Annotated in this window: 54 protein-coding genes and 1 pseudogene (2 of these 55 running past the window's edge); 15 read left to right on the top strand and 40 right to left on the bottom strand. The window is 63.6% G+C overall.

The window, feature by feature from the left end; all coding sequences use genetic code 11:
• From nusA to ACK4FH_RS04225, 18 genes are all read right to left on the bottom strand, one after another.
• A protein-coding gene (nusA, locus tag ACK4FH_RS04140) for a transcription termination factor NusA (RefSeq protein ID WP_409811338.1) crosses the window boundary here: on the bottom strand, positions 1-246 show its 5' portion. 1,374 nt of this gene lie to the left of the window's left edge; the window shows 246 of its 1,620 coding nt (coding positions 1-246); its start codon is at positions 244-246; the stop codon falls past the left edge of the window.
• A gap of 3 nt (positions 247-249) precedes the next feature.
• Positions 250-864: a ribosome maturation factor RimP gene (gene rimP, locus ACK4FH_RS04145; protein WP_409811339.1), complete on the bottom strand. Its 615-nt coding sequence runs from the start codon at positions 862-864 to the stop codon at positions 250-252.
• A gap of 138 nt (positions 865-1,002) precedes the next feature.
• Positions 1,003-1,707 (bottom strand): tRNA (guanosine(46)-N7)-methyltransferase TrmB, encoded by a 705-nt coding sequence (gene trmB / locus ACK4FH_RS04150; RefSeq protein WP_409811340.1) that lies wholly within the window; start codon positions 1,705-1,707, stop codon positions 1,003-1,005.
• An 18-nt stretch (positions 1,708-1,725) separates the two neighbouring features.
• The gene (metK, locus tag ACK4FH_RS04155; protein WP_409811341.1) at positions 1,726-2,895 is read right to left on the bottom strand and encodes a methionine adenosyltransferase; all 1,170 of its coding nucleotides are present in this window, start codon (positions 2,893-2,895) and stop codon (positions 1,726-1,728) included.
• 254 nt (positions 2,896-3,149) lie between these two features.
• Positions 3,150-3,506, bottom strand: a complete 357-nt coding sequence (locus ACK4FH_RS04160; RefSeq protein ID WP_409815146.1) for a helix-turn-helix domain-containing protein — start codon at positions 3,504-3,506, stop codon at positions 3,150-3,152.
• 175 nt (positions 3,507-3,681) lie between these two features.
• Positions 3,682-5,352 carry an apolipoprotein N-acyltransferase gene (lnt, locus tag ACK4FH_RS04165; protein WP_409811342.1) on the bottom strand — a complete coding sequence of 557 codons (1,671 nt, stop codon included), beginning with the start codon at positions 5,350-5,352 and terminating at the stop codon, positions 3,682-3,684.
• A gap of 4 nt (positions 5,353-5,356) precedes the next feature.
• A complete protein-coding gene (locus ACK4FH_RS04170; RefSeq protein ID WP_409811343.1) occupies positions 5,357-6,325 on the bottom strand; it encodes a hemolysin family protein in 969 nt (322 codons plus the stop codon).
• A 54-nt stretch (positions 6,326-6,379) separates the two neighbouring features.
• Positions 6,380-6,934 (bottom strand): rRNA maturation RNase YbeY, encoded by a 555-nt coding sequence (gene ybeY, locus ACK4FH_RS04175; RefSeq protein ID WP_409811344.1) that lies wholly within the window; start codon positions 6,932-6,934, stop codon positions 6,380-6,382.
• Positions 6,931-7,956 carry a PhoH family protein gene (locus tag ACK4FH_RS04180; protein WP_409811345.1) on the bottom strand — a complete coding sequence of 342 codons (1,026 nt, stop codon included), beginning with the start codon at positions 7,954-7,956 and terminating at the stop codon, positions 6,931-6,933. Before ACK4FH_RS04180 ends, ybeY begins: the two co-directional genes overlap by 4 nt.
• Positions 7,957-7,996: 40 nt before the next feature.
• Positions 7,997-9,376: a tRNA (N6-isopentenyl adenosine(37)-C2)-methylthiotransferase MiaB gene (gene miaB, locus ACK4FH_RS04185; protein ID WP_409811346.1), complete on the bottom strand. Its 1,380-nt coding sequence runs from the start codon at positions 9,374-9,376 to the stop codon at positions 7,997-7,999.
• A 142-nt stretch (positions 9,377-9,518) separates the two neighbouring features.
• Positions 9,519-10,376, bottom strand: coding sequence for a lysophospholipid acyltransferase family protein (locus ACK4FH_RS04190; protein WP_409811347.1), 858 nt, complete (start codon positions 10,374-10,376; stop codon positions 9,519-9,521).
• 41 nt (positions 10,377-10,417) lie between these two features.
• Complete coding sequence (locus ACK4FH_RS04195) at positions 10,418-10,867, bottom strand: Fur family transcriptional regulator (RefSeq protein WP_409815149.1); 450 nt, start codon at positions 10,865-10,867, stop codon at positions 10,418-10,420.
• A 132-nt stretch (positions 10,868-10,999) separates the two neighbouring features.
• Positions 11,000-11,467 (bottom strand): GNAT family N-acetyltransferase, encoded by a 468-nt coding sequence (locus tag ACK4FH_RS04200; protein WP_409811348.1) that lies wholly within the window; start codon positions 11,465-11,467, stop codon positions 11,000-11,002.
• Positions 11,464-12,162: a tRNA (adenosine(37)-N6)-threonylcarbamoyltransferase complex dimerization subunit type 1 TsaB gene (tsaB, locus tag ACK4FH_RS04205; RefSeq protein WP_409811349.1), complete on the bottom strand. Its 699-nt coding sequence runs from the start codon at positions 12,160-12,162 to the stop codon at positions 11,464-11,466. The genes ACK4FH_RS04200 and tsaB overlap by 4 nt, the downstream gene beginning before the upstream one ends.
• A gap of 24 nt (positions 12,163-12,186) precedes the next feature.
• Positions 12,187-12,780, bottom strand: coding sequence for a malonic semialdehyde reductase (locus tag ACK4FH_RS04210; protein WP_409811350.1), 594 nt, complete (start codon positions 12,778-12,780; stop codon positions 12,187-12,189).
• A gap of 94 nt (positions 12,781-12,874) precedes the next feature.
• On the bottom strand, positions 12,875-13,435 hold the full coding sequence (locus tag ACK4FH_RS04215; RefSeq protein WP_409811351.1) for a NifU family protein: 561 nt from the start codon (positions 13,433-13,435) through the stop codon (positions 12,875-12,877).
• An 88-nt stretch (positions 13,436-13,523) separates the two neighbouring features.
• Entirely contained in the window at positions 13,524-14,018 is a 495-nt protein-coding gene (locus ACK4FH_RS04220; protein ID WP_409811352.1) for a universal stress protein, read from the bottom strand.
• A gap of 39 nt (positions 14,019-14,057) precedes the next feature.
• Entirely contained in the window at positions 14,058-14,714 is a 657-nt protein-coding gene (locus ACK4FH_RS04225) for a glutathione S-transferase family protein (protein ID WP_409811353.1), read from the bottom strand.
• Between the two features lie 245 nt (positions 14,715-14,959).
• On the opposite strand from ACK4FH_RS04225, the gene ACK4FH_RS04230 reads away from it, so the two are divergent.
• Together ACK4FH_RS04230 and ACK4FH_RS04235 are read left to right on the top strand one after the other, a co-directional pair.
• Positions 14,960-15,589, top strand: coding sequence for a DUF5343 domain-containing protein (locus tag ACK4FH_RS04230; protein WP_409811354.1), 630 nt, complete (start codon positions 14,960-14,962; stop codon positions 15,587-15,589).
• Positions 15,586-16,065, top strand: coding sequence for a TIGR02391 family protein (locus tag ACK4FH_RS04235; protein WP_409811355.1), 480 nt, complete (start codon positions 15,586-15,588; stop codon positions 16,063-16,065). The genes ACK4FH_RS04230 and ACK4FH_RS04235 overlap by 4 nt, the downstream gene beginning before the upstream one ends.
• A 60-nt stretch (positions 16,066-16,125) precedes the next feature.
• On the opposite strand, the gene ACK4FH_RS04240 is transcribed toward ACK4FH_RS04235, so the two are convergent.
• The 4 genes from ACK4FH_RS04240 to ACK4FH_RS04255 all read right to left on the bottom strand — a co-directional run bounded on the left by ACK4FH_RS04240 (position 16,126) and on the right by ACK4FH_RS04255 (position 22,776).
• The gene (locus tag ACK4FH_RS04240; RefSeq protein WP_409811356.1) at positions 16,126-17,217 is read right to left on the bottom strand and encodes a DUF2333 family protein; all 1,092 of its coding nucleotides are present in this window, start codon (positions 17,215-17,217) and stop codon (positions 16,126-16,128) included.
• 89 nt (positions 17,218-17,306) lie between these two features.
• Positions 17,307-18,314, bottom strand: coding sequence for a tryptophan--tRNA ligase (trpS, locus tag ACK4FH_RS04245; RefSeq protein WP_409811357.1), 1,008 nt, complete (start codon positions 18,312-18,314; stop codon positions 17,307-17,309).
• A 117-nt stretch (positions 18,315-18,431) separates the two neighbouring features.
• Positions 18,432-19,973, bottom strand: a complete 1,542-nt coding sequence (murJ, locus tag ACK4FH_RS04250) for a murein biosynthesis integral membrane protein MurJ (RefSeq protein WP_409811358.1) — start codon at positions 19,971-19,973, stop codon at positions 18,432-18,434.
• Positions 19,974-19,983: 10 nt separating this feature from the next.
• Positions 19,984-22,776 carry a [protein-PII] uridylyltransferase gene (locus ACK4FH_RS04255; RefSeq protein ID WP_409811359.1) on the bottom strand — a complete coding sequence of 931 codons (2,793 nt, stop codon included), beginning with the start codon at positions 22,774-22,776 and terminating at the stop codon, positions 19,984-19,986.
• 213 nt (positions 22,777-22,989) lie between these two features.
• Here ACK4FH_RS04255 and ACK4FH_RS04260 point away from each other — a divergent pair, with 213 nt between their 5' ends.
• Positions 22,990-23,718: a class I SAM-dependent methyltransferase gene (locus ACK4FH_RS04260; protein ID WP_409811360.1), complete on the top strand. Its 729-nt coding sequence runs from the start codon at positions 22,990-22,992 to the stop codon at positions 23,716-23,718.
• 131 nt (positions 23,719-23,849) lie between these two features.
• Here ACK4FH_RS04260 and mutS read toward each other — a convergent pair whose 3' ends face one another.
• A complete protein-coding gene (mutS, locus tag ACK4FH_RS04265) occupies positions 23,850-26,594 on the bottom strand; it encodes a DNA mismatch repair protein MutS (RefSeq protein WP_409811361.1) in 2,745 nt (914 codons plus the stop codon).
• Positions 26,595-26,807: 213 nt separating this feature from the next.
• On the opposite strand from mutS, the gene ACK4FH_RS04270 reads away from it, so the two are divergent.
• Complete coding sequence (locus ACK4FH_RS04270) at positions 26,808-29,072, top strand: NADP-dependent malic enzyme (protein ID WP_409811362.1); 2,265 nt, start codon at positions 26,808-26,810, stop codon at positions 29,070-29,072.
• 9 nt (positions 29,073-29,081) lie between these two features.
• Here the strand turns inward: ACK4FH_RS04270 and ACK4FH_RS04275 are convergent, their stop codons facing one another.
• The 4 genes from ACK4FH_RS04275 to ACK4FH_RS04290 all read right to left on the bottom strand — a co-directional run bounded on the left by ACK4FH_RS04275 (position 29,082) and on the right by ACK4FH_RS04290 (position 35,587).
• Positions 29,082-29,969, bottom strand: a complete 888-nt coding sequence (locus ACK4FH_RS04275; protein WP_409811363.1) for a GNAT family N-acetyltransferase — start codon at positions 29,967-29,969, stop codon at positions 29,082-29,084.
• 264 nt (positions 29,970-30,233) lie between these two features.
• Complete coding sequence (locus ACK4FH_RS04280) at positions 30,234-31,652, bottom strand: AmpG family muropeptide MFS transporter (protein ID WP_409811364.1); 1,419 nt, start codon at positions 31,650-31,652, stop codon at positions 30,234-30,236.
• A 75-nt stretch (positions 31,653-31,727) separates the two neighbouring features.
• Positions 31,728-33,941 carry a response regulator gene (locus tag ACK4FH_RS04285; RefSeq protein ID WP_409811365.1) on the bottom strand — a complete coding sequence of 738 codons (2,214 nt, stop codon included), beginning with the start codon at positions 33,939-33,941 and terminating at the stop codon, positions 31,728-31,730.
• Positions 33,942-34,036: 95 nt separating this feature from the next.
• Positions 34,037-35,587 carry a YifB family Mg chelatase-like AAA ATPase gene (locus ACK4FH_RS04290; RefSeq protein ID WP_409811366.1) on the bottom strand — a complete coding sequence of 517 codons (1,551 nt, stop codon included), beginning with the start codon at positions 35,585-35,587 and terminating at the stop codon, positions 34,037-34,039.
• Between the two features lie 152 nt (positions 35,588-35,739).
• Between ACK4FH_RS04290 and ACK4FH_RS04295 the strand changes: the two genes are divergently transcribed.
• Complete coding sequence (locus tag ACK4FH_RS04295) at positions 35,740-35,922, top strand: hypothetical protein (protein WP_409811367.1); 183 nt, start codon at positions 35,740-35,742, stop codon at positions 35,920-35,922.
• 16 nt (positions 35,923-35,938) lie between these two features.
• On the opposite strand, the gene ACK4FH_RS04300 is transcribed toward ACK4FH_RS04295, so the two are convergent.
• Positions 35,939-37,216 carry a dipeptidase gene (locus ACK4FH_RS04300; protein ID WP_409811368.1) on the bottom strand — a complete coding sequence of 426 codons (1,278 nt, stop codon included), beginning with the start codon at positions 37,214-37,216 and terminating at the stop codon, positions 35,939-35,941.
• A gap of 292 nt (positions 37,217-37,508) precedes the next feature.
• On the opposite strand from ACK4FH_RS04300, the pseudogene ACK4FH_RS04305 reads away from it, so the two are divergent.
• Positions 37,509-38,273 (top strand): annotated as a pseudogene (locus ACK4FH_RS04305) (FkbM family methyltransferase).
• Here the strand turns inward: ACK4FH_RS04305 and gshB are convergent.
• The 5 genes from gshB to rsmI all read right to left on the bottom strand — a co-directional run bounded on the left by gshB (position 38,270) and on the right by rsmI (position 42,147).
• Positions 38,270-39,208, bottom strand: a complete 939-nt coding sequence (gshB, locus tag ACK4FH_RS04310) for a glutathione synthase (protein ID WP_409811369.1) — start codon at positions 39,206-39,208, stop codon at positions 38,270-38,272. The pseudogene ACK4FH_RS04305 and the gene gshB sit on opposite strands and share 4 nt — an antisense overlap.
• A gap of 124 nt (positions 39,209-39,332) precedes the next feature.
• Positions 39,333-40,178 (bottom strand): SirB1 family protein, encoded by an 846-nt coding sequence (locus tag ACK4FH_RS04315; RefSeq protein ID WP_409811370.1) that lies wholly within the window; start codon positions 40,176-40,178, stop codon positions 39,333-39,335.
• An 83-nt stretch (positions 40,179-40,261) separates the two neighbouring features.
• Complete coding sequence (locus tag ACK4FH_RS04320; protein WP_409811371.1) at positions 40,262-40,834, bottom strand: BON domain-containing protein; 573 nt, start codon at positions 40,832-40,834, stop codon at positions 40,262-40,264.
• A 76-nt stretch (positions 40,835-40,910) separates the two neighbouring features.
• Positions 40,911-41,285, bottom strand: coding sequence for a YraN family protein (locus ACK4FH_RS04325; RefSeq protein WP_409811372.1), 375 nt, complete (start codon positions 41,283-41,285; stop codon positions 40,911-40,913).
• Between the two features lies 1 nt (position 41,286).
• Positions 41,287-42,147, bottom strand: coding sequence for a 16S rRNA (cytidine(1402)-2'-O)-methyltransferase (rsmI, locus tag ACK4FH_RS04330; protein WP_409811373.1), 861 nt, complete (start codon positions 42,145-42,147; stop codon positions 41,287-41,289).
• Positions 42,148-42,287: 140 nt separating this feature from the next.
• Between rsmI and ACK4FH_RS04335 the strand changes: the two genes are divergently transcribed.
• The gene (locus ACK4FH_RS04335; RefSeq protein WP_409811374.1) at positions 42,288-43,565 is read left to right on the top strand and encodes a penicillin-binding protein activator; all 1,278 of its coding nucleotides are present in this window, start codon (positions 42,288-42,290) and stop codon (positions 43,563-43,565) included.
• 2 nt (positions 43,566-43,567) lie between these two features.
• On the opposite strand, the gene hemW is transcribed toward ACK4FH_RS04335, so the two are convergent.
• The 3 genes from hemW to rph are packed head-to-tail and all read right to left on the bottom strand — an operon-like array spanning position 43,568 to position 46,045.
• Positions 43,568-44,746 carry a radical SAM family heme chaperone HemW gene (gene hemW / locus ACK4FH_RS04340; protein ID WP_409811375.1) on the bottom strand — a complete coding sequence of 393 codons (1,179 nt, stop codon included), beginning with the start codon at positions 44,744-44,746 and terminating at the stop codon, positions 43,568-43,570.
• Positions 44,727-45,338, bottom strand: coding sequence for an RdgB/HAM1 family non-canonical purine NTP pyrophosphatase (gene rdgB / locus ACK4FH_RS04345; protein WP_409815151.1), 612 nt, complete (start codon positions 45,336-45,338; stop codon positions 44,727-44,729). The genes hemW and rdgB overlap by 20 nt, the downstream gene beginning before the upstream one ends.
• Positions 45,329-46,045 carry a ribonuclease PH gene (rph, locus tag ACK4FH_RS04350; protein ID WP_409811376.1) on the bottom strand — a complete coding sequence of 239 codons (717 nt, stop codon included), beginning with the start codon at positions 46,043-46,045 and terminating at the stop codon, positions 45,329-45,331. The genes rdgB and rph overlap by 10 nt, the downstream gene beginning before the upstream one ends.
• Positions 46,046-46,270: 225 nt before the next feature.
• Here rph and hrcA point away from each other — a divergent pair, with 225 nt between their 5' ends.
• The 3 genes from hrcA (at position 46,271) to ACK4FH_RS04365 (ending at position 48,833) form a co-directional block, all read left to right on the top strand.
• The gene (gene hrcA, locus ACK4FH_RS04355) at positions 46,271-47,326 is read left to right on the top strand and encodes a heat-inducible transcriptional repressor HrcA (RefSeq protein WP_409811377.1); all 1,056 of its coding nucleotides are present in this window, start codon (positions 46,271-46,273) and stop codon (positions 47,324-47,326) included.
• 94 nt (positions 47,327-47,420) lie between these two features.
• Positions 47,421-48,044: a nucleotide exchange factor GrpE gene (gene grpE / locus ACK4FH_RS04360; protein ID WP_409811378.1), complete on the top strand. Its 624-nt coding sequence runs from the start codon at positions 47,421-47,423 to the stop codon at positions 48,042-48,044.
• A gap of 84 nt (positions 48,045-48,128) precedes the next feature.
• The gene (locus ACK4FH_RS04365) at positions 48,129-48,833 is read left to right on the top strand and encodes an NnrU family protein (protein WP_409811379.1); all 705 of its coding nucleotides are present in this window, start codon (positions 48,129-48,131) and stop codon (positions 48,831-48,833) included.
• Here the strand turns inward: ACK4FH_RS04365 and ACK4FH_RS04370 are convergent.
• Positions 48,830-49,489 (bottom strand): alpha-ketoglutarate-dependent dioxygenase AlkB, encoded by a 660-nt coding sequence (locus ACK4FH_RS04370; protein WP_409811380.1) that lies wholly within the window; start codon positions 49,487-49,489, stop codon positions 48,830-48,832. The genes ACK4FH_RS04365 and ACK4FH_RS04370 overlap by 4 nt on opposite strands.
• A gap of 59 nt (positions 49,490-49,548) precedes the next feature.
• On the opposite strand from ACK4FH_RS04370, the gene ACK4FH_RS04375 reads away from it, so the two are divergent.
• A complete protein-coding gene (locus ACK4FH_RS04375) occupies positions 49,549-50,115 on the top strand; it encodes a hypothetical protein (RefSeq protein WP_409811381.1) in 567 nt (188 codons plus the stop codon).
• A gap of 71 nt (positions 50,116-50,186) precedes the next feature.
• Here the strand turns inward: ACK4FH_RS04375 and ACK4FH_RS04380 are convergent, their stop codons facing one another.
• Positions 50,187-50,453 (bottom strand): hypothetical protein, encoded by a 267-nt coding sequence (locus tag ACK4FH_RS04380; RefSeq protein ID WP_409811382.1) that lies wholly within the window; start codon positions 50,451-50,453, stop codon positions 50,187-50,189.
• A gap of 376 nt (positions 50,454-50,829) precedes the next feature.
• On the opposite strand from ACK4FH_RS04380, the gene dnaK reads away from it, so the two are divergent.
• Both dnaK and dnaJ read left to right on the top strand, forming a co-directional pair.
• Positions 50,830-52,776: a molecular chaperone DnaK gene (gene dnaK / locus ACK4FH_RS04385; RefSeq protein ID WP_409811383.1), complete on the top strand. Its 1,947-nt coding sequence runs from the start codon at positions 50,830-50,832 to the stop codon at positions 52,774-52,776.
• 98 nt (positions 52,777-52,874) lie between these two features.
• On the top strand, positions 52,875-54,032 hold the full coding sequence (dnaJ, locus tag ACK4FH_RS04390) for a molecular chaperone DnaJ (protein WP_409811384.1): 1,158 nt from the start codon (positions 52,875-52,877) through the stop codon (positions 54,030-54,032).
• A gap of 31 nt (positions 54,033-54,063) precedes the next feature.
• Here dnaJ and ACK4FH_RS04395 read toward each other — a convergent pair whose 3' ends face one another.
• Entirely contained in the window at positions 54,064-54,354 is a 291-nt protein-coding gene (locus ACK4FH_RS04395; protein WP_409811385.1) for a HigA family addiction module antitoxin, read from the bottom strand.
• A 13-nt stretch (positions 54,355-54,367) separates the two neighbouring features.
• Positions 54,368-54,646 (bottom strand): type II toxin-antitoxin system RelE/ParE family toxin, encoded by a 279-nt coding sequence (locus ACK4FH_RS04400; RefSeq protein WP_409811386.1) that lies wholly within the window; start codon positions 54,644-54,646, stop codon positions 54,368-54,370.
• A gap of 127 nt (positions 54,647-54,773) precedes the next feature.
• On the opposite strand from ACK4FH_RS04400, the gene ACK4FH_RS04405 reads away from it, so the two are divergent.
• Positions 54,774-55,124 (top strand): DMT family protein, encoded by a 351-nt coding sequence (locus ACK4FH_RS04405; protein WP_409811387.1) that lies wholly within the window; start codon positions 54,774-54,776, stop codon positions 55,122-55,124.
• A gap of 45 nt (positions 55,125-55,169) precedes the next feature.
• Positions 55,170-55,998: the 5' portion of a 4-hydroxy-tetrahydrodipicolinate reductase gene (gene dapB / locus ACK4FH_RS04410; protein ID WP_409811388.1), read on the top strand. It continues 2 nt past the right edge of the window; only the first 829 of its 831 coding nucleotides appear in the window; it begins with the start codon at positions 55,170-55,172; only part of the stop codon is in view: it crosses the right edge, with 1 base visible at position 55,998.

Here is a 55,998-nt window from a genome sequence, read left to right on the forward strand (position 1 = left end):
GATCTGCACGGCATCGTTCTCGACCTGCTCGACCACTTCGAGAAGGCGCACGAGGCGGATTTCGCCGGTCTGCGGATTGATCCGGGCACGGATTTCATTTTCCGCGCCATAGCGCGAGCGTGCCGCTTTCTGGATCGCCTCAGCCATCGCCTCGATCACGACTTCGCGGTCGATCGACTTTTCGCGCGCGACCGCATCCGCGATCTGCAACAGTTCAAGCCGGTTGGCGCTTACTGCCGGTGCCATTCTCTATTCTCCGTCAGAGGAGGCGTCCGGCGTTTCGGTCGCCGGGCCCTGCCTTTTGAGGCTTTCCCTAATGAGGTCGTCGCTCATCACGAGCTTCGCCTCGCTCACCTTCTGGAACGGCAGGCCAAGTACCTGCGGCTCCGAAAATCCTTCGACTTCGCTTTCGACGAGGATTTCGCCATCCTCGACGCCCTGCAGAAGCCCGCGGAAGCGCTTGCGCCCGCCGACCGCTTCGGAGAGTTCGATCTTCGCGTCGAAGCCCTGCCAGCGGTCGAAATCCTTCATCCGCGTCAGCGGCCGGTCAATGCCGGCGGACGAGACCTCGAGATTGTATTCGCCGGGGATCGGGTCCTCGACATCAAGCACGGCGGAGAGAATGCGCGAGAGCTCCTCGCAATCCTCGACCGACATGGTGCCGTCGGCGCGTTCGGCCATGATCTGCAGCGTCTGTCCGTCCTGCAGGCCGAAGCGGATGCGCACGATTTCGAAACCGGCGCCTTCGGCCGGGCCGCGCAGAAGATCGAAGACCTTGCGGGGCACGCCATGCGGCGCGACGAGATGCGTGTCGAGCACGTCGCCTTCCGCCTTGCTGTCGAGACCCGCAGAGACCAAATCCACACTCCGAAAAATCGCCAAACCGGGCTCCAGATAACAAAAAAAGCGGGCCCCCGTTTCCGGAGACAGCCCACTCTCTAGAGCGTCGCTGACTTGTTGGGCTTTATATAGACCCCTTTATCCCCAAGGGCAAGTGGCCGCTCAGAGGCGCTCGAAGGCGAGATAGCAGGGGGTGCGGCCCTCGCGGATGGCCTTGGCCTCGTAGCGGGTGCCGGGCCAGCCTTCATAAGGCGTGCGCCAGTCTTCCGCCCGCTCCGCCGTCCAGCGGAAGGTTTCGCCGTTTTCGCGGTTGAAACGGCTCACATGGGCGAGCGTCCAGGCGATGTAGTCCGGTATGTCGGAGGCAAAACGCAACTCGCCGCCGGGGCGGATGGCGCTGGCGAGGAAACCCAGCGTTTCCTCATTGATGAAGCGGCGCTTGTTGTGGCGCTTTTTCGGCCAGGGATCAGGATAGAGAATGAAGGCGCGGGCCAGGCTATTCGGTGCAAGGCGCTCGAGGAGAAAACGCGCATCGTCGTTCAGGATGCGTACATTGGCGAGATCGCGCTCGTGGATTTCCGAGACGAGTTTTGCGACGCCGTTGAGAAAGGGCTCGCAGCCCATGATGCCCACATGCGGATGGGTCTCGGCCTGATGGGCGAGATGTTCGCCGCCGCCGAAGCCGACCTCGAGCCAGACCTCATCCACATCGCCGAAGAGCTGCTTCGGCGCGATAACCGCTTCATCAAGCGAAATGGAGACCCTCGGGAAGAGGGTCTCCATCAAATTCACCTGACGCGGCTTCAGGGTCTTGCCCTTGGTGCGCCCATAGACATGGCGGCGCGGAATGTCGCTTTCGCCGCTCAAGGGCGTCCTTTCTTCCGCTCAGCGGACCGCGGCTGCGATCTTGTCGGCAATGTCGGTCTTCTCCCAGGAGAAGCCGCCATCGGCATCCGGTGTGCGGCCGAAATGACCATAAGCGGCAGTGCGTTCATAGATCGGCTTGTTGAGGCCGAGATGCTCGCGGATGCCGCGCGGCGAAAGGTCCATGCAATTCGCAACCGCGCGCTCGACCGCTTCTTCCTCGACCTTGCCCGTGCCATGTGTGTCGACATAGATCGACAGCGGCTTCGAGACGCCGATCGCATAGGAAAGCTGGATGGTGCAGCGGTCGGCGAGGCCCGCGGCCACGACATTCTTTGCGAGGTAGCGCGAGGCATAGGCCGCCGAACGGTCAACCTTCGTCGGATCCTTGCCGGAGAAGGCACCGCCACCATGCGGTGCCGCGCCGCCATAGGTGTCGACGATGATCTTGCGGCCGGTCAGGCCGGCGTCACCATCCGGCCCGCCGATCACAAAAATGCCTGTCGGGTTCACGTAGAATTCTTCTTCTGGCGGGAACCAGCCCTCCGGCAGCACTTCCTTCACCACGCCGCGTACGCATTCGCGCAGGTCGGACTGCTTCACGCCCGCCTTATGCTGGGTCGAGACGACGACGGAGGTGACGCCGACGGGCTTGCCGTTCTGGTATTTCAGCGTGACCTGGCTCTTCGCATCGGGCTCGAATTCCGGGCGCTCGCCGGAATGGCGGAGCTCGGCCATGCGCTTGAGGATGCGGTGCGAATAGATGATCGGGGCGGGCATCAGCACATCGGTCTCGCGGCAGGCATAACCGAACATGATGCCCTGGTCGCCGGCGCCTTCATCCTTGTTGCCGCTGGCATCGACGCCCTGCGCGATATCCGCAGACTGGGCATGAAGCAGCACTTCGCAGCGCGCATTCTTCCAGTGGAAGCCTTCCTGCTCATAGCCGATCGCCTTCACGGCATTGCGCGCCGTTTCCTCGATCATTTCCTTGGTGATGCTTTCATGGCCGCGCACTTCCCCGGCGAGGATGATCGTGTTCGTGGTCGTCAGCGTTTCGCAGGCGACGCGCGAGAAGGGGTCGCGCGAAAGGAAGAGATCGACGACGGCATCGGAAATCCTGTCGCACACCTTGTCGGGATGGCCCTCGGAAACGGATTCGCTGGTGAACAGGTAATTTGACCTAGCCAAGTTGATCTCCCTCATGGGTGCGAGATGAGTTTTGCGCCGGATATGGCGGAATCGCCCTTCGGCACTTCTTATTCATGACGGAACGGAAAGACATTTCCATGTCGCGGGCCCAAATCCGGCCCGCCGCGCCGCCGGTCATGGTTGTTGCAAGGATCAGATGCGGGGTCAACAGGGCTTGGCAAAAAGATATGCACATAAGTGCATATCGTCCATTTATTTGCCGTAATCTTCCCGGATCGCAGGAAATCCGCGGATTATTCGCCGTCCGCCTCGTCCGGATCGCCGGCCATGGCCTTGATGAGATCGAGCAGACGCTTGCGGAGCCTCGGGTCCGATATGGCGAAAAAGGCGCTGTTGAGCTGGATGCCTTCGGCGCTGGAAAGGAGTTCCGTATCGAAGGTGGCGGCATTGTCCGCGCCGTTCAGGGAGGGGTCACGCTCCAGCCCCTCGAAAAAGAATTCGATGGGAACACCGAGCACGGCGCCGATCTGATAGAGGCGGCTTGCGCCGATGCGGTTCGAGCCTTTTTCGTATTTCTGGACCTGCTGGAAGGTGAGGCCCAGGGCTTCGCCCAGCTTTTCCTGGCTCATGCCGATCAGCAAACGGCGCATGCGGACGCGGGCGCCGACATGAACATCCACCGGATTTGGCAATTTTCGGGTCACGGGCAGACCTCGACAGGTAGTGAGAGCCCACAGATTACAACTTTAAGTCGTCAACGGCACCCGACACCCCGTCGTAAATGGCGGAATTGCCGTTCCGGCTACCAATCTGGATATATCGGCATCAGCCGCGATTGACCCCGGGGCGGACCAGCCAGACGGCGGCGAGCGTTGCCAGCATCAAAAGGGCGATCAGCAGATCGCCAAGCCGGGCATAAAGCGTGGGCTCCAGCGGCGCAGGAAGCACCGCGTCGATGACGCCCTCCCGGTCGAGCGGCAGGCTCTTCACGACCCTTCCATAAGGATCGACCAGAGCGGAAATACCGCTATTGGCCGAGCGGACGACCGGCAGCCCCTGTTCGATGGCGCGCAAACGCACCTGCAGGAAGTGCTGGTAGGGCCCGGCCGACGAGCCGAACCACGCATCATTGGTGATGTTGACGAGCCAGGCCGGGCGCTCGCCGCGCGCGACGACATTGCCGGCGAAAATCACCTCATAACAGATAAGCGGGCTCATTGGCGGCACGCCTCCAACGGCGAGCGTGCGCGGGCCCGGCCCTTCCTCGAAGCTGCCCTGAAACTGCACCAGCTGGCGAAGCCCGATCCGCCCCAGCAGATGGCGCAACGGCACATATTCGCCGAAGGGCACGAGATGATGCTTGTCATAGGTCTCGACGATCTCGCCCCTGTCATCGACGACATAAAGAGAGTTGTAGAAGACGCTCAGCCGATTTGCCGGGCCGCCGGCTGCAGGCTCGCCGCGGTTCGAGCCGACGATGAGATGCGATCCTTGCGGCAGGGTTCGGCCGATGGCGGCCAGCACATAGGGCTCGCGGCCAAGCAGCACGGGCACCGCATTTTCCGGCCAGACTATGACCGTGCCCGGCGCAAGACCGTCGGGACGGTCTGCCGTCGGCTCACGCGACATGCGCAAGAGCTGGCCGATGACGGTCAGCAGCCGTTCCTCGCTGTCCCAATCCTTCGAGAAGGGCGTGTTCGGATGGACAATGCGTATCTCGGTCGCACCGGATTGTTCAGGAGGGGCGGAAGAAAGGCGGGCGGCACCGCCGATCCAGATGAGCGCGAGGCCCGCAAGTGCAATCGCCGGCGCCGCAAGAAGATCGCCATCGATGCGCCGCGCGATCGAGGCGCCACGCGTATCGAAGGAAGCGATCGAGCCTGCGACCAGCATGGCGATGAAGGAAAGACCATAGGGACCGACAAGTGCTGCCGCCTGCAGCAAGCCGTCCGATGCGGCAAAGGAGCTGCCGATCAGATTCCAGGGGAACCCGGTCAGGATATGACCGCGCAGCCACTCGAAGGAGGTCCAGACAACCGCAAAGACCGCGATGCGCCTGTAGCCGTGAAACCAGAAAAGGCGCGAGAGTGCGGCGGCAGCGGCCGTGAACAGTGCAAGCCCGGCGGGCATCAGCGTAACGGCGACGGGAAGCAGGAAGGCGAATTTATCTGCGTCTACCAGAAAGGCATTGCCGATCCAGAACAGGCCGAGCAGGAAATATCCGAAGCCGAACCACCAGCCGACAAGCGCCGAGCGCCACACGACGCGGCGTCGGCGCGAGCGCGTCGGCTCGCCCACGCCATCGAGCAGCCAGACAAGCACGGGAACGGTGATGAAGAGAAGCGGCAGAAAGCCGTAGGGCGGCAGCGCGAAAGTGCTGACGGCACCGGCAGCGAAGGCAGCTGCGTAACGCCGCCTGCCGCGCAATTCAGCGAGGGCGGAGGCGAAACTTTCCAGCCGGAAGACGGCCGCGCCGAGACTGTTCCCGAACCGCACCGGATCAGCCTTCCGCAGCCTGCGCCGCCGCATCCTCTGCGGCCGGCGGGAGATGGATGCGCATGCGCTTGATGCGCCGCGCATCGGCATCCTTCACCTCGAATTCGAGGCCGGCGGGGTGCCGAACCAGTTCACCCCTGATCGGCACGCGGCCAAGCAGCGAGAAGACGAGGCCACCCAGCGTGTCGATGTCATCCTCATATTCCTCATCGACAAGACGAATGCCGATCATCTCTTCGAGATCCTCGATATCGCAGCGCGCATCGGCGTCGATGGTGCCGTCCTCGCGCATCACGAGAGAGGGGCCGCTATCGACATCATGTTCGTCTTCGATGTCGCCGACGATCTCCTCCACCAGATCCTCGATCGAGACGAGGCCATAGGTGCCGCCATATTCGTCGATCACGAGCGCAAGATGGATGCGCGTTGCCTGCATCTTCACCAGAAGGTCGATGGCGGGCATCGAAGGCGGCACGAAGAGAACGTCGCGGCGGATGGTACGCAGCGAAAAGGGCGGTCGCGGTGCTGCCTTTTCGCTTTCAAGCGGGGCGAGGAAAGCGAGCACATCCTTCAGGTGCACCATGCCGAGCGGGTCGTCCAGCGTCTCGCGGTAGATGGGCATGCGCGAATGGGCACTGTCGCGGTAAAGTCGAAGCACCTCGTCGAGCGTTGCATGTTCATCGACCGCCACGACATCGGCGCGCGGTACCATGACATCGTCGACGCGAAGTTCGCCGAACTTCAGGATGTTGATGAGCATATGCCGCTCTTCGGCGGTCAGGCTGCGATGTGCGTCGTCGTGTTCCTCGATGACTTCCTCAAGGCTCTCGCGCAGCGAGCCGTCGCCGCCGCCATTGCCATTGCCGTTCTTGCCGAGCAGAGCCCTCAGCCAACCAAAGCGCGGGCGAGGCTTCTGCTCGTCGCGGGGCGCGGAAACGGATGGTCGGTCGGTCGTGTCGGTCGTGTCGGTCATGGCTTGCGGAATCGAATCTCTTTCAGACGGAACATTTCAATCGGGAACAGGAAATCAGTCGGCGGCGTCGCCGCTGTAAGGATCGGCAATGCCGAGATCCTCGAGAATGTCGCGCTCAAGGGCTTCCATTTCTTCGGCGTCCGGATCGTCGATGTGATCATGGCCGAGAAGATGCAGCACACCGTGAACGGTGAGATGGGTCAGGTGATCGGCAAAGGATTTCGACTGCGCCCCGGCCTCGCGCTCTATCGTTTCGCGGGCGAGAACGACATCGCCGAGCAGCGGCTGCTCGTCGCCAAAGGCCTGCTCGGGGACGCCTGTGTCCGGCATTTCGGCGGCGGGGAAGGAGAGCACATTTGTCGGCCCGTCCTTGCCGCGATAGGCCTTGTTGAGCCGCGCGACAAGCGCATCGTCGCCAAGCACGATGCAAAGCTCCGCCGGTTCGCCGCCGCGCGTCACCACATAGGCATGTTCGGCGGCGCGGCGCACCGTCTCTTCGGTGCCGCTCTCCCATTCCCCGGCTTCGCGCAAGACTTCGATCTCCAGCCCAGAGACCGGACTTCGGCATTTCTCGCTTCGTTTTCGTCCTGGCGAAGATGCGTCGCTCATGTGCGCTCGTTCCCGAGAAGGCCGCGTTCTCGCGCATTATAGGCCTTGACGATGCGCGTTACGAGCGGATGACGCACCACGTCGGCATCCGAGAAATTGACCGTGGCGACGCCGGGGACGCCGTCCAGCACGTCGAGCGCATCGCGCAGGCCCGATTTCGCGCCGAGCGGCAGGTCGACCTGACTCGGATCGCCCGTGATCGCCATGCGGCTGTTTTCGCCGAGGCGCGTCAGAAACATCTTCATCTGCACGGGCGTGCAGTTCTGCGCCTCGTCGAGAATGACGAAGGAATTGGCCAATGTGCGGCCGCGCATGAAGGCAAGGGGAGCCACTTCGATTTCGCCGCTTTCAAGGCCCTTCATCGCCTGCTCGCCCGGCAGCGTGTCGTAGAGCGCGTCGTAAAGCGGGCGGAGATAGGGGTCGATCTTCTCCTTCAGGTCGCCCGGCAGGAAGCCGAGGCGTTCGCCTGCCTCGACGGCCGGGCGCGACAGGATGATACGGTCCACGCGCTTCTGCAGCAGCATCGACACGGCGACGGCGACGGCCAGATAGGTCTTGCCCGTGCCGGCGGGGCCGACGCCGAAGACGAGCTCGTTCTGCATCAGCGCATCGATATAAGTGCCTTGCGTCTGCGAACGCGCCGAGATGACGCGGCGCTTCGTCTGGATCTGGTGGCGGCCAAAACCGCCCTGCGGCTTGTCGAGATCGGCTTCGGGCGCGGTCGCGAGGCGGATCGCGCCATCGACCTCGCCCGCCGTCACGTCTTGTCCGGATTTGAGCCGCGCATAGAGGTCGCGGAAAACACGGTCGGCCTGATTGCGTGCATGAGGCTTGCCGGTGATTACCAGTTTGTTGCCGCGCGACGTAGCAAGCACGCCAAGCCCCTGCTCGATGCGTGCGAGATTCTTGTCGTTCGTACCGAAAAGTTCCGTCAACAGACGATTGTCGTCGAAAGCAATAACAAGACTGTCATCACCGCCTTCTCCGCCCTTCGCCGTCTTCACGCCACCTGTTGCGCTCAACTGCACCCTGTCCTTTCGATGTGCCAATGACCACATATCATCAGGCGGTGACGGCCTCCGTCGTAAGGAGGCGTCCCCGCAGGGAATTCCGATAGCCTTCCTCGATCTCGACTTCGACGATTTCTCCGAAGAGGGCTTCCGGCGCCTCCTCGACATGAACGGATTGCAGCCAAGGGCTGCGTCCGACGAGCTGGTGCTCGCCCTTGCCGCGCCGGTCGAACAGGACCGGCATGACGCGGCCCGCGCAGGCGCGGTTGAAAGCCTTCTGCTGTTCGCCGAGAAGATCCTGCAGGCGGGCAAGCCGCTCGCTCTTCACCTCTTCGGCAAGCTGATCTTTTTCCTCCGCGGCGGGTGTACCGGGGCGGGGGCTGTATTTGAAACTGTAGGCCTGGGCGAAACCGACATCGCGCACCAGCGAAAGCGTCGCCTCGAAATCCTCATTCGTCTCGCCGGGGAAGCCGACGATGAAATCGGACGATAGGGCAATGTCGGGCCTTGCGGCGCGGATGCGGCCGATCAGCCGGAGATAGGTTTCTGCGTCATGCTTGCGGTTCATCGCATCGAGAATGCGGTCCGAGCCGGACTGCACCGGCAGATGCAGATAGGGCATCAGTTCCGGCACTTCGGCATGGGCGGCGATCAGTTCGTCATCCATGTCGCGGGGATGGCTCGTCGTGTAGCGCAGGCGCTCGACACCGTCGATCCGTGCGAGATGACGAATGAGCGTGCCGAGAGAAGCCGCGCCGCCTTTCACGTCCTCTCCGTGATAGGCGTTCACGTTCTGGCCGAGCAGCGTGATCTCGCGCACGCCCGCATCGGCGAGGGCGCGCGCCTCGTCGAGAATGCGCGCGACGGGACGCGAGAATTCTGCGCCGCGCGTATAGGGCACGACGCAGAAGGTACAGAACTTGTCGCAGCCTTCCTGGATGGTGAGGAAGGCGGTGGCGCCACGCGCCAGCGTCTTGCGGCGCTCGGGCGCGGGCAGCGCCTCGAACTTGTCTTCGGCGGGAAATTCCGTTTCGACGATGCCGGGGCTGCCATTTGCAAGGCGCGCCACATATTCCGGCAGGCGGTGATAGGTCTGTGGCCCAAGCACCAGATCGACGGCAGGCGCGCGGCGGCGCATTTCCTCGCCTTCGGCCTGCGCGACGCAGCCGGCCACGCCGACAACGAGGCTTTCGCCGCGGCCGGATTTTTCCTTTTTCAGATCGCGCAGACGGCCAAGCTCCGAATAGACCTTCTCCGCCGCCTTTTCGCGGATGTGGCAGGTATTCAGAATGACGATGTCGGCCTCTTCGGGACTGTCGACCTCGGCATAGCCGGATGGGGCCATGACATCGACCATGCGGGCCGAGTCATAGACATTCATCTGGCAGCCATAGGTCTTCACGAAGATCTTCTTGCGCGGCGCGCCGGGCATGGCCTCCGGGGCCTCAGCCGGTGCGACGGGTCGGGATGGCGCGGATTTATCCTGCAATGCGTGCGCTCGTCTCCTCGGGGAACTCAAAACGATTGCCGCACTCTATCATGTATTGCGGGCCTGCCGCGACCGATTTGGCAGCTCATGCGCCGGCCGCAAGGGGACGGATTTCCTGCGGCGCGGCCAGCGCGACCTGGGGCTCGTCCGCCCGGCCGTGCAGCGCGCGAACCAGTCCTTCCTGGCAGCGCGCCTCGCAATAGGCGGCAAGCGCCTTGCGGTTGCCGATTTCGCGGATCGTGACAGGTTCGTGAAATTCGGCGATTACCTCGATGGGGCCGAGCGAGAAGGCCTCCCAGAGATGGGGAAACAGCTCCATATCGCCATACCAGGCGAAAAAGGGCCGGAAATAGCGGCCCATGGGGATACCGTTGAGCTTCACATAGGCCACGGAAAGCGGCTGGACGACGAGATTGTCCTCCCGGTCCTCCTCGCCATTGACGATGGCGAGCTGGGCGACGCTCATCAACGCGCTCTTGAAGGGCAGCACCCTGTTGCCATCGCTGGACGTGCCTTCGGGGAACAGCACGAGGCGGTCGCCGGCAGCGATGCGGGTATGGATTTCATTGCGGGAATGGACGGTGCGGGTGCGCCTTTCGCGCTCCACGAAGACGGTCTGCTGCAATTTCGCCAGCGTGCCGAAAAAGGGCCAGCCCGCGACCTCGCTTTTCGCCACGAAGGAGCAGGGCGCAAGCGAGGCGATGACCGGAATATCGAGCCAGGAGGTGTGATTCGCGGTGATGAGGCAGGCGCCGCCGCGATAAGGCTCGCCGCGGACCGTGACCCTGATGCCGACGAGGCGGCAGAGAAAGCGGTGATAGCGGTTCGGCAGGCTGCGCGCATAGGTAAGGCCGAATTTCAGGCCGAACCATTGCAGCGGCATGAGAATGACGGCCGACAGGATGAAGCCGGCAAGAAGGACAGCGGCCCGAGCGGTTGCCATTTACGTCTCCCGCCCCGTCGCGCCCCGATGGCGGACAGGGATCACCCCTTGTTGCCGGCGTCCGGCTTCTTGTTGCGGTCGAGCGGTACGCCGTAAAGCTCGAGCCGGTGATCGACCAGCTCGAAACCGAGTTCGCGCGCGATGATCTGCTGCAGGCGCTCGATTTCCTCGTTGTGGAACTCGATGACGGCACCGGTCTGCAGGTCGATCAGATGATCGTGATGTTCCTCGGGCACCTGCTCGTAGCGCGAGCGGCCATCGCGGAAATCGTGACGTTCCAGAATATTCGCTTCCTCGAAGAGGCGGACCGTGCGGTAGACGGTCGCGATCGAGATCTTGCTGTCGACAGCGGCGGCGCGGCGATAGACCTCTTCCACGTCCGGGTGGTCATGCGCGACAGACAGCACGCGCGCAATCACGCGGCGCTGATCCGTCATCCGCATCCCCTTTTCCACGCAGAGATTCTCGATCCGCTCGGGATCCATCGGCATGTCTTCGGGGCGCAGGGCTTCTGTCGTGGTCCTGTTTGTCATTGCGGCCAATATAGGCCAAGCGCGGCTCACTTGTCACCAAGGAGCGGCGGCAAAGCGGCGCGAAAAACCCTTCGGCAATCAAGGATTTATCTAGGTGGACGAGGGTGGCGAGAGATCGAGTTTCAGCGTGCGCGCGGCGACGGGCGCGCCCTCGCGGCGGTAATAGCCGGGGCGGACGCCGACAAGATAGAAGCCGAAGGCTTCATAGAGGCGCAGCGCGGCGCGATTGTCTTCGGCGACTTCGAGGAAGAGGGCTTCTGCGCCGAGGGCTGCCGCATGAATGGCGGCCGCTTCGAGGAGGCGCCGGCCAAGGCCCGTGCCGCGCATCGCGGGCCGGACGCCGATGGTGAGGATTTCCGCCTCGCCGCCGGCGGTGCGCGCGATCACAAGTCCATCGAGTGCCGCCGGATCGCCTGCTTCATAGGCGAAGGCGCCCGGCATGGCGAGAAGCTCGCGCATCGCTGCCTCGTCCCAAGGCTCGCCGAAACAGGCGCGGTGGAGCGCGGCGAACGGTGCCGCCGAGGCGGCATCCGAAGCGCGGATGGCGGGGCCGCTCATGCCGTTGCCGGGTCGAGGCCGCCCGGCAATTTTGCGTCCGGCGCGCGGATATAAAGCGGCTCCGGCGCCACGCGGAAGGCATCGAGCCCCTGCGCGGCGATGCGGGCAAGCGCGATGCGGCCGACCGATTGCGCCTCGGGCTGCGGTTTCGCGGGGCTCAGGCGGAAGGTGCGGCCTGCCGCTTCAAGGCGGGGCGCGAGCAGCGGCGCGCCGGTGCCGACGAGACAGAGCTTTCCCGGTGGCAGATGCGTCACCGCTTCGTCGAGGCCGACGAGAAGCGGCGGCGTGAGCGGCGCGAGCGAGGGGGCGAAAGCCTGCATATAGACTTCATCGCGCCGCGCATCGAAAAGAGCAATGCAGGTTTCATCCGCTCCGGCTCCGGCGCCAGCGGGCTCGGCCACCGCCTCAAGCGTGGTGACGCCCACAAGCGGAAGCGCGCGGGCAAGCGCGAGGCCGCGCGCCGCGGCGAGGCCGACGCGGAGCCCCGTGAAAGTGCCGGGGCCGATGGTGACGGCAAGCGCATCGAGATCGGCGAAACTCAATGCGGCTTCGGCGAGCACGGTTTCGAGGAGCGGCATCAGGGCTTCGGCGTGGCCGCGCGTGCGCGGCTCGAAGGCGGCGGCGAGCACGCCCTCGCCATCCATGACAGCTGCGGAAAGCGCCCCTTGTGCTGTGTCGAAGGCGAGCAGGATCAAGGGGCTTAATTCTCCGTATGCGGATCAGACGATCTTGCAGGCGTCGTCGAAGGGAAGGCGCGGGCTGCGGGCGAAAAGGCCCGCGGGATCGCCATAGCCGAGATTGCAGAGGAAATTCGACTTGACCGTGGTGCCCGCGAAATAAAGCTCATCCGCCTTCTTCATGTCGAAGCCGGACATGGGCCCGCAATCGAGGCCGAGCGAACGGGCGGCGATCATGAAATAGGCGCCCTGCAAGGAACCGTTGCGGAAGGCGGTCTGTTCCGCCCATTCCTTCGACCAGTTGAACCAGGTCTTCGCTTCCGGCTGATGCGGGAAAAGTTCCGGCAGGCGTTCATAGAATTCGACGTCATAGCCGATGACGGCGGTGACGGGGGCCTGCATGGACTTCTTCAGATTGCCTTCGGAGAGGACCGCCGCAAGTTTTTCCTTCGCTTCCTTCGACTTCACGAAGACGATGCGGGCGGGCGAGCAATTGGCGCTGGTCGGACCCCATTTCATCAGGTCGTAAAGCGCCTTCAGCGTGTCGTCGGAGACGGGCTTGTCCGTCCACGCATTATGCGTGCGCGCTTCGCGGAAGATGATGTCGAGCGACGTGCCGTCGAGTGTGCGGCTCATTTGGCCTCCGGTAAATTCGAATGACAGATGCGCCACGATAACGGCTTCGCCGGGCGGCGCCAGCCATGCGCGCGGGAAATGACCGCGCGTCAGGTCAGATCTGGCGGACTTCGACGATCTCGGGAATGTAATGCTTCAGCATGTTCTCCACGCCGCGCTTCAGCGTGACGGTGGAGGAGGGGCAGCCCGCGCAGGCGCCCTGCATATTGAGGAAGACGACGCCTGCCTCATAGCCCTGGAAGGTGATGTCGCCGCCATCCTGCGCGACGGCGGGGCGGACGCGCGTGTCGAGGATTTCCTTGATCTGAGTGACGATCTCGCCGTCCTCGCCATCATGCGCGGCATGGCCGTCATGATCTTCCGCGCCGCCCGCAAAGAGGATCGGCGCGCCGGAGGTGAAATGCTCCATGATGGCGCCGAGAAGGGCGGGCTTCATGTGCTGCCATTCGCCATCCGCCTTGGTGACGGTGATGAAATCCGCGCCGAAAAAGACGCCCGTGACGTTCTCCACCGCGAAAAGCCGCATGGCGAGCGGCGAGCGCCCGGCGGCCTCGCGCGTCGGAAAATCGGCGGCGCGGCCCTCGCCCAGCACCTCGCGGCCCGGCAGGAACTTCAGGGTCCCCGGATTGGGGGTCGCCTCGGTCTGGATGAACATGGGGCAAAAACCCTTTCAATATCGTGGTTTAGCGGGGTGCCAAGGCACCCGTCATTTGCCCTATAGATGGACCCTTGAAGGGCCCAAATCAAGCGAGAGAACGGATCGCCTCTTCGGTGAGGCTGCCCGGCACCACGGTGACGGGAATGGGGAAGGATTTGTCGGTGGAGGCCACCATGGAGACGAGGGGCCCCGGCCCTTCCTTGCCGGTGCCGGCGGCGAGAACGAGGATCGCAATGTCCTTGTCCTCGGCGATCAGCTGCATCACCTGCTCGGTGCGGCGGCCTTCGCGGATCACGAGTTCGGGCATGATGCCCGCATATTCGTTCACATGGGCGGCAAGCCGGTGGAGCAGTTCTTCGGCCTCGGCGCGCGCCTCTTCCTGCATGATGTTCTTCACGCCGAGCCATTGCTGCGAGGCCTCGCCCGGCTCGATCACGGCGAGCAGCGTCACGATGCCGTCGGTATGGCTTGCGCGGAGGCTCGCGAAATGGATCGCCACTTCCGATTCGGGCGTGCCGTCCACGATGACGAGGAATTTGCGCCGCTTGGCAGCGGGGGAAGACGGTTCGGATGCGCTCATGGGGCGGATGCTGCCACCGGGCGGGACGCGGAGCAAGCCTCAGGGTTTTTTGGCCGAGGCGGCCTCGAAAACCGCAAGTTGCGCGGCAAAGGCGCGGCGGTAAGCGGGCCGCGCCTCGGCCCGGGCGACATAAGAGGAGAGCGTGGGGAAGGCGGCGAGAAGCGCCGAGCCCGCGATCCTTTGCAGCACCGAGACCATCATCAGGTCGCCCGCGCTGAACGCGCCGTCGAGCCAGTCGGCCTCGCCGAGATGCGCGGCGACCCCATCGAGCCGCGCGCGGATGCGGGCCTCCATCAGCGGCAGCCGCGCCTCATACCAGCTTTCATTGCGCTCCGTGTAGCCCGCCGTCTCGCGTTCGAGGATCGGGGGCTCGACCGTGTTGAGGGCCGCAAACATCCAGGAGAGCGCGCGGGCGCGCGCCGCCTCGTCTTCCGGCAGCAACCCGCCATGGCGCTCCGCGATGTGGAGCACGATCGCGCCCGTTTCGAAGAGCACGACGCCATCTTCCTCATAGGCCGGGATCTGGCCGAAGGGCTGGAGCGCGAGATGCGCGGGCTCCTTCATCTGCGCGAAGGAGAGAAGCCTCACCTCATAAGCCACGCCTGCCTCCTCCAGCGCCCAGCGAATGCGCGTATCGCGCGCCAGCCCGCGGCCACGATCCGGGGAGGCTTCAAAGGCTGTGATGATGGGGGGCATACGGAGGGTTCCCTAAAGACAGTCGTGTATGGTTTTTACATTTCAAGTATAGTGAAAGACGCCTCTAGGTATTCTTTCTATCAGCATATTCATTGGTACACTCTGATCGGAAGAATCGACGACTGGCAACATCACTTGCCATTGACCAACGCCGTGATTGGGTAAAGCGTTGATCGAGCAAAAATTTGGGGTCCGCACGAATGGCATCGCATCCTTACATCTCCGGCGCCGGAAACATCACGCAGATGATCGGCTACCTTCGCAAAACCTTTCCTCCGACCGTGACGTCTGACACCGTTAAAAAGCTCGGACTTGCCCCGAAGAACGAGAGCTATGTCATCAATGTACTCCAATTCTTGAACCTCATTGACGAAGAAGGGAAGCGGACCGACGAGGGCCACGCCGTTATGACCAAGCGTGAAGAAGCTGAGTTTCAGTCGTCTTTTGGTGAATTGGTGAAAACCGCCTACGCAGACCTTTTCAGTTTGCGTGCCGATGATGCTTGGACGATGAGCAAAGACCAGCTCATCAGTTATTTCCGCAGTGCCGACAAGACCAGTGAAATCATTGGCGGCCGCCAGGCTGGAGTTTTTCTGGCGTTGCGGGAGTTGGCCGGCCATCAGTCTGAGGGAATCACAACTAGCAGACCCAAGTCAGGTGCGGCCATTAAATCATCATCGCAACCACGCAAGGCGAGGCCAAGCTCAAAAGGTAAAGCCGAGGAACCCATGACAACTGTAGGCAGTGCTTCTCTGAAAAAGGAGAAGCCGGATATGGCACTCACCGTGCGCATCGAGATTAATCTGCCTACAGATGGTACGCAGGAGACCTACGATGCGATTTTTAAAAGCATCAAGGCCAATCTCCTCCCATGAATGAAACGTTTTGGCTCTTCGAGCGCATTGCCCGCACGGCGAGAAATGTTGGGCAGAAAGAATTGGATGAAAGCTCGAGTCTCCATCCGTTCGACGAACGCAATATTCACCCGGATATTGCGGTCGTATCTATCAAGCTATTTGACGATGGACACTATGCCCAAGCCACCTTTGAGGCATTCAAGTACATTGACAATCAAGTGAAGACCATCTCCGGCATTGAGGACACAGGGTTCAATCTGATGATGAATGCGTTCAATGAAACCGGACCAAAAATCAAGCTCACGGATTTGGGGACGATGAGCGAAAATGACGAACAGAGAGGGTTTCGGTACATCTTTGCGGGCACGATGTCTGGTATCAGAAATCCGCGAGGGCACGACAACCGCATTGACCCTATTGATCTCTGCCTAGACCATCTTTCCGTTGCATCAGTTCTTTTAAGAACACTTGAAGCTCGGAAATCCCCGCAATAGCGTTCTAAGCCATTTTTGGTCCCCTAGGCTTCCTTGCTTTATCATCAAAGTCAGGCCCCCCTACTTCAACAAAATATTGCTCACCTCGCGCAGCTGGGTGCGGGCGCGCATGAGGTAGAAGCCTTGCATGGCGAGGTGGTTGGGCTGGAACTGGGCGTCGGGCGCGCCGTTAACGACGACCCAGGGGTCGAGCTCGGCGGCCTTGCGGAAACTGTCCATCATCTCGCCCCAGGGCTTCTGCAGATTGCGCTCGGCGATGATGCGGGCGAAATCCTTTTCGAGCCCCTTCAGCACCATGTGATAGCCATAGAGCTTGCCCTTGGTGAAATAGAAGATGTCGTCGGCCTGTGTGTCGATGAAGGAGCCCGCTTCATCCGTGATGTGACGATCGATCAGCGCGGATGACGAGCCGAGATCGGCGGCGAAACGCTCCAGCGTCGCCATGAGATTGTCGGCGCGGATGTCGTAATTCGCGTTGCCCGCCGCAAGCCGGCGGTTATAGGCGAGGAGCTTTGCGCGGGCGTCCCTGTATTGCGATTCGGAACTTGCGCGGGGCGCGAGCGAGACGGACGGGTTCCAGATCCAGACATTGCCGGGATATTGGAGGAGGCCCGCCGCGCGCTGGAGATCGGCGTCTGCCTCCGACGAGCCGCGCGTGCGGCCGAGCTGGTCCGTCAGCTCGAAGCCGAAGCGCGCCAGCGCCGACATGATGCCCTGCTGGAAATTCGGCATGTTGTCGAGCATATAGCCCGGCTGGAAGAAGGGGTCGTTCGCCGTCCAGCTATGCTTGTTCACCTCGCGGTCGATGAGCGCCGCGGCATAGGCCACCGCCTCGCTGCCGCCTTCCACGCGGTCTGCGGCCGCGGGCGCGAAATCCATGTTGTCGTCCACCTTGTGCACGACGATCATGCCGACCGGATAATAAAGCGCGATGAAGACGAGAATGGCGATCAGGCCGCGCTTCAGCATGGCGCCCATGCCCGGCCGGTTCAGCACGGCGAAAAGCGCGGCCATGCGGGCGGCAAAGCCGGGGCCTGCGGTGCCGGTGTCTGCGGAGACGGCAGAGGGCGCGGCCGAGCCGTCGCCCCGGCGATACATCCAGCGGTGGCGGAGCTTGTCGCGCCAGTCGGCCAGGCGTTCGCTGAAAGTCATGGGCGCGGGCTCCTCAGGGGCGGAATCTCTGCGTAAAGACCTTCTCTAGATGGGGCTTTCACCGCCCAGATCAAGCAGGCCACAGCCTATCAGATAAAGCCGACGAGTTCGCGTACCCTTGCGACCACGGGGTCTGCGATGGCGCGGGCGCGGGCGGCGCCCTTTTCCAGCACGCCGTCGATATAGGCCGGATCGTCCATCAGGCGTTTCATTTCGTTCGTGATGGGCGACAATTTCTCGACCGCGAGATCGGCAAGCGCCGGTTTGAAGACGGAAAATTGCGCGCCGGCGAATTCCGCGAGCACGTCCGCCTTCGACTTGCCCGCGAGCGCCGCATAGATGCCGACAAGATTGTCGGCGCCCGCGCGGCCCTCAAGCCCTTCCACGGTTTCGGGAAGGGGATCGGGATCGGTCTGCGCCTTGCGGATCTTCTTCGAGATGTCGTCGGCGCTGTCGCGCATGGTGATGCGGGAGAGGTCCGACGGGTCCGACTTCGACATTTTCTTGGTGCCGTCCCGGAGCGACATGACGCGGGTCGCGGGCCCCATGATGAGGGGTTCCGGCTGGGGGAAGAAATCCGGCGCCGCGAAATCATTGTTGAATTTCTGCGCCGTGTCGCGGGCAAGCTCCAGATGCTGCTTCTGGTCCTCGCCGACCGGTACATGGGTCGCGCGGTAGACGAGAATGTCGGCCGCCATCAGCACGGGATAGGCATAGAGCCCCACGCTCGCCTGTTCCCGGTCCTTGCCCGCCTTGTCCTTGAACTGCGTCATGCGATTGAGCCAGCCGATGCGGGCGACGCAATTCAGGATCCAGGCGAGTTCGGCATGGGCGGCCACCTTCGACTGGTTGAATACGATGTGGCGATCGGGGTCGATGCCGGCCGCGATATAGGCGGCGGCGACTTCGCGCGTGTTCGCGGCCAGTTCCTTCGGGTCCTGCCAGACGGTGATCGCATGCATGTCGACCACGCAATAGATGCATTCATGGGTCTCCTGCAGGCCCACGAAATTGCGGATCGCCCCCAGATAATTGCCGAGATGCAGATTGCCGGTGGGCTGAACGCCCGAGAAAACGCGGTTTTGCGGCTGGTCCATTCGAGAAATTCCGTCACTTTGGCCTTCATGGCTTCGCGCAGGTTATGCGGCGCGGGAGGCCCAAAGGCAATGGGGAGGTGAGGCGGGAGGCGCCGGAACACGGGAATGCCGCATGTTTCAGCCTCTCAGGAAGGCGCGGCTGAGATCGCCGATCCGGAGTGCGCCGGTGATCTGGCAGAGGAAGAAGAATACGATAACGCCGAAGCCGATCAGCGCCATGAGCGCGGCGAGGCTGACAAGGAGCGTATCGCCGAGGAAGGGCGCCAGCGCATCGGCGCCGAACCAGAGCGCCGCGCCCATGCCCAAGGCTGCCATGAGGGTAAGCGGCAGGCGGCGGACAAGCTGCTGGTCGGGCGCGAATTCGCCATTCCGGTAGAGCCTTGTGCCGAGCTGGCCGGCATTTACCCAGGCGGACAGCGTGGTGCCTGTCGCAATGCCGGCAAAGCCGAAGGGAATGAAAAGCGCGATCGAGGTTGCGATATTGACCGCAATCGAGATGGCGGCGAAGCGGAGCGGCGTCTTCGTGTCCTCGCGGGCGAAGAAGCCCGGCTGGAAAACCTTGATGAGCACGAAGGCGGGAAGGCCCGCGGCATAGATGATGAGCGCGAGGGAGGTTGCCTCCGTGTCCGCGCTCGTGAAGGCACCGCGCTCGAAGAGGATGCGGATGATATCGGCCGCGAGCACGGCGGCACCGACAGCGGCAGGCACCGTCAAGAGCATCGAGAATTCGATGGCGCGGTTCTGGCTCCAGCTTGCGCCGCCCAGATCGCCCGCGCGCAGGCGGCGAGACAATTCCGGAAGCAGCACGATGCCGATGGCGATGCCGATGACGGCGAGGGGGAGCTGATAGATGCGGTCGGCATAGTAAAGCCATGAGACGGCGCCCGCCTGCAGCGAGGCGATCATGGTGCCGATCGTCAGGTTCACCTGCGTGATGCCGCCCGCGATGACGCCGGGCACGCCGAGACGGAAGAGACGGCGCACTTCCGGCGTCAGGCGCGGCAGGCGCAGCCGGAGCACGAAGCCTGCGCGCCAGAGCGACACCGAAAGCCAGAGGAACTGCACGACACCCGCCGCCGCCACGCCCCAGGCAAGCGCGCGGCCGGGATTGTCCGTCAACGGCACGAGAAAGAGGATCGCGAAAATGAGCGTGATGTTGAGCATGACCGGCGCGGCGGCGCCCGGGAAGAAGCGGCCGAGCGAATTCAGGATCGCCGATTGCAGCGCGGTGAGCGAAATGAAGAGGAGATAGGGAAAGGCAATCCGGGTGAACTCGACCGCCCAGTCGAATTTCTGCGGGTTTTCGGAAAAACCCGGCGCGAAGACGAGCATGAGCCAGGGCATCGCAAGCTCTGCCGCGATGGTGAGGATCAGCAGGGCAACGAGAAGAACTGAGAGCGCATCTTCGGCAAAGCGCCGCGCTGCATCTTTCCCGTCGCCCTCGAGGCGCTTGGCAAAGAGCGGCACGAAGGCCGAATTGAACGCGCCTTCCGCGAAGATCGAACGGAACATGTTGGGAAAGCGGAAGGCGACGAAGAAGGCATCCGCCACCGGCCCCGTGCCCACGGTCGCCGCCACCATGACGTCGCGGAGGAAGCCGAGCAGCCGGCTTATCAGCGTGGTGCCGCCGACTGTCGCGGCGGAGCGGACGAGGTTCATTCAGCGCGCCTCACTCGGCCGCAGCCGCGGCATCCTCGCGGCGGCGCTTGGCGGGGCGGGCTTTTTTCATCGGGTCGGTCAGCGCTTCGAGGAGGTGACGTTCCACCGCCTTCTTCTTGTTCGCATTTGTCACCTTGTGGCCGATCACATCCTTCACATAGAAGACGTCGACGGCGCGCTCGCCATAGGTCGTGATATGGGCGGAGCCGATGGTGAGGCCGAGATGGAAAAGCGCGCGGGCAAGCGCGTGAACGAGGCCCGGCCTGTCGAGGCCGTTCACCTCGATTACCGTGTAGTGGTCCGATGCATCATTATCGATGAAGACCTGCGGCGCGACGGTGAAGGCGTCTGCCCGGCGCTCGCGGCGCTGGCGGCTTTCGATCGCATCGGGCGGCAAGACCTCGCCCGCCAGCACCTTGCGGATCATGTCTTCGAGGCGGCGGATGCGGCGTTCTTCGTGGACTGCCGTGCCGTCGGGATCCTGCACCCAGAGCATGTCGAGCGCCATGCCGTCGCGCGTCGTGAAAATCTTGGCGTCGACGATGTTCATGCCGAGCACGGCGCAGGCGCCTGCGAAGCGCGCGAAGAGGCCCGGGTGGTCCTGCGTGTAGAGCGTGATCTCGGTAATGTCGCGCATCGGCGCGGGCTCGGCGGCAATCGCCAGAGCCTGATCCTTGCCCTGCTCGATGAAGCGGGCATGGCGCTCCTGCATGTCCGTGTCGGTGGAGAGCCAATAGGCATCGCCGTGGCGCTTCAAGTAGCGGTCGACAGCGGCTTTCGACCAGTCGGAGAGACGCGCGGCAAGCGCCTCTTTTGCCTCCGCGACACGCCCCTTGCGATTGAGCGCGCTTTCACCGCCCTGCAGCAGCGCCTCGGATTCGAAATAGAGCTGGCGCAGCAGCTGGCCCTTCCAGCCGTTCCAGACGCCGGGGCCTACCGCCTTGATGTCCACCACGGTCAGCACATAAAGCATGCGCAGCCGCTCGGGACTCTGCACGAGATCGGCGAAATCGCGCACGGTGCGCGGATCGGCGATGTCGCGGCGCTGGGCGACGTCCGACATGACGAGATGGTTCTGCACGAGCCAGGCGACGGTTTCCGTTTCGCCCGGCCCCATGCCGAGGCGGGGGCAGAGCTTGCGGGCAATGGCGGCACCGGCATCCGAATGATCCTCGTCGCGGCCCTTGGCGATGTCGTGCAGGAAGACCGCCATATAGAGTGCGTTCCGGCTTTTCAGCTTGCCCATCAGTTCATGGGCCAGCGGATATTCCTCGCGCTCCTTGCCCTTCTCGACTTCCGACAGGATACCGATGGCACGCAAGAGATGCTCGTCCGCCGTGTAGTGGTGATACATGTTGAACTGCATCAGCGCGACAATGCGGCCGAAATCCTGCACGAAACGGCCGAGCACGCCTGCCTCGTTCATCAGGCGCAATGTCGCTTCCGGCGTTTTCCTCGAAGAGAGGATTTCGAGGAAGAGACGGTTTGCCTCCTCGTTCTTTCTGAGCGACGCATCGACAAGGCCGAGCGAGCGCGTGACGAGCTTCAGCACATCGGGGTGAATGTCGAGGCCATGGCTCTCCGCCACGTGAAAGAGGCGGATGATATTGACCGGGTCCTTGTCGAAGAAACTTTCGTTCGTGACCGTGAGGCGGTTCGTCTCGACAGCGAAACCGCGAATGACCTTCTTGCGGCGGATGGCCTGCATGAAGCGGCCGATTGAGGGCTTCTTCTTCTTTTCCTGTTCTTCGAGCACGGCGCAGAAGATGCGTGTGAGATCGCCGACATCCTTGGCGATCAGGAAGTAGTGCTTCATGAAACGCTCGACGGCCTTCAGGCCCCGATGCTCCTGATAGCCGAGGCGCCGTGCCATCTCGGTCTGGAGGTCGAAAGTGATGCGTTCTTCGGCACGGCCGGTGAGGAAGTGCAGTTCGCAGCGCACCGCCCAGAGGAAATTCTCCGCCTTTCGGAAAGTCTGGTATTCTTCCTTCGTGAAAACACCGACCTTGACGAGATCGGAGGCCTGCTTCACGCGGTAGACATATTTCGCGATCCAGAACAGCGTGTTGAGATCGCGAAGGCCGCCCTTGCCTTCCTTCACATTCGGTTCGACGAGATAGCGGCTTTCGCCCGAGCGCTGATGGCGCAGATCGCGTTCGGCAAGCTTCGCCTCGACAAATTCGTTCGCGGTGCCCTTCACCACTTCATCGTCGAAACGCTGCTGCAGCTCGTCGAAAAGCGGGCGGTCGCCATAGATGTAGCGCGCCTCAAGGAGCGCGGTGCGGATGGTGAAATCCTCGCGCGAGAGACGGATGCAGTCCGCAATCGAGCGCGTCGAATGGCCGACCTTGAGGCCGAGATCCCAGAGCGCATAAAGCATGTATTCGACAACGCTCTCGCCCCAGGGGGTCTGTTTGTAGGGCAGCAGGAAAAGGAGGTCGATGTCGGAGCCAGGCGCCAGTGTGCCGCGGCCATAGCCGCCGACCGCGGCAACGGCGAGACGTTCGGCCTCGCTCGGATTGGGCGCGGGAAAGACATGGGATGTCGCAAATGTGTAAAGCTCGCGGATAATGACATCCTGCAGATAGCAGAGGCTTTCGGCGCAGGAGCGGCCCCTGTGGGCGCCCTGCTCCAGCCGCTCGCGCGCCTTGGCCCGGCCGGCGGTGAGCGCCGTCTTCAGCACCGAAACGACACCGCGCTTGAGCGCAAGTTCGTCCCTTGCAGAGGCCCGGACGGCATCGAGCCTGTCGCGGATATCCTGCGGGTCGGCGATTTCGAGCATGCTGGGCAAGATGCGGCCCATCGGGACGTCTCCGGATAACTTGAGGCCTTGCGGGCGCGGCGCCCGCGGCTATTCAAGAAGCTTTATCACATCCGGCCCAAGGTACGGAAATCCTTGCCGCTTTCGCAGGCAGCCGGTTCAGCGGCTTGACATTGATCGAGCCTGACGGACATTGTGGCGCGGAGTTCAAAAGGGGCTGCCCGCAGGTGCAAGGCCCGAACAGGCGGACGGATTTTGACGCATAATACCGAGATCGACCGGCGCAAGGTGTTCAGCCGGCTGCTGCAGGGCTGGTGGAAGGACCGTGCGCAGTTTTCGCGCAAGAAGATACACCGGACCTGCCCCGTCTGCGGCTATCACGGGATTTTCCTCTCGGTCGGGCGGCCGTCGCGCTGGGATACACGCTGCCCGAATTGCGGAAGCCGCGAGCGGCACCGCCTGCTGCAGCTCTATCTCGACGATCACGGCATCGATCTTTCGAAGCTCAAGATCCTGCAATTCGGCCCCGAGAAATGGCTGATGCGGGCGATGAAGAACAATCCGGATTATGAGCCCGCCGATCTCTATTCGCCGATCGCCAAGTTCCAGCTCGACATCACGAAGATCGACCGGCCGGACAATTTCTTCGACGTCGTGATCGCAAACCATGTTTTCGAACATGTGGACGACGACAAGGCGGCGATGAAGGAAATGTTCCGCGTGCTGAAGCCGGGCGGCTATGGCTTCTTCTCGGTGCCGATCAACCTGTCGCGGGACGAAACCTACGAGAACCCCGCGATCAAAGATCCGGACGAACGCTTCGTCCATTTCGGCGGCACGGACCACAAGCGCTTCTATGGCCGCGACTTCGCAGGGAAGCTCGAGGAAGCAGGCTTCAAGGTGGAAGCCTATCGCCGCAAGCCCGAAGAAGAAGTGAAGTGGGGATTGCTCCGCGACGAGTGCATTTACGTGGCGAGGAAGTAGGGCTTTCCGAAACCTTCCTTGTTCGTCATTGCCGGGCTTGACCCGGCAATCCAGAGCGGCACATGCGGAGCAAGCGGCCCTGGATGCCTGGATCAAGTCCGGGCATGACATTTATTTTCTAGTGCCGGGGCCTACTCGTTCTTCGCCATTCCCTTCAACCGGTAGACGAGTTCCAACGCCTCTTTCGGCGTGAGTTCGTCCGGGTTGAGCGCCTTCAGTTCCTGCTCCACAGCGCTTTCCCGCGCCACCGCTTCGGGCTTCGCGCTCGCCGAAAAGAGCGGCAGGTCGTCGATCAGCCTTGCCGTCTTCGTGCCTTCGCTGCCCTTTTCCAGCGCAGCGAGGACGGCTTGTGCACGGGCGATGACAGGCGGCGGGAGGCCTGCAAGTTTCGCAACCTGGATGCCGTAGGAACGGTCGGCAGCACCCGGCCCCACTTCATGCAGGAAGACGACATCGCCCTTCCATTCCTTCACCTTCATCGTCGCATTCGCGAGAGAGCCAAGCTTTCCGGCAAGCACGGTGAGCTCGTGGTAATGCGTGGCGAAAAGCGCGCGTGAGCAATTCACCGCATGGAGATGCTCGACTGCCGCCCATGCAATCGACAGCCCGTCAAAGGTCGCGGTGCCGCGGCCGATCTCGTCCAGAATGACAAGCGAGCGCGGCCCTGCCTGATTGAGAATGGCAGCCGTCTCCACCATCTCGACCATGAAGGTGGAGCGGCCGCGCGCGAGATCGTCGGCCGCACCGACGCGCGAGAAGAGACGGTCCACCACACCGATATGCGCCTCGTCAGCGGGCACGAAAGCACCCATCTGCGCCATGATGGCAATGAGCGCGTTCTGGCGCAGGAAGGTCGACTTGCCCGCCATGTTGGGGCCTGTGAGAAGCCAGAGGCGCTTCCCGTTTGGCGCGTCGCTGCGGGACGATGCTCCTTGCGACGCGCTGCTATCGGCACTCAGGTCGCAATCGTTCGGCACGAATTGTTCGCCCGCGCGGGCAAGCGCGGCCTCGACCACCGGATGACGCCCTGCCTTCACCGCAAAGGCAAGGCTCTCATCGACGCGGGGGCGGACATGACGGCGTTCGGCGGCAAGTTCGGCGAGCGCCGCCGTCGCATCGAGCGCGGCAAGAGCTTCTGCGGCGCGCGAAAGCAGCGCAGCCTCGGCCACCGTCGCCACGGCGAGCTCATCGAAGAGCGCGAGTTCGATTTCGAGCGCGCGCCCTGCTGCCTCCGCGATGCGGCTTGCAAGTGAGGCAAGTTCCGGCGTCGTGAAGCGCATCGCATTCGCCATCGTCTGGCGATGGATATAGGCGGCAGAAAATGGCTCCTTCGTCAGCTTCTCGCCATGGCGCGGCGGCACTTCGATGTAATAGCCGAGCACATTGTTGTGGCGCACTTTCAGCGCGGCGATATCGGTCTCGGCAGCATACTTCGCCTGCAGCCCGGCGATGAGCTTGCGCGCGTCGTCGCGCAGCGCGCGTGTCTCGTCGAGTTCGGCTGATGCGCCTTTTGCGATGAAGCCGCCATCGCGGGCGAGAAGCGGCAATTCATCGGCAAGCATGGCGGCGAGGCGCGTCCTGAGCGCAGAAGCAACACCGGAAAGTGCCGCGCAATCGCTAGCGATCAATTCCGGCAGAGGCAGGATCGCGGGCGGTGCCGCCTCAAGACGCGCGGCAAGACCATGCGCGGCGGCGAGGCCGTCTCTCACGGCCGCAAGATCGCGCGGACCGCCGCGCCCGAGAGAGAGGCGCGAGAGCGCACGGGCGATATCGGGCGCGGATTTCAACGCCGCGCGGCAATCGCGGCGCATGTCGCGCGCCTCGAAAAACCACTCAACCGCATCGAGGCGGCGGTTGATAGCGGCGGGATCGGTGAGGGGTGCGGCCAGACGGCTCGCCAGCTCGCGCGCGCCCGCGCCTGTGACCGTCCGGTCCATCGTGGCAAGAAGCGAGCCCGCGCCTTCGCCCTGCAGCGTCTTCACAAGTTCGAGGTTTGCGCGGGTCGCCGCGTCGATCGCCATCGTATCGCTCGCGGCGGTGCGGCGCGGCGGCATGAGCGCCGGCATGCGGCCGACCTGCGTCAGCTCCACATAGTCAAGCAGCGCACCCATCGCACCGAGTTCGGGCCGGGTGAAACTGCCGAACGCATCGAGCGCCGAGACGCCGAGATGGGATTTCAGCCGGCGTTCGGCGGCGCCGGATTCGAAGCGGATCGAGGGAAGCGCCGTCAGCCGCGCGCCGGACTGGGCAAGACTTTCCATACCGGCAAGCGTTTCGGGCACCAGCAATTCGCCGGGCGAAAGCCGGGCAAGCTCCGCGCCGAGCGAAGCGGCGGGCAGGCTCGTCACCGCGAAGTCGCCCGTCGATACATCGGCCCAGGCAAGGCCGAGCGCATCTTCGGCCCCCAGTTTCGCAAGCGCGGCCAGATAATTATGGGCGCGGGCATCGAGCAGGGTTTCTTCCGTGAGTGTGCCGGGCGTGACAAGCCGCTGAACGGCGCGGGCGACGACCGATTTCGAGCCGCGCTTCTTTGCCTCTGCCGGATCTTCCACCTGCTCGCAGACGGCGACCTTGAAACCCTTGCGGATCAACCGCTCCAAATAGGTGTCATGGGAATGGACGGGGACGCCGCACATGGGGATGTCCTCGCCCAGATGCTTGCCGCGCTTCGTCAGCGCAATATCGAGGGCTTCCGCAGCGGCAACCGCGTCATCGAAGAAAAGCTCGTAGAAATCGCCCATCCGGTAGAAAAGCAGGGCATCCGGCCAGCCTGCCTTGATCTCCAGATATTGCGCCATCATTGGAGTGGCCTCCGCCGGGACGATGGCGGCGGCGGGCGCATTTTCACGGTGGAAGGAAGCGGCGCGTTCTGACATGGGGCCGGAGAGTATCAGAACCGGAGAACACGAAAAGCAGCATCGCCGCGGCCCAGCCCCGCCGGAAGAGGGGCGGCAGGAGCCAAAAGCGGGGCATACTCACGCAAAATCAACGGAGTTCGCTTGTTATTGGCGGGTCGCCAGCCTAAAAAGCGGGCTCCGATACCGGGGTTTCATGCCCTGCCCGCTTGCCGAACACGCCGGACCAGACAAATGAGCAAAAAGCGCCGCCAGTTTACCGACGAGGAAGCGCTCCTCTTCCATTCCCAGGGCAAGCCCGGGAAGCTCGAAATCAATGCCACGAAGCCGATGGCGACGCAGCACGACCTGTCGCTCGCCTATAGTCCCGGCGTCGCGGTGCCGGTGCGCGCCATCGCAGAAAATCCTGACGCGGCCTATGAATATACGACCAAGGGCAATCTCGTCGCGGTGATCTCCAACGGCACGGCGATCCTTGGCCTCGGCGATCTCGGCGCGCTCGCCTCGAAGCCCGTGATGGAAGGCAAGGCCGTTCTCTTCAAGCGTTTCGCCGATGTCGATTCCATCGATCTCGAAATCGATACCAAGGATGTCGACGCCTTCATCAATTCGGTGCGCTATCTGGGCCCTTCCTTCGGCGGCATCAACCTGGAAGATATTTCCGCGCCGGACTGTTTCGTGATCGAGAGCCGGTTGCGCGAGCTGATGGACATCCCGGTCTTTCATGACGACCAGCACGGTACGGCGATCATTACGGCGGCCGGTCTCATCAACGCGCTCTACCTCACCAATCGCGACATCAAGGACATCAAGGTCGTCGTGAACGGGGCGGGGTCGGCGGGCATCGCCTGCCTCGAACTCATCAAGGCGATGGGGCTGCCGCATGACAATGCAATCCTCTGCGACACCAAGGGCGTCATCTACAAGGGCCGCACCGAAGGCATGAACCAGTGGAAGTCGGCCCATGCCGTGACCACGGATGCGCGCTCGCTGGAAGACGCGATGCAGGGTGCCGATGTGTTCCTCGGCCTGTCCGCCAAGGGCGCGATCAACCAGAAGATGGTGGCGTCGATGGCGCCGCAGCCGATCATCTTCGCAATGGCCAATCCCGATCCCGAGATCACGCCGGAAGAAGTATTGCAGGTGCGCGACGACGCCATCATGGCGACGGGCCGCAGCGACTATGCAAACCAGGTGAACAACGTCCTCGGCTTTCCCTATATCTTCCGCGGTGCGCTCGATGTGCGCGCAAGTGCGATCAACGAGGAAATGAAGATTGCCTGCGCAGAAGCGCTGGCGAAGCTCGCCCGCGAGGACGTACCGGATGAAGTCGCCGCAGCCTATCAGGGCGAGCGCCCGCGCTTTGGCCCGCAATATATCATTCCCGTGCCGTTCGATCCGCGTCTGATCCGCGAAATCCCGCCCGCCGTCGCGAAGGCGGCGATGGATACGGGCGTTGCGCGTGCGCCGATCGTCGACATGGAGGCCTACAAGAACAGGCTGCAGGCACGCTTGAATCCGACCGCCGGCACGCTGCAGGTCATCATGGACAAGGTGCGCCGCGACCCGAAGCGCGTCGTCTTTGCCGAGGGCGAGGAAGAGCGCGTGATCCGCGCGGCCATCGCCTTCCGCGATGCCGGGCTCGGCCATCCCATTCTCGTCGGCCGCGAGGAGCAGATCCGCGCGACGATGCGTGAGATCGGTCTCGATGCGAGCGCGGGGCTCGACATCCGCAATGCGCGCGTGTCCGAGAAGGTGCCGGAATATACCGACTTCCTTTACGAGAAGCAGCAGCGCAACGGCTATCTCTACCGCGACTGCCACCGCCTCGTGAGCAACGACCGCAACATCTTCTCCGCCGTGATGCTGGAACGCGGCGATGCGGATGCGATGGTGACGGGCGTGACGCGCACCTATTCGGTCGCGCTGGAAGAAGTGCGCCGCGTGATCGACGCTGTCGACCACAAGCGGCCCATCGGTGTGACGCTGGTGGTGGCGGGCGGGCGCACCGTTCTTGTTGCCGACACGAACGTCCATGAAATGCCGACGCCGGAAGAGCTTGCCGATATCGCAACGCAGGCAGCCGAAGTCGCGCGCCGCCTCGGCTATGAGCCGCGCGTCGCCATGCTCGCCAATTCGAGCTTCGGCACGCATATCCATGAGCGTCCCTCCACCGTGCGCGATGCGGTGCGCATTCTCGACCAGCGCAAAGTCGATTTCGAATATGAAGGCGAGATGGCGGCCGATGTCGCGCTCAACCGCGAGACGATGGCGCTTTATCCCTTCTGCCGGTTGAGCGATACGGCGAATGTGCTGGTGATGCCCGCGATCCACGCCGCCTCGATCTCGACGAAGCTGCTCCGCGTACTTGGCGGCTCGACGCTGATCGGCCCGCTTCTCGTCGGCCTGAAGCGGCCGGTGCAGATCGTGCCGATGACGGCGACGGTTTCCGACCTCGTCAACATGGCGGCGCTGGCGGCTTACAATCTCTACCGGTGAGGCCGGCGGTTACACCCGCTTGCCGGGCGTACCGTATTTTGCGCCGAACTTGGTGAGATAGCGATCGGATATCTGCGCAACGGGGAAAAGGATCAGCACGTCCGTCGTGCCGAACTGCCAGTCGATCACGGCGCCCTCGCCGATATAGCAGCCAGCGCGGAGATAGCCCTTGATCATGGGCGGCAGCATGCGCAGCGCCTCGCGCTGGTCGAGCTTGTCTGCCTCGATGCGGTTCATCTCGACATAGAGGTCGGGCAGAGCGCGGACCTTCCAGCCGTCGGGCGCGGCATGATGGTGATGCAGCCATGAAAGGGCCGGCGCGAGCATTTCCGGATCGGTGCCCTCGAAGCTTGCACAGCCGAACATCACGTCGAGCTTGTGCGCCGTCACATAATGCATGATGCCGTGCCAGAGGAGTTCCACCGTCGGCTTGGTGCGATAAGGCGGCAGCACGCAGGAGCGGCCAAGCTCGAGAAACTTGAGATCGGCATGGCGCGCGAGAAGCGGTCCGATGTCGTATTCGCTCGCGGTGTAGAAGCCGCCATGACGTTCCGCGACATCCTGCCGGAGCAGGCGGTAGCAGCCGACCACGGCTTCCGGCGGCAGGTCGCCATCCGCGCCCTCGCCTTCCGGCACCAGATCGTGATCGACGACGAGCAGGTGATCGCAAATCTCGTCGAAGCGGTCGGCATCGCGCCTGCTTTCGCGCGTCAGCTCATCCGCCTTGGCCGACATTTCCTCGTAGAAGACGCGGTAGCGCACGGCCTGGGCGGCATCGATCTCGCGGGCCGAGCGGGCAAGGCGCACCTCGAGGGCGCCCTTGCGCCCATAGCTCACCGGCTGCGCAGCACTGGCGGCAAGCGCGGCCGCGCCCTGATCCGTTTCTCTCGATGTCATTACGCCGGAACCTGAACCCAAATCCGCGTCATTCCCCACGCGACCGAAACCCCGCGCGGGCAAGTCTCTTGCCGCGCCATCGCCCCAGACCGCAATTGCCTCATTCCCGGCAAGGCGTTGCACGGCCATGTCGCATATCCTTTCATCATCGCCGCCCGCTGCCAAGCACAGCCGAGAGGGCGCGAATGGGTCCAGATTGCTTTTGGCAGACCGAGGCGACAATTTCATGTCGCCTGCAACGCCTTGAAAGTAAAGATCTATTTTTCACGTTTGGACGGCTGGCGCCGGCCGGGGCTGGAACGCCATGACGATGAGAATCAGCACGATCGCCGGCAGGCCCATGATCGCCGTCGTAGCGAAGAAGGGGATGTAGCCTGCCGTCTGCGCGGTGAGGTGCCCCGCCATTTCCATGAAGGGCCGGGTGAAGGCTTCCGAGGCGGAAAATCCGTCAACCATGACACCCGACTGCCCGCCGATCAGCTTGCCGGGCAGGGCAAAGGCGGAGCTGAACAGCGCATATTGGGTGGCCGCGAAATTGTGGTTCACGAGGCTCGACATATAGGCGATGAGGCAGGTGCCCGCGAAGCCGCCCGAGAAATTCTCCACCGAGATGGTGACGGTGAGGGCGGCGGCGTCCGCGCCCCGGAAGACCAGCCAGACAAAGACGAGATTGGTGCCGGCCGCCGCAACGGCGCCGAGCAGCAGCGCGCGCAGCACGCCGATCTTCGCCGTCACGATACCACCGACCAATGCGCCCGCGATCGTCATCCAGATGCCGTAGAACTTCACGATGGTGGCGATGGTCGAAAGCTCGAAACCGAGATCGATGTAGAGCGGGTTCGCCATGACGCCCATGACGAAGTCGGGGACCCGGTAAAGCCCGATCAGCGCGAGCAGCACCAGGGACCACCAGCCATAGCGGCCGAAAAAATCGACGAAGGGCGCGACGATGGCGCGGTAGACCCAGCCGGTGACGCGCGCCATGCGGCCATCGGCATGCATGCGATGGACGAAGCGCTCCACCGTTTCCTCGCCGATGGCGGGGGCCTCGGCCTCCGCGACACGGGGCGCGAGAAGGGCGGCACCAAGGCCGACACCCATGAGGAGCGCCATTGTGAAATAGGCCGCCGACCAGGACACGCCCTCGGCAATGAAGAGCGCGCCCGCGCCGGACGCAATCAGTGCCACGCGATAGCCGAGCTGATAGGTCGCTGCCATCGCACCCTGTTTTTCATCGGGCGCGGCTTCGATGCGCCAGGCATCGACGGCGATATCCTGCGTCGCCGAGGCGAAGGCGAGGATGAGCGCGAAGATGACGACCGGCATGAGCGATTGCGCCGGGTCCTGAAGCGAAAGTCCGAGCAGTGCCGTGGCGGCGACAAGCTGCGCCAGCACCATCCAGGCGCGGCGCTTGCCGAGCAACCGGTCGAGCAGCGGCAGGCGGATATGGTCGATCACCGGCGCCCAGAGAAACTTGATTGTATAGGCAAGGCCGACATAGGACATGAGGCCGATATCGGTGCGCGAGACGCCTGCCTCGCGCAGCCATGCCGAGAGCGTCGAGAAGACGAGAAGGAAGGGCAGCCCCGCCGCAAAGCCAAGCAGCAGCATGATGATGGTGCGGTATTCGAGATAGACCGCAAGGCTCGACGCCCAGCCGCGGGCGCGCGTCATGGCAGACATGGAAAGCTTCTCCCCTGGACCCCGAATCGGGTGAGACCACTCTAGATCAGTTTGGCTTCTCGCCGAATCTCTCCGCTAATGGCCGCCGCGGATTTTTTCAGGCGTCTTCGGCCCGTGAGGGGAGCGGCGGCAGGCCCAGCGCGACAGGGCTTGCGAAAGATCCTCGGCGGCGACGGGCTTCGACAGATAATCGTCCATCGCCGCATCAAGACAGGCCTGACGGTCATCTGCCATGGCATTCGCGGTGAGCGCGATAATGGGGATCGCGGCATGATGCGTTTCCAGCACGCGGATGCGCGCCGTCGCCTCGAAACCATCCATGCCGGGCATGTGAAGATCCATCAGCACGAGATCGATTTCGCCCGCGGCATCCGCTTCCAGCGCGGCGACGGCTTCCGAGCCATTGCGGGCAAGGCGCACTTCGTGGCCGGTATGCTCGAGCAGCGTGCGCGTGAGAAGCGCGTTGATCTCGTTGTCCTCGGCGACGAGGACGGTGAGCTGCGAGAGGGCTGCAGGTGCTACGGGCGGCAGCGGCGGCGCTTCCACTTCGGCCGCGTCGTCATAATCGCCGGTCGCGGGCGCGCTCACACCGGGCATCCAGCTTCGCACACGCAGTGCCGTCATGCGCGCGACAAGCGATGCAGCGCGGACGGGGCGAACGAGATAGCCGTCGAAGGGGGCGGCGGCACCTTGCGTCAGTTCGGGCAGGCGATCTCGTTCCTGCGGGCGGAGGAGAAGCAGCGTTCCGATGTTCGGTACGATGGAGCGCGCCAGCGCGGCAAGTTCCGCACCGTTGCCTTCGGGGCCCGTCAACGGGCAAATGAAAATGTCGGCAGGTGAGGCGCGGAGCGCCGCGGCCAGCGCCTCGCGCGTGGCGACAAGCTGTGTGGCCGCGCCTGCGCTTTCGGCGGCACGCGCGAGCGCGCGACCGAGAAGCGGATGACCGCTCAGAATGACGGCCGAAAGGCCGGCAAGCGCGGCAGGTGCGGACGCATCGCTTTCGCCCGGCGCGCGGTGCAGCGGCAGGTGGACGCGGAAGATCGAGCCCTTGCCCTCCTCGCTTTCGACCTCGATGCGACCGTCCATGGCGGCGACGAGACGCTTCGTGATTGCAAGGCCGAGGCCCGTTCCCTCATAGCGCCGCGCATGGGACTGATCGGCCTGCGCGAATTCATCGAAGATATGTTCGCGCGCATGGCTGTCCATGCCGATGCCCGTGTCTTCGACCTCGAGCACAAGTCCGGCGCGGCTGTGGTTCCCTCCTGCCGCGACGCGGAGGAGGCGCAACGCGACTCCGCCCTCGCCTGTGAACTTGATCGCATTGCCTGCGAGATTGAGAAGGATCTGGCGGATGCGCGCCTCGTCGCCGACAATACGGCGCGGCACGGAGGGCGAGATTTCGGTGACGATTTCAAGGCTCCTGTCGAAGGCGCGGGGCGCGAGCAACTCGGCAACGCTTTCGAGCACACTGCGCGGATCGAATGGTGCCTCGTCCAGCACGACCTTTCCTGCCTCGATCTTCGAATAGTCGAGAATGTCGTTGATGATGTTGAGGAGCGCCTCGCCGGATGCGCGCACCGCTTCTGCATAGGAACGTTGCGCCGGATCGAGCTTCGTGCCGAGCAGGAGCTTTGCCATGCCGATGACGCCGTTCATCGGTGTACGGATTTCATGGCTCATGGTTGCGAGGAAAAGCGATTTTGCGCGGCTCGCATCCTTCGCCTGCTGCAAGGCTTCGGCGACGCGTTCTTCGGCTTCCTTGCGGTCGGTCACGTCGCGGCCGACGGCCTGAAACTCGATCAGGCGGCCATCTTCGTCGCGGATCGCGAATTCCTCCCAGGCGATCCAGCGGGCGCCGCGCGAAGTGATTGCGCGCTCGTCATAGCGGATGCGGTAGGGCGGCGTGGCGAGCCCCGCGAAACTTGCCAGCATGCGCGGGCGCTGGCCTTCGGGCAACTCCGGCACGAAGGGGCGGCCGATCACTTCGGTTCGCGTGCGGCCGAACGTGTCGCAGAAGACGTCATTCACATAGGTGAGGCGGCCTTCGAGGTCTTTCCGCAGGATGAGATCGCCCTGTGCGCGGACGAGATCGCGGTAGCGGGTTTCGCGTTCGGCGATCTCCCATTTCTCGTCGCGCAGCGTCTCGATGCGGGCTTCGAGATCGGCGATCTGCGAGAGGTGGCGCTTCGCGCGCGCCGAGGCGCGGCGCCACGCCTCAAGCGCCGGCAGAAGAACAGCCGCGAGGATGAGCAGAAAGAGAGGCGTCTGTTCGATGGGGAACAGGGGCATGAAGGGCCGATCCCGATACGCGGAACGAGGGAATGAGCCGGTAATTTGCCCCTGCCATGCTTGAGAAAGCGCTAAGGCTTATGGTTAGCGAAAGGTTAAGCCGCCGCGCCGAGGCGGCCCGCCACGGTTTCGCGATAGGCCAGGGCTTCCGCAACATGGAGGCGGCGGACGCCGTCCGAGCCTTCGAGGTCGGCGAGTGTGCGCGCGACACGGAGCACGCGGTGATAACCGCGCGCGGTGAGGCCCATGCGCTCCGACGCCTCGACGAGAAGGCGGCGGCCCTGATCGTCGGGCGTCGCGACACGGTCGAGCAATTCGCCTTCCACATGGGCGTTCAGCAGCATGGAGCCGGGCCCGGCGAGTGCTGCAAAGCGCACCTGCTGTATCTCGCGCGCGGCGGCGACGCGGGCTGCGACCTCCGCCGAGCCTTCGGCGGGCGGCGGCAGGGCGAGATCGGCATGGGCAACAGGCGGCACCTCGATATGGATGTCGATGCGGTCGATCATCGGCCCCGAGAGCTTCGCCTGATAATCCATCACGCAGCGCGGCACGCGCGGGCAGGCGCGCGCGGCATCGCCTGCATGGCCGCAGCGGCAGGGGTTCATCGCGGCAACAAGCTGGAACCGGGCGGGGAAGGTGACGTGTGCATTGGCACGGGCGACGACGGCCTCGCCGGTTTCGAGGGGCTGGCGAAGACTGTCCAGCACCTGACGCGGGAACTCCGGCAGTTCATCGAGGAAGAGCACGCCGCGATGCGCGAGTGAAACTTCGCCGGGCTTCACGCGCAAGCCCCCGCCGACGAGAGCGGGCATCGAGGCCGAGTGATGCGGCGCGCGATAGGGGCGGCGGCGGGAAACGCCGGTGCGGTGGAGCTCGCCCGCGAGCGAGGCGACCATCGACGTCTCCAGCATTTCGCGCGGGCTGAGCGGCGGCAGAATGCCGGGAAGCCGAGCGGCAAGCATGGACTTGCCGGAGCCGGGGGGGCCCACCATCAGCATGTTGTGGCCACCGGCGGCGGCGACTTCGAGGGCGCGTTTCGCGCTTTCCTGCCCCTTGATGTCGCGCAGATCCGGCATCGGCCCGGCCTCCACCGCCTTCAGGGGCGCGGGCTCGGAGATCACCTGCGTGCCGCGAAAATGATTGACCAGCGCAATGATGGAACGCGGCGCAAGAACGCCGCCCGGATTGTCCTCGCCCATGCCGGCCCAGGCGGCTTCCGGCCCGCAATCCATCGGGCAGATGAGGCCCTTGCCGCGGGCATTGGCGGCAATGGCGGCGGGCAGCGCGCCCGCGACCGGGTTGATCGCGCCATCAAGCGACAATTCGCCGATCACGACATAGCGCTCAAGCTCCTGCGGCGGCAGCACGCCCATCGCAACGAGAAGACCGAGCGCAATCGGCAGGTCGTAATGGCTGCCTTCCTTGGGGAGATCGGCAGGCGCGAGATTGACCGTGATGCGCTTGGCGGGGAGCCCCAGGCCAATCGCCTGCAGCGCGGCGCGGACCCGCTCGCGGCTTTCGGCCACCGCCTTGTCGCCGAGGCCGACAACCGCAAAGCCGATGACGCCGCCCGCCATATGGACCTGAACGTCGACCGGCCGCGCCTCGACGCCCTGAAAGGCTACCGTCTCGACATGCGCGACCATTGATGAGCCCCCTGCCCCCGTGATTACGGGAAAAGGCTAGCCGAAACGGGAATTAGGTCAAGAACAATATGAGAACAAATGTTCCCGGAACCGGCGGGCAGCACGGGCGTTGTTTCAGCGGGTGCCGGGAAGACCCTTGGAAGGACAACACAATGAACACTCTGACGCTCGCCGCGCTTTTCGCGGGCAGTGTGCTGCTCGCCGCCTGCGGCAACAGCGACAGTATCGGACCCTCTCAAAAGGCGCCGGGTCCGATGGGTTCGACCTCGACGCCCTCGACCGCCGACCTGCCGTCGAAAAACTCACAGTCTCTGCCGATCGACCGGCCGGAATAGGGCGGCGGAATGCGCCTCAGCGCACCCGCCCCTTTTCCGCCGCCTCCATGACGCGCAAGAGATTGCCGCCCCAGAGCTTCACGATGTCCTCTTCCGAATAGCCGCGGCGCACAAGCTCGGCGGTGACATTCGCGGTTTCGCCGGCATGGGACCAGCCCCCGATGCCGCCACCGCCCTGGAAGTCGGACGAGATGCCGACATGGTCTATGCCGACAAGCTTCACCGCATGGTCGATATGGTCCACTAGCGTCGCGACGCTGGCGCGCGGCCATTCGGCATCGAGGGCGGCGACACCTTCGAGGAATCTCCGCTTCGTTTCCGCGTCGGCCGAGAAGATCGCATCAAGGCTCGTGAAGCCGAGCGACTGGGCAAGCTCGCGCCGCGCCGTGACCTTTTCCTCCGGCACGTCATGAAGATAGGCATCGAAGGCGACGATCTGCGCCACGCCGCCCTTTGCGGCGAGCGCCTTCAATTCCTCGTCCGAAAGATTGCGCGGGTGATCGTGCAGCGCGGCGGCGGATGAATGAGACGCGATGACGGGAACGCGCGAGGCCTCGATCGCAGCGAGCGTTGCCGCGCGCGAGGCATGCGAGACATCGACCATCATGCCAAGATCGTTTGCACGGGCAATCGTCTCGCGGCCGAGATCGGAAAGGCCGCCATGTTCGCCGCCTTCGTCGTTCGGCGCATCGCCGAGCCGCTCCTGCGGCAAGGCGCTGTCGGCGAGGTCATTGTGGCCATTATGAACGAGGCCGAGATAGCGCGCGCCGAGCTCGTAGTAGAAGTCGAGAAGGGCGGGATGCTTCGCCAGCGAATAGCCGTTCTCGATGCCGATCAGCGCGATGAGCTTGCCCTCGTCATGCAGGCGGCGGACATCCTCTGCCGTCAGCGCGAGGCCTATCTCATCCTTATACTGAATATCGGTCACGCGGCGGATCGCGGCGAATTTCCGCAAGGCCTCGGAAGCGGCTTCGGCATAACCCACCGCGTTGCGCCCGGTTTGGCCGACATAGACGATGAAGAAGGCGGCATCCATGCCGCCGTCGCGCATGCGCGGAAAATCGACCTGGATGGGCCATTCACCACGAAGTCCCGGATCGTAGGGCGCGCTGCCGAAGAAACCCGGAATATCGACATGGGTGTCGATCACGATGGCCTTGCGATGGATGCGCTCGACTACTTCCGCGAGCGTCGGCTCGGGCGGGGCGGGCATGAAAGCGGGGCGCAGCGTCCAGAGCGCGGCAAGAAAGAGCAGCACCCCCGCCACGACAATGCCCCATCTCAGCCTGTTCATCCGCATGCCGCCTCCCTTGCCCGCGCCACTCCGCTTTTTTCGAATCGTAGCCGCAAAAGACGCGGCTGCAAATCGCCGCGGCGGAACACCGCGAATGGACAGGCCGCGCGCGCCGCCCTATTGTCCGCGCGTCCGGGCAGGATCAAGGGCGAACGGGGAAGCAGACGTGGGGGATATGATCTTTCAGGCGATTGCGCGGCGTTTTCCGACCGAGCGGATCGGCGCGAGCAAGGTTCTTGCCGGGCTCTGGCGCGTGATCTTCTACCTCTTCCGGCCGTCGCGCCCCTTCATCATGCGGCTGCCCCACTACAGCGCCTATGTGCATCCGAAAAAGGGAACGCTGACCCGCGTCATCCTCAGGCGCGGCTATTGGGAGCCGGCGGAGACGGAATTCTTCGTGCGTCACCTGAAACCGGGCGGCTTTGTCGTCGATGCGGGCGCGAATTTCGGTCACTACGCGCTGGTCGCGTCCGGCATCGTGGGGGAGACGGGCCTTGTCGTCGCCTTCGAGCCGTTCCCGCGAAACTACGATCTGCTGAAGGCCAATGCGGAGTTGCAACCGGTCAAGAATATCGTCGCCGAGCAGGCGGGGCTTGCGGCGGCAAGCGGCACGCTCGATCTCATCACGGATGAGGAAAATCCCGGCGGGCACAGTTTCAACCCGAACCTGATCTGGAAGGCCGGGGCGAAAGTCACGGTGCCCGTTTACGCGCTTGACGACTATATCCGCGAGAAGGGGATTTAGCGCCCGCTCGACATTCTGAAAAGCGATACGCAGGGCTATGAGTGGCGGCTTATCAGCGGTGCGCGCGAGACCATCCTGAAAGACCGGCCCATCGTGCTTTGCGAAGTGGCCCCGCATGCGCTGGCCGAAATCGGCGATTCATTCGAAACGCTTCTCGATTTCTTCGAAGACGCCGGCTACGGCATGTATCTCGTAGAACGGGCCGTGGAGAAAATCCGTTCAATCGGCTACAGGGAGCTGCGCGAGCGCTTCGAAAAATCGACCAGTGAATTCGAAGATGTGATCTTCCTGCCGGAAGGCGTTTCCTTCTAGCGCCGCGCCTCGATCGCATCCCAGACAAGGCCCGCAAGATTGGCATTGTCGAAGCGGTCGATTTCCTGAATGCCGGTGGGCGACGTCACATTGATTTCGGTGAGGTAGTCGCCGATCACGTCGATACCGACAAAGATGAGCCCGCGCGCCTTGAGTTCCGGGCCTATCATTTCGCAGATTTCGCTTTCGCGCTTCGTCAGCGACCACTTCTCGGGGCGGCCGCCGACATGCATGTTGGAACGCGCCTCGCCTTCCGCCGGCACACGGTTGATCGCACCGACCGGCCTGCCGTCCACCAGAATGATGCGCTTGTCGCCCTGGCGGACCTCGGGCAGATATTTCTGCACGATGACAGGCTCGCGGTTCATCTGGCCGAACATTTCAAGCAGCGAGTTCAAATTCTCATCGCCCTCGCGGATGCGGAAGACGCCCATGCCGCCATTGCCGAAAAGCGGCTTCACGATGATGTCGCCGAACTCCTTGCGGAAGGCGCGTATCTCCTGCGGGTCGCGGCTGATGAGCGTCGGCGGCAAGAGGCCCTTGAAGCGGACGGCGAAAAGTTTTTCCGGCGCGTTGCGTACTTCCGCCGGGTCGTTCACGACGAGCGTTTTTGGATGCGCGGTTTCGAGAATATGCGTCGCCGTGATGTAGCTCATGTCGAAGGGCGGGTCCTGCCGCATCAGCACCACATCGACCTCTTCGAGATGCACCTTCTCGCGGCTGCCAAGCGTCGAGTGATTGCCGACCTCGCGCCTGAGCGTCAGTTCGCGCATCTGCGCATAGGCGCGGCCGTCACGCATCGAAAGGTCCAGCGGCTCGTAATAGAAGAGCTTGTGGCCGCGTGCCTGTGCCTCCAGCCCGAGCGCGAAGGTCGAATCCGCATTTATGTTGATGCTGTGGATCGGGTCCATCTGGATGGCGACGGATAGGCTCATTTTGTTCTTCTCGCGGTCGCTGCGCCGCCCCTCGCGGCGCGGCCTGATATCGGTTCGGGGAAAGATGGGGGGCTTGCCCGCGCTTTGCGAGCAAAAAATGGGGCCGGGCAGAAATCAGAGGCCGTCAGTTGAGGCGGGTCTTCAACTGCCGGAGCGCCTCTTCGGCCATGCCCGCGATCCTTGTTTCGCCTATATCGGTCGCCAGATCGACGCAGGACGCAAAGGCATCGGCGGCGGCCCCCATATGGCCCGCATGGACCTCTAGCCGCCCCAGCTCGAAGCGGAGCCCCGCGCGCTGCGGCGCGAGCCAGATCATCCGCGTCACGACCTCACGCGCACGGGCGAATTCGCTGCCGCGAATGGCGCGGGAGAGGATGTTGTTTTCAAGCCGGAGCAGAATGTCGCGTGTGCCGACCGCTTCGCAGGCTTCGGGCGTGAGCCGCGCTTCCGGCCCCTCGACGCTGCGGATCAGCGCGAGGAGATCGGCGGCATCGAGCGGCTGGCCGCCATTGAAAGGATCGATCACCAGCGCCTCGCCGGGGCCGCGCAGGCGAAGCACGAAATGGCCGGGAAAATTCAGGCCCGCAATATCGAGGCCCAGTTTGCGCGCGGTATGGATATAGAGAATGCCGAGAGTGACGGGCAGACCCTTACGCCGGTCGATCACATGGGCAAGGTTCGCATTCCGCGGATCGTCGTAGGTCTCGGCATCGCCGAGATAGCGGTAGCGCCCTGCCATGACGCCGGAAAGAATGCCCGCCGCGACATGAACGGAAGGTTCCTTCGGTCCCATCGCATCGCGCGAGGCGCACACAAGCTCATCGAGATGATCGCGATAGGGCGCGAGCGATATGTCCGGCCGGTCGCAGGCGGCAAGCGTCAACGCGACATGCGCGATGTCGATTTCGCCATCAGGCATGTCGCCCGCCGCGCGCAATTCGCGTTCGAGAATGTCTTTCGCATTGCCCATGAGGCATCTTGGCGCGGAAAAGACTGCGCCTGCAAGCGCCGAAATGAAACGTTGCGCCTGTCCGGATCAGAAAGCCCGGCGCTTCACTTCCGCTTCACCTCGACATAGGAGACGACGTTGCGCACACCGGAAATGTCGCGCGCATGGGCGATGACGCGATCGAGTTCGGCCTGGTCGCGCGCGGTGCCCATGAGAAAGATCGTGCCGTTCACGGTTTCGATGGAATAGTTGAGGCTGCTGACATTGCTGTCGGCGGTGAGGCGCGTGCGCAGCCGCGTGCTGATCGTCGTGTCGTTGAGCGACTGCGAAAAACCGCCCTTCTCGCCGATCCGCAACTCGTTGATGACTTCCTTCACGCCGCCGATGGTCCAGACAATGCGCGTCACCGTCACGCGGTCTTCGGCTTTCTGTACGGTGCCGGTGAGCAATACGCGGCCCTTCTGCACTTGTGTCGAGACGCCGCGGTAGAGCGCCGAATCCTCGGCGAGCAGCTTGCGGTTTATTTCGAAGGCGATCTGATTGTCGTCGACCGCCTGTTCGAGCCCGCGATCCTGCGAGGCGCCGATAGCGGCCGCACCGCCCGCCCCGATGGCGAGCGGTACGCAGCCGCCAAGCGATAGGGCCGCCACAAGCGCGAGCGCGGAAATGGTCTTCATGTTCGGAGATCCCCAGGGAAACGGAAAGGCTGACAAATATTTCCAGCCGAATGATGAGGGGGGCGATGCGGCAGGATTATGGCCGCCAGGCATCTTCCATGTGACGGGGAAGCCGGAGCGGCGTGACGAGCACGACATCGAAGCGCAGATCGAGATCGGCGAGCGCCGGATTGCGTCCGAGAAAATGGGCGGCGGCGCGCTCGAGCCTTTTCAGCTGGCGGGGCTGCAGGGCCTCCGCCGCTGCCGCAGCGTCGGCGCGCGCCTTTACCTCGATGATGGCAAGCGCGCGGCCGCGCCGTGCCACCATGTCGATCTCGCCTGCCGGTGTCTTGAGACGCCTTGCGACAATCCGGTAGCCCTTGAGGCGGAGCAGGAGCGCGGCGAGCATTTCCGCGCGCAGGCCGAGGCGGTGAGCGGCGCGGCCGGTCGCGGCATCGCCCTGGCGTCCCATTCTATTTCGCGCCCGAAAGTTCGAGCGCGCGGGCATAGACATCGCGGCGCGGCAGGCCGGTCATGGCGACGACCTCGGCCACCGCATCCTTCAGCGAGGCGCGGGAAAGCGCATTTTCCAGCATGGCGTCGATCTCATGGGCGCAAAGCGCGGCGCGTTTTTCGGGCGGACCCACGACGATGACGATCTCGCCGCGCGGCGGTCCTGCCTCTTCATAATGCGCGGCCAGCTCGCCCAGCGTCCCGCGCCGCACTTCCTCGAACTTCTTGGTGAGCTCCCGGGCAACAGCCGCTTGCCTGCCGCCAAGGGCCGCTGCCATGTCGGCAAGGACGGCGGCAAGGCGGTTCGCGCTTTCGAGAAAGACGAGCGTCGCGGGGATCGCCGCCAGTTCCGCCAGTTCCTTGCGCCGCGCTTCCTGCCTGGAGGAGAGGAAGCCCGCGAAGAAGAAGCGGTCGGTCGGGAGGTCCGCCAGCGTCAGCGCCGCGAGTACCGAGGAGGCGCCGGGCAGCGTTGTCACATGATGACCGGCGGCCACCGCCTCCTGTACCAGCTTGAAGCCGGGGTCCGAAACGAGCGGCGTGCCTGCATCGGACACAAGGGCTATCGCCTCGCCAGCTTCCAGCCTTTTCAGGATGCGCGGGCGCATTTCGGCGGCATTGTGGTCGTGATAGGGGGCTGTCTTCGCCTGAATATTGTGGATCGCGAAAAGCTTTGCCGTTACCCGCGTATCCTCGCAAAGCACGAGGTCGCAGCGCGACAGCAGATCGAGCGCCCGCAGCGTGATGTCCCTCGCATTGCCGATGGGCGTTGCGGTGACATAAAGGCCGGGGTCGGGGCGCGCGGATATGACGTCTCTTTCCATCAGCGGACCTTGGCCCCGGCGCGGCGGATTTGCAACGCGTTGCAGGAGCGAGGCGCGGTTTACTTGGGCCGGTCGCGCGCCTAATCTGCCCGGAAGCGGCGCCTGCGCGCTTCGGCCTTTCGATTGTTCAGGAATTTCCGGTGAAAAACCCTGCCCGTCCCGCCCGTATGTCCCGTTTCACGGCCCTGAAGACGGCGATCGCGCTCGGTGCGGCGCTTTTCATGGCAGCCTGCGAGACAGCGCCGAAGCAGCCCGCTCCGCCGCCGCAGGTTCAGGTGCCGCCGCGCGTCGAGGTGACGCCGCCGCCGGTCGCGACGCCGCCCGCGATGCGCGACCCCTCGCGCTTCATCACGCCTGCCTTCATGGGCAATGAGCGGCCGGTGCGTGTGGCACTGCTGCTGCCATTCAATTCGCCGCGCGAGAATGTCCGCACGCTCTCGACCGCGCTCTACAACACGGCGCAGCTCGCGCTTTTCGAATTCGACACGCCGAATGTGCTGCTGATCCCGAAGCCGACCGGCGGTACGGCGGCGGGTGCCCGGCAGGCCGCACGCGAGGCGCTCGATGCCGGAGCCGAACTCATCATCGGGCCGCTTTTTGCGGAAGAAGTGACCGCCGTCGCGCCGCTGGCGCGCGAGCTCAATGTGCCTGTCATCGCCTTTTCCTCCGACAGTTCGGTCGGCGGGCCCGGCATCCATCTCCTTTCCTTCCCGCTCGATCAGGATGTGGAACGGATCGTCGATTATGCCTCACTGCAGGGCATGACGCGCTATGCCGCGCTCTACCCGCAAGGCAGCTATGGCGAGCGCGTGCGCGCCACCTTCGACCGCGCCGTCTCGCGCCGCGCGGGCACAGTCGTCGCACAGACGAATTATCCCGCCGATCCGCAAGCCATGTATGACCCGGCGCAGCGCATCGCGCGCGCCTATGGCGGGGGAAATTACGAGGCGCTGTTCATACCGGAAGGCGGTCAGGGGCTGAAGGCCATGGCGCCGCTCCTTCCCTATTACGATGTCGATCCGCGCAAGGTGAAGTTCTTGGGTACCGGCGCCTGGAACGATGCGTCCCTCACGCGCGAGCCGCCGCTCAATGCGGCGTGGTATCCGGCACCCCCGCCCGAAGCCCATGCGCAGTTTCTCGAGCGCTATCGCCGTGCCTATGGCGCGACGCCGCCGCGGATCGCAAGCCTCGGCTATGACGCGGTGAGCCTTGCGGTTGCGCTTTCGGGCCTGCCGGAAGGCCAGCGCTATACGCAGCAGACGCTCACCAATGAAGACGGCTTTGCCGGCGTCGACGGCATTTTCCGCTTCAACCCGGATGGCACCACGGAGCGAGGCCTTGCCATTCTCGAAATCCGCCCGACAGGCGCGGTGGTGATCGACCCGGCGCCGACGAGTTTCAATCCGCGGATTTTCTGAGATCAGGCAAGCAATCGCGCCAGCACCGCATCGAGGACCATGCGGCCCTCGTTCGTCGCGCGGATTGTGCCACCGTCGCGGGTGAGGAGCCTGTCCGAGACGAGCGCAGCGATGCGCGCTTCCGCGATGGGCCTGCCCGCAATCCGCGCATGGCGCGCCAGCGAGACGCCTTCGGACAGGCGAAGCCCCATCAGCATCATTTCATCGCCCTGCTCGCTCGCCGAAATGTCTTCCAATGCTTCGAGGCCGTGGCCCGCGCGCTTCACTTCTGAAAGCCAGTCGCCCGGCATTTTCCGTGCGCGGGTGGCGAGGCGCCTGCCATCCGCCGTCATGCGGCCATGCGCGCCGGGGCCAATGCCCGCATAGTCGCCATAGCGCCAATAGACGAGATTGTGCCGCGACTCGGCACCGGGCTTCGCATAGTTCGATACTTCGTAGGCGGATAATCCCGTTTCGGCGCAGATTTCGCCGGTGAGCGCATAAAGCACCGCCGCCTCGTCATCGCCGGGCAAAACGAAAGCGCCCTTTTCATAGAGCCGGGCAAAGGCGGTATCGGGCTCGATGGTGAGCTGATAGAGCGAGAGGTGATCCGCCGCATGGGCAAGCGCGGCGCGAAGCTCCTTCTCCCATGCCTCCTTCGTCTGGCCAGGGCGGGCATAAATGAGATCGAAGGAAAGGCGCGGGAAGGTTTCGCGGGCAAATGCGATGGCGCGGAGCGCCTCGTCCGCGCTGTGCAGGCGCCCGAGAAATTTCAGCTGCGCATCGTCGAGCGACTGTACGCCGAGCGAGAGGCGGTTGACGCCCGCCGCGCGGTAGCCCTTGAAGCGATCCGCCTCGACGCTGGTCGGGTTTGCCTCCAGCGTGATTTCGGCGCCCTCCTCCATCGTCCAGAGGCCGGCGATCTTCGTCAGCACCGCATCGACGGTTGCAGGCAGCATGAGGGACGGTGTGCCGCCACCGAAAAAGACGGAGCGCACATGACGCGGACCCGTAAGCGCCCGCATGTGCTCCAGCTCGCGCGTGAGTGCGGCCGCCCATTCTGCCTGATCGATATGGGCGACGACATGGGAATTGAAATCGCAATAGGGACATTTCGACTGGCAGAAGGGCCAGTGGACATAGACGGCAAAGCCGCCTTCCGTTTCGGCTGGCGCTGCGGCGCTATTTTGCGAAACAGGCATTCACGAGTTGCCGGAAGGCATCGGCGCGATGTGACATGGCGTGCTTCGCCTGCGGCTCCATTTCGCCGAAAGTGATGTCGTGTCCGTCGGGAATGAAGATCGGATCGTAGCCGAAGCCCTTTTCGCCGCGCGGCGGCCAGGTCAGTTCGCCATCGACGCGGCCTTCGAAATATTCGACATGACCATCGGGCCAGGCAAGCGCGAGGCCGCAGATGAAATGGGCGCCGACATCGACGGGGCCCGCTTCCAGCATGCCGCGGCGGAGCTTTTCCATCGCGAATTCGAAATCCTTCGACGGCCCCGCCCAGCGCGCGGAATGAATGCCGGGCGCACCATTGAGCGCGTTGACGCAGAGCCCACTGTCATCGGCAAGGGCAGGCAGGTTGGCCGCCTTCGCGGCGGCGAGCGCCTTCAGCTCCGCATTGGCGCGGAACGTGTCGCCGGTTTCTTCCGGTTCATCGAGGCCGAGCGTGCCCGCCGATACCGTCTCGATGCCAAAGGGCGCGAGAAGATCGCCGATCTCGCGCACCTTGCCCGGATTGTGGCTTGCGACGACGAGCTTGCCGCCCTCGAATTTCCGCGTCATTTCGATATGGCTTCCTTCTGCAGACGGACGAGGTCGGCCACGCTGCCCTTTGCAAGCTTCAGGAGAGAGAGAAATTCATCTTCCGAAAAGGGATCGGCTTCCGCCGTGCCCTGGATTTCGCAGATGCCGCCGGCGCCCGTGATAACGAAATTCGCATCCGTATCGGCGGTCGAATCCTCGGCATAGTCGAGATCGGCGACGGGCACGCCCTGATAGATGCCGCAGGAAATCGCCGCGACATGGTCCTTGATGACCGGGGCGGAAATCATCGAGCGGGCGCGCATCCATTCGATGCATTGATGAAGCGCGATCCAGGCGCCGGTGATCGAGGCTGTGCGCGTGCCGCCATCGGCCTGAATGACGTCGCAATCGACGCTGATCTGGCGCTCGCCAAGGGCGCGCAGGTCCACCACGGCGCGGAGCGAGCGGCCGATCAGGCGCTGGATTTCCTGTGTGCGGCCCGACTGCTTGCCCTGGGCCGCCTCGCGGCGCATCCGCTCATGGGTCGAGCGCGGCAGCATTCCATATTCCGCCGTCACCCAGCCCTGCCCGCCGCCCTTCAGAAAAGGCGGTACACGCTCTTCAAGGCTTGCCGTGCAGAGGACATGGGTGTCGCCGAAGCGGACGAGGCAGGAGCCTTCGGCATGTTTGGCGACGCCGGGTTCGAAGCTGACGGCCCGCACTTCATGCGGTTGACGGCCGGAAGGACGCATATCGGTATTCCAGTGCTGGCTTGGTTTTGTCTTTCTGTTCGGGGCCTTGTTACATGGGGGCGGGCTTGCCGTAAAGGCAGGGGGACCGATTGACGCCCTGCCCTCGCCTTCCTATCTCGCCTCACGCGGCTTTTTCGCCGATAACAGGTTTCCAGTGGCCGGAAAGCGCATTAAATTGTTACCGAGTTTCAGGGACTTACCCTCAAGACGGAGACGGAGCGAGATATGGTCGGCGTGATGGATCTCAACGAGCGATCGCGCGAGATCCTGCGCCGGGTGGTCGAGACCTATCTCGAAACGGGCGAGCCGGTGGGCTCGCGCTTCCTGTCGCGCCATCTGCCCATTTCGTTGTCGGCTGCCTCGATCCGCAATGTGATGTCGGATCTGGAGGCGCTGGGCCTTATTTTCTCGCCGCATACGAGTGCGGGCCGGGTGCCGACGGAAGCCGGGCTTCGCATGTTCGTGGACGGGCTCCTTGAGATCGGCGACCTCTCGGACGAGGAACGGGTGTCCATCGAGCGGCAGGTGGCCGGCTCCCACAAGAGCGTCGAGGACGTGCTGGACGAGGCATCGAAACTTCTTTCGGGCCTGAGCCATGCAGCGGGTTTCGTCGTCGCGCCGACCTATGATGCGGCGCTCAAGCATATCGAATTCGTGCCCATCGATCAGGGCCGCGCGCTAGTCGTGATCGTGACGGAAGGCGGCGCGGTGGAAAACCGCGTGATCGACATTCCGAAGGGGCTCACCCCTTCCGCGCTGGCGGAAGCGACCAATTATCTCAATGCGCAGCTTCGGGGCCGCACGCTCGAAGAGGCGAAGGCGCTGATCGCCCGCGAGCTCGAAACGCAGAAGGCGCAGCTCAACGAACTCACCGCCAAGGTGATCGAGGCGGGGCTTGCCACCTGGTCGGGCGCTGGCGCGTCGAACGACCCGCTGGCGAAATCTCTCATCGTGCGCGGCCGCTCGCGGCTTCTTGAAGATGTCCACGCGGTGGAAGACCTGGAGCGCATCCGGCTGCTTTTCGACGAACTCGAGAACAAGCGCGACCTCGTGCAGCTTCTGGGGCTTGCGGAAGAGGCGGATGGCGTCCGCATCTTCATCGGCTCGGAAAACAAGCTCTTTTCGCTGTCCGGCTCGTCGCTCATCGTCAGCCCCTATATGGACACGCAGCAGCGCGTGGTGGGCGTGCTTGGCGTGATTGGCCCGACGCGGCTCAATTATGCCCGCGTGATCCCGATGGTCGATTACACGGCAAAGCTTGTGGGCCGGCTCATCAACTGAGCCCCTTGCGGCGCCCTGCCCGGTTGACATATCGGGCCCACGCGCGCACATCGGACCCAACAGCCGACAAACCGGAAAGAGAACCGGACATAAAATGACCGACGAGACCAAGAAGCAGGAAACCGAGGCCGCCGAGGCCATGGCAGAGACGCTGGCAAACGAACCCGCCGCCCAGGGCGAGGCCGCGCCCGAAGCCGTTGCCGGGCCGGACATTGCCGCGATCGAGGCCGAAAATGCCGATCTCCGCGACCGGCTGCTCCGCGCCGCCGCCGAAATGGAGAATACCCGCAAGCGGGCCGAGCGCGAGAAGCAGGATGCGGCGCGCTATGCCAATGCCGGTTTCGGCCGCGACATGCTGGAAGTCTCCGACAATCTCCGCCGCGCGCTCGCGACGCTGAAACAGGAAGAGCGCGACGCCGCGGGCGACAGCCTCAAGGCCATGATCGAAGGCGTCGAGATGACCGAGCGGCTGCTCACCGCCGCTTTCGAGCGGAACGGCATTCGCGAGATCACGCCGGAGCCCGGCGAGCGCTTCGACCCGAACCATCACGAAGCCATGTTCGAGGTGCCCGGCACCGGTCAGCCGGCGGGAACCGTGGTCCACGTGCTCGAAGCAGGCTACCGTATCGGCGACCGGCTGCTCCGCGCGGCCCGGGTCGGCGTTGCCAAGGATGAGGGAGGCGCGCAGAACGGCGGCAAGGTGGACACGACCGCCTGAGGCGCATGTTCTCGCGGGGGGCTTGCAGATTGGGGCTCCCTCCCCCATTCTCTATAACGTTGTTATGAAGCAGGGGAGGATCTGATGACAAATCTCTGGGCAGCTTCGGCCTTCTTTCTGGCGATCCATCTCGTCGTGGCGGGCACGGCGCTCCGGGCGGCGATTGTCGGCGTGATTTCCGAGCGGGCCTGGTTCGCGAGTTTTTCCATCGTCTCGCTCATCGGCATCGCCTGGCTTTCCATGAGCTATAACGAGGCGGTCACCGGGCCGAACCATCTTTATTGGGCGCCACCCATCTGGGCGATGCATCTCTCGCCCCTCGTCATTCTTCTGGCAGCCCTTTTCGTCGTCATCGGCGTCACGACCCCGAACCCGACCTCGGTCGGCGCCGGCGACCTCGCGGCGGACCCCGAAGCCGTCAAAGGCATGCTGCGCATCACGCGCCATCCCTTTCTCTGGGGCGTCGCGATCTGGGCGGTCTGGCACATTCTCATCAATGGCGATCAGGCCTCGATCATCTTCTTCGGCACATTCGCGCTGCTCGCGGTGCTTGGCACCTTCTCGATCGACGACAAGCGGCGCAGGAAGCTTGGCGACACCTGGAGGGGCTTTGCCTCGCGGACCTCGAACCTGCCCTTCGCCGCCATCATCGCCGGGCGCAATCAGCTGAAGATCGGCGAACTTGGCTGGTGGCGAATCCTGCTCGCGCTCGTCATTTTCGGCGGCGCCTTTTACGGCCATCTCTGGGCTTTCGGCGTGTCGCCCGTGCCGGGCTGGCATCCGTACTAGGCCGGTTTCGTCACCCGGCGCAGCGTCAGGTTGATCCTGCCGCCGCCGGGGACGAGGCGGGAGGAGCCGAAAATCACGCGGTCGACACCGTGATAGCGCAGCCGCGACGGCCCGCCGATCACCAGCACGTCGCCGCTCGCGAGTCTGAAACTCCGAGATTTGTCGCCACGGGCGAATCCGCCGACGCGGAAGACGCATGTATCGCCGAGCGAAAGCGAGACGACAGGGGCATCGAGCGCCTCTTCGTCCTCGTCGCGATGGAGGCCCATGCGCGATTTCGGCGTGTCATAGAGATTGACGAGGCAGCATTCCGGCGGGGCGGGGTGGTCCGCCACATGCTGCCAAAGGGCGAGTAGGGCCGCCGGTATGGCCGGCCATTTACGGCCGTTAACCGGGTTTGTTGACGAATAGGCATAGCCATCGGGCCGCGAGATCCAGCCCCGGTCCCCGAAATTCATCTGATGGATCGACCAGGGCTTGCCCGTGCGGGGCATGAGCGGGCGGTAGGGTTTTTCCGCCTTCAGGGCCGCGGTCAGTTCCGCCACGAGGGAGGCCTGCGCCGCCTCGCCCAGAAAACCGGGATAGAGCGAAATCCCCTCGAAGCCCGTTTCGACCGGCTTCGGCGTGGCCTCGACTTTTGGCAGTCCGTGTGTCATATTATCCGGCAGAACGGGTCGATGCCGCGTGCTGGCGCGGGCAACAGGGGGACAGGATCATGGACAAGAGGATAATAGGGCAGCTTGCCGCGGTTTTCATCGGCTTTGCGCTGATGGCAAGCCTTTCGGGCTGTGCGGCGGCGGCGATTCAGGGGGCGACGCGGGCATCCGACAATGCCCGGATTCTCGCCAATGAGGACGCGGCGGCGCGGGGCGATGTGGGCGCGCAGATGAAAATGGGCGACAGCCATTGCTGCACCATCGCCGGGTCTGCCGGCGTCTTCAACAACCAGAAGGCGACCGAGTGGTACTGCAAGGCCGCGAAACAGGGCGAGCCGCGGGCCTTTTACGAGCTTGGCCGCATCTATTCGGGCGACCTCGTGCGCGGCATGAATGCGCCTGCCAAGGCAGCCGCCATGCTGACCACGCAGCGGGAGAACAAGCCGCTGGCGCTGATGTGGTTCAACCTTGCGGTGGACAAGAACTATCCCGACGCGATCGACGAGATCGGCAACCTGCGCAAGGAGATGACCGAACCGGAAATCCTGCAGGCCCGGCTTGCCAAGCAGGACTGGCAGAACCAGCCCTGCGAATGGAACCAGGCCTACCCCGACAACAAGCTTTGATGGCCGCCAAAAAGAAAGCGGACAGTGCATGAATGCACTGTCCGCCGAATTCTCATGCCTGAAGGCCGAGCTTACTTCGCCATATAGGCGTCGATCACTTCGCCCTTGTTCGACTTGATCGTCATGCCATCGGGACCGGCAGCGATTCGCGTCGTGACTTCCTTCGGCTCCTTGTTCTTGGAGACGAGTTCGATATCGGGATCGCCATCCTTCAGAACCCAGAGGCGTCCGTCATGGATATGAACGAAGAAGCCGTCCTTGGCGTATTTCGCCGCATCGGCGGCAAAGGCGGAAAGAGCCAGCATCGAGAAACCGGCGACGAGAGCGGCGAGCCGCATGGGCAACCTCCAAGATTAAGTCATTAAACCGGAGCGGAGCCTAGTCGCGGCAGTTGACAGTCCAGTGACAGATTGGTGTCAGTGGGTTGATTTTCGCACCCGGGCCGGGTTTCGAAACGGAACCCGGAAGTGACGGAAAATCCGTCACTTTTGTGCTTTTGGGCTCCGAAACGCCGATTGAGTCCTAAAAGCCCCGCCATGTGGCCATATTGCCGCATCAACGCTTGCGGGGCGTAGAACCCAAACCTATATACAGCGCAACGTTTCAACCCCCGTACCGGGATGAAATCCCGGCACGGACCCCCTTTTGGGGGCCGGTCATGCCGGGTTATCCCCGGCCAGCGGGTGCCTTCGAGGCCCGCCCGGCCTGCCGCATGTGAAAGAGGACCAACACACTATGGCTAAAGTCATCGGTATCGACCTCGGCACGACGAATTCGTGTGTCGCGGTGATGGAAGGCAACACCGCCAAAGTCATCGAGAATTCCGAAGGCATGCGCACCACGCCCTCGATGGTGGCCTTCACGCAGGACGGCGAACGCCTTGTCGGCCAGTCGGCAAAACGCCAGGCCGTCACCAACCCGACCAATACGCTCTTCGCGATCAAGCGCCTGATCGGCCGCTCCTACGAAGATCCGACGACCCAGAAGGACAAGGGCATGGTGCCCTACAACATCGTCCGTGCCGATAGCGGCGATGCCTGGGTGGAAGCGCAGAATCAGAAATATTCCCCCTCGCAGATTTCAGCCTTCATCCTGCAGAAGATGAAGGAGACGGCGGAAAGCTATCTCGGCGAGAAGGTCGAGAAGGCCGTCATCACGGTTCCGGCCTATTTCAACGACGCGCAGCGCCAAGCGACCAAGGATGCCGGCAAGATCGCCGGCCTCGAAGTGCTGCGCATCATCAACGAGCCCACGGCGGCCGCGCTTGCCTATGGTCTCGACAAGAAGGATGGCGAGCTGATCGCGGTCTATGACCTTGGCGGCGGCACCTTCGACGTCTCGATCCTCGAGATCGGCGACGGCGTCTTCGAAGTGAAGTCGACCAATGGCGACACGTTCCTCGGCGGCGAAGACTTCGACATGCGTCTCGTCAACTATCTCGCCGACGAGTTCAAGAAAGAGAACGGCATCGACCTGCGCGGCGACAAGCTCGCGCTGCAGCGCCTGAAGGAAGCCGCCGAAAAGGCGAAGATCGAACTTTCCTCGGCGACACAGACGGAAGTGAACCTGCCCTTCATCACGGCTGATGCGTCGGGTCCGAAGCATCTCACCATGAAGATCACGCGGGCAAAGCTCGAAGCGCTTGTGGAAGATCTCATCCAGCGCACGATCGACCCCTGCAAGGCGGCGCTGAAGGATGCGGGCGTCTCGGCCGGCCAGATCAACGAGATCGTTCTCGTCGGCGGCCAGTCGCGCATGCCGAAGATCCGCGAAGCGGTGAAGCAGTTCTTCGGCAAGGAGCCGAACATGTCCGTGAACCCGGATGAAGTCGTCGCCATGGGCGCGGCCATCCAGGCGGGCGTGCTTCAGGGCGACGTCAAGGACGTGCTGCTGCTCGACGTGACGCCGCTTTCGCTCGGCATCGAAACGCTGGGCGGCGTCTTCACGCGCCTTATCGACCGCAACACGACGATCCCGACCAAGAAGTCACAAACCTTCTCGACGGCCGAAGACAACCAGTCGGCGGTGACGATCCGCGTCTTCCAGGGCGAGCGCGAAATGGCGGCGGACAACAAGCTGCTCGGCCAGTTCGACCTTGTCGGCATTCCGGCCGCACCGCGCGGCGTGCCGCAGATCGAAGTCGCTTTCGACATCGACGCCAACGGCATCGTGAACGTGTCGGCCAAGGACAAGGCGACGAACAAGGAACAGACGATCCGTATCGAAGCCTCTGGCGGTCTCTCGGAAGCCGACATCGAAAAGATGGTGAAGGATGCCGAGGCCCATGCCGAGGAAGACAAGAAGCGCCGCGAGGAAGCGGAAACCCGCAACCACGCCGAAGCCCTTGCGAACGGCACCGAAAAGACGCTTGCCGAAAACGCCGACAAGATCGGTGCCGATGTGAAGGCGGAAGTCGAAGCGGCCCTTGAAGCACTCAAGACCGCGCTCGCCAGCGGCGATGCCACCGACATCAAGGCGAAGTCGGACGCGCTGACGCAGGCCTCTATGAAGATGGGCGAAGCGCTCTACAAGGCAGCGCAGGCCGAAACCGAGGCGGAAGCAACCGGCGGCGGCGAGGGCGGCCAGGCCCATGACGATGTCGTCGATGCGGACTTCGAGGAAGTCGACGACGACAAGAAAGATCAGGACAAGTCCGCCTGATCCGGGGCCTCATCATGATGGCCGATTTCACAACCACAAAAGCGGAGCGGGTGCGCGAAAGCACATCCGCGACGCATTCCGTTTCAGGGTGATCCCCCATGTCGAAGCGCGATTTCTATGACGTGCTCGGGGTGAGCCGCAGCGCAAATGCGGATGAGCTGAAAAAGGCCTACCGTTCGCTTGCGAAGAAATATCACCCCGACCAGAACCAGGGCGACCAGGAAGCGGAGCAACGCTTCAAGGAGCTCAACGAAGCCTATGACGTGCTGAAGGACGAACAGTCCCGCGCGGCCTATGACCAGTTCGGCCACGCCGCCTTCGAGGGCGGCATGGGCGGGCCGCGCGGCGGCCCCGGCGGCATGGGCGGCGGCTTCGGCGGCGCCTCCATGTCGGACATTTTCGACGATCTCTTCGGCGAATTCATGGGCGGCGGCGGGCGCCGCGGACGCGGGCGCGGCAATGGCCAGATGCGCGGCCATGATCTTCGCTACAACATGGAGATCACGCTCGAGGAGGCCTTCGAAGGCAAGAAGGCTCAAGTGCGGGTGCCGGGCTCGGTTGCCTGCGAGGCGTGCCACGGCTCGGGCGCGGCGCCAGGCTCAAGCCCTGTCACCTGCCCGACATGTCACGGCGATGGCAAGGTGCGCGCGAGCCAGGGCTTCTTCACCGTGGAGCGCACCTGTCCGACCTGCCACGGCCGCGGCCAGACGATCAACAAGCCCTGCACGGCCTGCGATGGCGCGGGCCGCGTCGAGAAGGAACGCACACTCTCCGTCAACATTCCGGCGGGTGTTGAAGACGGTACGCGCATCCGCCTTGCGGGCGAGGGCGAGGCCGGGATGCGCGGCGGACCGTCGGGTGACCTCTATATCTTCCTCTCGGTGAAGCCGCACCGGCTCTTCGAGCGTGACGGGGCGGACCTTTTCTGCCGCGTGCCGATCTCGATGGTCACGGCGGCGCTCGGCGGCGAGATCGAGGTGCCGACGCTTGGCGGCAAGAAGGTGAAGGTGAAAGTGCCGGAAGGCGCGCAGACCGGGCGCCAGTTCCGCCTGCGCGGCAAGGGCATGCCGGTCGTCAATTCCCGCGAGGTGGGCGATCTCTATATCCAGATCACCATCGAGACGCCGGTGAACCTGACCAAGAAGCAGAAGGACCTCCTCAAGCAGTTCGAGGATGCCTCCTCACCCGGCAACAGCCCGGAAAGCACCGGCTTCTTCGCCAAGGTGAAGGAATTCTGGGACGGGTTTCAGAACTAGGGCGCAGGCTCCTAACAGATTATATCAGCCGTCACGCCGCTTCGGTGAGGCGGCTGATCTTTTTCCGGTCGACGTTCTTTTCGGCGCGGGCGAGATCGTAGTGCATCTGCATGCCGAGCCACACCTCCGGGCTGCCGCCAAAAGCAGCCGACAGGCGAACTGCCATGTCCGGCGAAATCCCTGAATGCCCGTTCACGACGTTATTGAGCGTCTGCCGTGTTACGCCGAGATGCCGGGCCGCTTCCGTGATGGTGAGACCCAACGGCTCGATACAGTCGTAGCGGATATGTTCGCCGGGATGCGGCGAGTTCTTCATCGGCATGACGTCACCCCACTCAATGATAGTCCACAAAATCCACATCGATGGCATCGCCGCCATCGAAACGGAAAATCACACGCCAATTGGCTCTTACCGTCACCGCCCAGAATCCCTTGAGATCGCCCTTCAACGGGTGCAGCTGAAAACCCGGTACATCCATGTCTTCCGGCGAAGCCGCGGCATCAAGGCGCGCAAGAATGCGGGCCAGCTTCGCGGCATCCTGCGCGGGCGGCTTGCGGCGGTCCCCCTCTTCATAGAGGCGTTTCAGCCCCTTGTGCCGAAAGCTGCGGATCATATACCAAAAGTAACCTGACAATTGTCGGTTGTCAATATCACCTATTCACCGGATCGGGACATTTCACTAATCTGAAAGCCCCCGCCGGAGGTCCCGCGCGGGGGCTTTTTCATGCCCGGGTATTCCCATGACAGCGCCGCTCTCTGCCTATCTCGTACCTATCGCACTTCTCGTCGCTTCCAATGTCTTCATGACGGCGGCCTGGTACTGGCACCTCAAATTCACCTCGACGCCGATCCTGACCGTGGTGCTGCTGAGCTGGAGCCTCGCCTTTTTCGAATATTGCCTCGCCGTGCCCGCGAACCGGATCGGCTATGAGGTTTTCTCGGCGGCCCAGCTCAAGACGATCCAGGAAGTCATCACGCTTACGGTTTTCGTGGTGTTTTCCGCGCTTTATCTCGGCCAGACGCCGACATGGAACACGGGCATCGGCTTTGCCTTCATCTCGCTCGGGGCGTGGTTTGTCTTTCGCGGCTGAAGGCGGACTGGTATAGAGCCCGCAAAGGCCTCGGGAAATGGAACCATGGCACAGGATATCAGGATCGCGGTGACGGGCGCGGGCGGCCGGATGGGCGCCACGCTGATCCGTCTCATTGCCGGGACGGACGGGCTTACCGTTGCCGGCGGGCTCGAGGCCGAAGGCTCGCCCCATCTCGGCAAGGATCTCGGGCTGCTTGCAGGGCTTGCCGCGCCGCTCGGCATCGCCGCGACATCCGACGCGCTTGCCGTCATCAAGGATGCCGATGCGCTGATCGATTTTTCCGTACCTTCCGCGAGCGTCGAGTTTGCCGCGCTCGCAGCGCAGGCCCGCATCGTCCATGTGATCGGCACGACCGGCTTTTCGGAAGATGAAGAAGCGCGCATCGCGGCGGCAGCGCGCCATGCGACCATCATCAAGGCCGGGAATATGAGCCTTGGGGTGAACCTCCTGGCCGCCCTTGTCCGGCAGGCGGCGAAGGCGCTGTCCGACGACTGGGACATCGAGATTGTCGAGATGCATCACCGCCACAAGGTCGATGCGCCGTCCGGCACGGCGCTGCTGCTCGGTGAGGCGGCAGCCGAAGGGCGCGGCATATCGCTGAAGGATAATTCGGAGCGTGGCCGCGACGGCATCACAGGCGCACGCAAGAAGGGTGCGATCGGCTTTGCGAGCCTCCGCGGCGGCTCGGTCGTCGGCGAGCATGATGTGATTTTCGCTGCCGAGAACGAGCGCATCGTGCTTCGCCATATCGCGGAAGATCGCGGCATCTTCGCGCGCGGCGCACTCAAGGCGGCGCAATGGGGACAGGGCGCCAATGGTCAAAAGAGGGGCCCCGGCCTCTTCAACATGGCCGACGTGCTCGGCCTCAACT

The organism is Parvibaculum sp. (genome assembly GCF_046297875.1).
Classification (GTDB): domain Bacteria; phylum Pseudomonadota; class Alphaproteobacteria; order Parvibaculales; family Parvibaculaceae; genus Parvibaculum.

Coding starts and splice junctions, on each gene's coding strand:
- ACK4FH_RS04160 (WP_409815146.1), bottom strand. CDS start 3,506: ATGCGCCGTTTGCTGATCGGCATGAGCCAGGAAAAGCTGGGCGAAGCC.
- ACK4FH_RS04170 (WP_409811343.1), bottom strand. CDS start 6,325: ATGACCGACACGACCGACACGACCGACCGACCATCCGTTTCCGCGCCC.
- ybeY (WP_409811344.1), bottom strand. CDS start 6,934: ATGAGCGACGCATCTTCGCCAGGACGAAAACGAAGCGAGAAATGCCGA.
- miaB (WP_409811346.1), bottom strand. CDS start 9,376: ATGCCCGGCGCGCCGCGCAAGAAGATCTTCGTGAAGACCTATGGCTGC.
- ACK4FH_RS04190 (WP_409811347.1), bottom strand. CDS start 10,376: ATGGCAACCGCTCGGGCCGCTGTCCTTCTTGCCGGCTTCATCCTGTCG.
- ACK4FH_RS04195 (WP_409815149.1), bottom strand. CDS start 10,867: ATGCCGATGGATCCCGAGCGGATCGAGAATCTCTGCGTGGAAAAGGGG.
- ACK4FH_RS04200 (WP_409811348.1), bottom strand. CDS start 11,467: ATGAGCGGCCCCGCCATCCGCGCTTCGGATGCCGCCTCGGCGGCACCG.
- ACK4FH_RS04210 (WP_409811350.1), bottom strand. CDS start 12,780: ATGAGCCGCACACTCGACGGCACGTCGCTCGACATCATCTTCCGCGAA.
- ACK4FH_RS04215 (WP_409811351.1), bottom strand. CDS start 13,435: ATGTTCATCCAGACCGAGGCGACCCCCAATCCGGGGACCCTGAAGTTC.
- ACK4FH_RS04220 (WP_409811352.1), bottom strand. CDS start 14,018: ATGAGCGCATCCGAACCGTCTTCCCCCGCTGCCAAGCGGCGCAAATTC.
- ACK4FH_RS04225 (WP_409811353.1), bottom strand. CDS start 14,714: ATGCCCCCCATCATCACAGCCTTTGAAGCCTCCCCGGATCGTGGCCGC.
- ACK4FH_RS04230 (WP_409811354.1), top strand. CDS start 14,960: ATGATCGGCTACCTTCGCAAAACCTTTCCTCCGACCGTGACGTCTGAC.
- ACK4FH_RS04235 (WP_409811355.1), top strand. CDS start 15,586: ATGAATGAAACGTTTTGGCTCTTCGAGCGCATTGCCCGCACGGCGAGA.
- ACK4FH_RS04240 (WP_409811356.1), bottom strand. CDS start 17,217: ATGACTTTCAGCGAACGCCTGGCCGACTGGCGCGACAAGCTCCGCCAC.
- trpS (WP_409811357.1), bottom strand. CDS start 18,314: ATGGACCAGCCGCAAAACCGCGTTTTCTCGGGCGTTCAGCCCACCGGC.
- murJ (WP_409811358.1), bottom strand. CDS start 19,973: ATGAACCTCGTCCGCTCCGCCGCGACAGTCGGCGGCACCACGCTGATA.
- ACK4FH_RS04255 (WP_409811359.1), bottom strand. CDS start 22,776: ATGGGCCGCATCTTGCCCAGCATGCTCGAAATCGCCGACCCGCAGGAT.
- mutS (WP_409811361.1), bottom strand. CDS start 26,594: ATGTCAGAACGCGCCGCTTCCTTCCACCGTGAAAATGCGCCCGCCGCC.
- ACK4FH_RS04270 (WP_409811362.1), top strand. CDS start 26,808: ATGAGCAAAAAGCGCCGCCAGTTTACCGACGAGGAAGCGCTCCTCTTC.
- ACK4FH_RS04275 (WP_409811363.1), bottom strand. CDS start 29,969: ATGACATCGAGAGAAACGGATCAGGGCGCGGCCGCGCTTGCCGCCAGT.
- ACK4FH_RS04280 (WP_409811364.1), bottom strand. CDS start 31,652: ATGTCTGCCATGACGCGCGCCCGCGGCTGGGCGTCGAGCCTTGCGGTC.
- ACK4FH_RS04285 (WP_409811365.1), bottom strand. CDS start 33,941: ATGCCCCTGTTCCCCATCGAACAGACGCCTCTCTTTCTGCTCATCCTC.
- ACK4FH_RS04290 (WP_409811366.1), bottom strand. CDS start 35,587: ATGGTCGCGCATGTCGAGACGGTAGCCTTTCAGGGCGTCGAGGCGCGG.
- ACK4FH_RS04295 (WP_409811367.1), top strand. CDS start 35,740: ATGAACACTCTGACGCTCGCCGCGCTTTTCGCGGGCAGTGTGCTGCTC.
- ACK4FH_RS04300 (WP_409811368.1), bottom strand. CDS start 37,216: ATGAACAGGCTGAGATGGGGCATTGTCGTGGCGGGGGTGCTGCTCTTT.
- gshB (WP_409811369.1), bottom strand. CDS start 39,208: ATGAGCCTATCCGTCGCCATCCAGATGGACCCGATCCACAGCATCAAC.
- ACK4FH_RS04315 (WP_409811370.1), bottom strand. CDS start 40,178: ATGGGCAATGCGAAAGACATTCTCGAACGCGAATTGCGCGCGGCGGGC.
- ACK4FH_RS04320 (WP_409811371.1), bottom strand. CDS start 40,834: ATGAAGACCATTTCCGCGCTCGCGCTTGTGGCGGCCCTATCGCTTGGC.
- ACK4FH_RS04325 (WP_409811372.1), bottom strand. CDS start 41,285: ATGGGACGCCAGGGCGATGCCGCGACCGGCCGCGCCGCTCACCGCCTC.
- rsmI (WP_409811373.1), bottom strand. CDS start 42,147: ATGGAAAGAGACGTCATATCCGCGCGCCCCGACCCCGGCCTTTATGTC.
- hemW (WP_409811375.1), bottom strand. CDS start 44,746: ATGCCTGTTTCGCAAAATAGCGCCGCAGCGCCAGCCGAAACGGAAGGC.
- rph (WP_409811376.1), bottom strand. CDS start 46,045: ATGCGTCCTTCCGGCCGTCAACCGCATGAAGTGCGGGCCGTCAGCTTC.
- hrcA (WP_409811377.1), top strand. CDS start 46,271: ATGGTCGGCGTGATGGATCTCAACGAGCGATCGCGCGAGATCCTGCGC.
- grpE (WP_409811378.1), top strand. CDS start 47,421: ATGACCGACGAGACCAAGAAGCAGGAAACCGAGGCCGCCGAGGCCATG.
- ACK4FH_RS04365 (WP_409811379.1), top strand. CDS start 48,129: ATGACAAATCTCTGGGCAGCTTCGGCCTTCTTTCTGGCGATCCATCTC.
- ACK4FH_RS04370 (WP_409811380.1), bottom strand. CDS start 49,489: ATGACACACGGACTGCCAAAAGTCGAGGCCACGCCGAAGCCGGTCGAA.
- ACK4FH_RS04375 (WP_409811381.1), top strand. CDS start 49,549: ATGGACAAGAGGATAATAGGGCAGCTTGCCGCGGTTTTCATCGGCTTT.
- ACK4FH_RS04380 (WP_409811382.1), bottom strand. CDS start 50,453: ATGCGGCTCGCCGCTCTCGTCGCCGGTTTCTCGATGCTGGCTCTTTCC.
- dnaJ (WP_409811384.1), top strand. CDS start 52,875: ATGTCGAAGCGCGATTTCTATGACGTGCTCGGGGTGAGCCGCAGCGCA.
- ACK4FH_RS04395 (WP_409811385.1), bottom strand. CDS start 54,354: ATGCCGATGAAGAACTCGCCGCATCCCGGCGAACATATCCGCTACGAC.
- ACK4FH_RS04400 (WP_409811386.1), bottom strand. CDS start 54,646: ATGATCCGCAGCTTTCGGCACAAGGGGCTGAAACGCCTCTATGAAGAG.
- ACK4FH_RS04405 (WP_409811387.1), top strand. CDS start 54,774: ATGACAGCGCCGCTCTCTGCCTATCTCGTACCTATCGCACTTCTCGTC.